We start from the raw sequence: 55,710 nt of genomic DNA, 5'->3' as shown, positions 1-55,710 counted from the left end.
CATGGCACCCTGGGGCGCCAGGCTCAGGCTCAGCCAGGCCACGATCAGCGCCACACCGGCGGCCGGGATCATGGTCATGCCCAGCAGGCGTTGCTGGCTCATGCCGGTGGCCGAGAGCACGGTCATTTCGCTTTCGAGGTACAGGCGGCCATAGGCCAGCAAGATCCCGAGGAACAGGCCCAGGGGCAGGATCAGCTGCAGGAACCCCGGCAGGCGAAAGCCCATGATCAGGAACAACGAGCCTGGGTCCAGGGCGCCAGAAGCAGCCTGGGCCAGGTATTTGACGAAACGACCACTCATGATGATGACCAGCAATACCGCACTCACGGCACTCAGGGTCAACAGGACTTCGCGGGACAGATAACGGAAGACGATCAAACCAGACACTCCAGGGTTGTCAGGCTAAGGCGGCCAAACAAGCAAGCATACCGAGTCGACCTGTTTGCACAGGCCGGCTAAAAAGATGGCGCATTATCCTGTGATTGGCCGCGCCTGTCACGGAGCATGCTCATTGACGGGGACAAAGCGTACGCCAAGGGTTGTCAGGCTCCGCCGCCGAGGTTCAAACTGCGGCCTTTGTCGCTGGCGGCTTACACAGCTGCCATGCATTAAAGCCTGCGTACAGACGCAAGGCTCTCAGACCTTAATAAGGGACCCGAAAATGGAATTGGTTGTAAAAAGCGTTAGCCCCGAAACGTTGAAAACCGCCACCCTCGTGGTCGCCATCGGCGAAGGCCGCAAACTCGGCGTTGCCGCCAAACAACTCGACGAACTGAGCGGCGGCGCCATCAGCGCCATCCTCAAGCGCGGCGACCTGGCCGGCAAAGTCGGCCAGAGCCTGCTGCTGCAAAGCCTGCCGAACCTCAAGGCCGACCGCGTATTGCTGGTGGGCGTGGGCAAGGACGCCGAACTGGGCGACCGCCCGTTCCGCAAGATCGTCAGCAGCATCCTCACCACCCTCAAGGGCCTGGGCGGCAGCGATGCCACGCTGGCGCTGGATGAAGTCGTGGTCAAGGGCCGCGACAGCTACGGCAAGACCCGCCTGCTGGCCGAGAGCCTGGTCGACGGCGGCTATATCTTCGACGAGTTCAAGAGCACCAAGGCCGAACCGCGCGCCCTGAAGAAAATCACCCTGCTGACCATCAAGGCCGCCCAGGCCGAAGTCCAGCGCGCCGTGACCCACGCCACCGCCATCGCCAATGGCATGTCGTTCACCCGCGACCTGGGCAACCTGCCGCCGAACATCTGCCACCCGACCTTCCTCGGCGAACAGGCCAAGGCGCTGGGTAAAGAGTTCAAGGGCCTGAAAGTCGAAGTCCTGGATGAGAAGAAGATCAAGGAACTGGGCATGGGCTCGTTCTATGCCGTTGGCCAGGGCAGCGACCAGCCGCCACGCCTGATCGTGATGCAATACAACGGCGGCAAGAAAGCCGACAAGCCGTACGCCCTGGTGGGTAAAGGCATCACCTTCGACACCGGCGGCATCAGCCTCAAGCCGGGCGCCGGCATGGATGAAATGAAGTACGACATGGGCGGCGCCGCCAGCGTGTTCGGTACCCTGCGTGCCGTGCTGGAGCTCAAGCTGCCGATCAACCTGGTGTGCATCCTGGCCTGCGCCGAGAACATGCCGAGCGGCGGCGCGGCGCGTCCGGGCGACATCGTCACCACCATGAGCGGCCAGACCGTCGAGATCCTCAACACCGACGCCGAAGGCCGCCTGGTGCTGTGCGATGCCCTGACCTACGCCGAACGCTTCAAGCCACAAGCCGTGATCGACATCGCCACCCTGACCGGCGCGTGCATCGTCGCCCTGGGTTCCCACACGTCGGGCCTGCTGGGCAACAACGACGAACTGATCGAGCAACTGCTCAGCGCCGGCAAGGCTGCCGACGACCGCGCCTGGCAACTGCCGCTGTTCGACGAGTACCAGGAACAGCTGGACAGCCCGTTCGCCGACATCGCCAACATCGGCGGCCCGAAAGCCGGCACCATCACCGCGGCCTGCTTCCTGTCGCGCTTTGCCAAGAACTTCAACTGGGCGCACCTGGACATCGCCGGCACGGCCTGGACCAGCGGCGGCAAGGACAAGGGCGCCACTGGCCGTCCGGTGCCATTGCTGACCCAGTACCTGCTGGATCGCGCCAAGGCCTGAAAATGAGAACCCCAGGGTGGCCTTTATAAAGCCGCCCTGGGTTCCAGGAACCGCAATGACCCAAGTCGACTTCTATATATTGCCCAGCGCCGACCCGCTCGCGCGCCTGGACTTTGCCTGCAAACTCACCGAAAAAGCCTGGCGCATGGGCCATCGCATCTACCTGCATTGCAGCGATGCCGCCCAACGCGACGAGCTCGACGCCCGCCTGTGGCGCTTCAAGGGCGAAAGCTTCGTGCCCCACGGCCCTGCCGAATCCGAACCCGAAGGCCTGGTTGTGCTGGGCTTGGGCGACAGTTGCGGCGATCACCATGACCTGCTGGTCAACCTCGACCTGAAAGTGCCGCCCTTCGCCAAGGCGTTTGCCCGCGTGGCAGAGGTGGTGGTGGAAGACCCGGCTATTCGTCAGGCCGCGCGGGAGAGTTTCCGTTTCTATCGCGAACAGGGCTATCCTTTGCAGGATCACCGGCTACAACGACTTTGAGTAAATGATGGACACTCCCAACCCTATAAAAAAAGACGACCACCTGCTGGACGACCTGGAGTCGATCCGCCAGTTGCTCGGTGATGATGACTTGCAACCGCCGCTGCTGACCGACTCGGTCGATCCAGAGGTACAGATTCCGCTGTTGTTCGACATGGTCGGCGCCAAGGCCGCTGCGCCGGAGCCGGTTGCCGCCGCTGTCGAACCCGCCCCCGCCGAAAAAGGCCCGGACGCCCTGCTGCTGCACCTGGACAACGAACTGCGCGCCGCCGCGCAACTGATCATGCAAGACGTGATCGATGACTTCGCCCCGCATATCGAGACCGAGATCAAGCGTCGGCTGGATGCGCGGATGGAGCGGCTGCTCAGCCAATACCAATCTTAAAGCTTGCACAAATCCCTGTGGGAGCTGGCTTGCCTGCGATAGCGGTTTTCCAGGCAACACCTCAGTGAATGGCACACCGCTATCGCAGGCAAGCCAGCTCCCACATTATTAGTTTTGCATCAGCCTTAAGCCCGTCTTCAACTCGCCCTCTCCCCTATCCCCCGTTATACTTGCCGGCTTTCCTGAATTAATGCCAACTAGGGTCCCGCCGCGCATGGATAAGACCTACCAGCCGCACGCTATCGAAACTTCCTGGTACAACACCTGGGAATCCGAGAATTATTTCGCCCCGCAAGGCGCGGGCGATTCCTACACCATCATGATTCCGCCACCGAACGTCACTGGCAGCCTGCACATGGGCCATGGCTTCAACAATGCGATCATGGATGCGTTGATCCGTTTCCGCCGCATGCAGGGCCGCAACACCCTGTGGCAGCCAGGCACCGACCACGCCGGTATCGCCACCCAAATGCTGGTGGAACGCCAACTCGAAGCCACCGGCCAGAGCCGTCACGACCTGGGCCGCGAGAAATTCCTGGAAAAGATCTGGGAATGGAAAGACCAGTCCGGCGGCAACATCAGCCGTCAGATCCGTCGCCTGGGTTCGTCCGTCGACTGGAGCCGCGAGCGCTTCACCATGGACGACGGCCTGTCGGAAGCCGTGAAAGAAGCCTTCGTGCGCCTGCATGAAGACGGCCTGATCTACCGCGGCAAGCGCCTGGTCAACTGGGACACCAAGCTGCACACGGCGATTTCCGACCTTGAAGTGGAAAACCACGACGAGAAAGGCTTCCTGTGGAACCTCAAGTACCCGCTGGCTGACGGTGCCAAGACCGCTGAAGGCAACGACTACCTGATCGTCGCCACCACCCGTCCGGAAACCATGCTCGGTGACGCCGCCGTGGCCGTGAACCCGAACGACGAGCGCTACCAGGCGCTGATCGGCAAGTTCGTCGAGCTGCCGTTGGTTGGCCGTCGCATCCCGATCATCGCGGACGACTACTGCGACCCTGAATTCGGCACCGGCTGCGTGAAAATCACCCCGGCCCACGATTTCAACGACTACGAAGTCGGCAAGCGCCACAATCTGCCGCTGCTGAACATCTTCGACAAGAACGCCGCCGTGTTGCCGGCCTGCCAGGTGTTCAACCTGGACGGCACGCTGAACGACAGCATCGACGGCAAGATCCCGGCCGAATACGCCGGCCTCGACCGTTTCGAAGCGCGCAAGCAGATCGTTGCTGCCTTCGACGCCGCCGGCTTGCTGGTGAGCGTTGACGACCACGGCCTGAAAGTGCCGAAGGGCGACCGCTCCGGCACCATCATCGAGCCTTGGCTGACCGACCAGTGGTACGTGTCCACCAAGCCGCTGGCCGAGCCTGCGATTGCTGCCGTGGAAGACGGCCGCATCCAGTTCGTGCCAAAACAGTACGAAAACATGTACTTCTCGTGGATGCGCGACATCCAGGATTGGTGCATCAGCCGTCAGCTGTGGTGGGGCCACCGTATTCCGGCCTGGTACGACGAGTCGGGCAAGGTCTACGTCGGCCGCGACGAAGCCGAAGTGCGTGCTAAGCACAACCTCGGCGCCGACATTGTGCTGCAACAGGACAACGACGTACTGGACACCTGGTTCAGCTCGGGCCTGTGGACGTTCTCCACCCTGGGCTGGCCGCAACAGACCGAATTCCTCAAGAAATTCCACTCCACCGACGTGCTGGTCACCGGCTTCGACATCATTTTCTTCTGGGTTGCCCGGATGATCATGCTGACCATGCACCTGGTGAAGAACGAGGACGGCACCCCGCAAGTACCGTTCAAGACCGTGTACGTACACGGCCTGGTGCGTGATGGCCAGGGCCAGAAGATGTCCAAGTCCAAGGGCAACGTCCTGGACCCGCTGGACATCATCGACGGCATCGACCTGGAAACCCTGGTGCAAAAACGCACCTCGGGCCTGATGCAGCCGAAACTGGCGAAGAAGATCGAGAAGCAGACCCGCGACGAGTTCGCCGACGGTATCGCCAGCTATGGCACCGACGCCCTGCGCTTCACCTTCTGCTCGCTGGCGTCCACCGGTCGCGACATCAAGTTCGACATGGGCCGCGTCGAAGGCTATCGCAACTTCTGCAACAAGATCTGGAACGCGGCGCGCTACGTGCTGGACAAAGGCGAAGACTGCGGTCAGAACGGCGAAGCCTACGAGCTGTCCCTGGCGGATCGCTGGATCATCTCGCAGCTGCAACGCACCGAAGCCGAAGTGACCCGCCAGCTCGACCAGTTCCGTTTCGACCTGGCGGCGCAAGCCTTGTACGAGTTCATCTGGAACCAGTACTGCGACTGGTACCTGGAGCTGTCCAAGCCGGTACTGTGGGACGAAAACGCGCCGGTCGAACGCCAGCGCGGCACCCGCCGCACCCTGGTGCGCGTACTGGAAGTGGCCCTGCGCCTGGCGCATCCTTTCATGCCGTTCATCACCGAAGAAATCTGGCAGCGCCTGGCGCCGCTGGCCGGTATCGAAGGCAAGACCATCATGCTGCAACCTTGGCCGGTGGCCAATGAAGCACGCATCGACGAGGCCGCCGAAAGCGATATCGAATGGCTCAAGACCCTGATGCTCGGCACGCGCAACATCCGCGCCGAGATGAACATCGGCCCGGGCAAGCCACTGGCAGTGTTCGTCAAGAACGCCAGTGCCGAAGACCAGCGTCGCCTCACCGAGAACGATGCGCTGCTCAAGAAGCTGGCGAAGCTGGAGTCGATCACCGTATTGGCTGCCGATGCCGAAGCGCCGCTGTCCGCCACCGCACTGGTTGGCGAGATGGAAGTGCTGGTGCCGATGGCCGGCCTGATCGACAAGGGCGCGGAACTGGCTCGTCTCGATAAGGAAATCGCGCGCCTGCAAGGCGAAGTGCAGCGCGTGGGCGGCAAGCTGTCCAACGCAGCGTTCGTCGACAAAGCGCCAGCCGAAGTGATCGACAAGGAGCGCGCCAAACTGGCCGAGGCTGAACAGGCTTTGGGCAAGCTGGCGGAGCAACATGCGCGGATTTCCAGCCTGTAAGGTGGATTCCCTGTAGAAAAGAGGCCTTCGGGCCTCTTTTTTTTACCTTGAAAACCCAATCAATGTGGGAGCTGGCTTGCCTGCGATGCAGACAACCCGGTCCTTCAGCAGGCCAAGGTGATGCCATCGCAGGCAAGCCAGCTCCCACAGTTGACCGAGTCAGGCTCAAGATGTGTGACAATGCCCACCACTTTGAGCCAACACCAGAATCATCATGACCGCCCCCAGCACACCCAAACCTCCGCGCAAGAAGCCAAAAACCGCCGCCACGGCCAAGCCCGTCGCCCCGCGCAAAGAGGCCACGCTGCACCCGCGCAACCGCCACACAGGCCGTTACGACTTCCCGGCGCTGATCAAGACCACGCCGGAATTGGCGAAATTCGTGATCCTCAATCCCTACGGCAAAGAGAGCATCGACTTCGCCAGCCCGGATGCAGTGCGGGTGTTCAACCGGGCGCTGCTCAAGTCCTTCTACGGCATCCAGCACTGGGACATCCCGGCCGACTACCTGTGCCCGCCGGTGCCAGGGCGTGCGGACTACGTGCACTTCCTCGCCGACCTGCTGGCCAGCGTCAATGACGGCAAGATCCCCCGTGGCTCCATCGTCAAGGTGCTCGACATCGGCATGGGCGCCAACTGCGTCTACCCGCTGATTGGCTACATGGAGTACCGCTGGAACTTCCTCGGCTCGGAGGTCGACCCGATTGCCGTAGCCGCTGCCAAGGCCATCGTGCAGTCCAATGACCTGAGCAAGGTCATCCAGCTGCGCCAGCAGACCAACCCCAAGCAGATCCTGCTGGGCCTGCTGGAGCCTGGCGAACGCTTTGACCTGACCATGTGCAACCCGCCGTTCCATGCCTCCATGGACGAAGCCACCAAGGGCAGCGAGCGCAAATGGCGCGCCCTGGGCAAGGCTGATCCCAAGCGCAAATTGCCGGTACTGAACTTCGGTGGCCAATCGGCGGAGCTGTGGTGTGAAGGCGGCGAAGCGCGGTTTGTGACGCAGCTTATCGCTGAAAGTGCGCATTTTGCCCACAAGGTGCTGTGGTTCAGCTGCCTGGTGTCAAAAGCGTCAAACCTGCCCGCGATCGAGACAGCCCTGAAAAAGGCCGGCGTGCTGGAGAGCCAGGTGGTGGAAATGTCCCAGGGGCAGAAACAAAGCCGTTTCGTCGCCTGGACCTTCCAGACCAAGAACGAGCAGCAGATCTGGCGCCAGCGCTGGGTTCGCGACTAAGACGTTGTGATGAGGGCGCGTGCTGTGGCGAGGGAGCTTGCTCCCGCTGGGCTGCGTAGCGGCCCCAAGAGCTTGGGAGCGCTGCGCACTCCAGCGGGAGCAAGCTCCCTCGCCACAGTAAGCTAGCGCCTACAAATCGCAAGCAACAAAAAACCGTGCCCGGATCGCTCCGAAGCACGGTTTTTTTTGCTGCGTCTTACTTGTTAACAGCGTCGGTCAGGCCTTTGGCCACAACCAGCTTGATAACTTTCTTGGCAGCGATTTCGATGGCAGCGCCAGTCGAAGGGTTACGGCCAGTACGGGCAGGACGCTCGCTCACTTTCAGTTTGCCAACACCTGGCAGAGTGATTTCCTGAGCGTTTTCCAGCTGATCAGCAACGATCTGGGACAGTTGTTCCAGAACTGCACGCACCTGAACCTTGGTGGTGTCGGTGGATTCAGCGATATCAGCGATCAGTTGGTCTTTAGTCAAAGCCATTGTGGTGTTCCTTCCCTATCAAATTCATATGGATTGCAGAGTGCAGTGTCAGCCATCGAGCCCGACCGTCAAGGCCTGGCACCCCTGACCATAACCACGAAGTTCGGGGTTATAGATGCTTGAAACGGGGATTGGTTCGACCTGACAGATGCTGAATGCACGCTTAACGCCGAGACTTGGCGTAAGACGGGGCAAAACTAGCACAGAGACGGGGAAATATCCGCTTCTACCTACCCATTTGGTCAGCTTTATCGCTCTAAACCGTGAAAAAAAGGAATATGCCCCGTCGGAGAGTGCCAAAACAGCCTTCAGAGCACGTCTTGCCCAATGGGTGCGGTACACTGGGCGACTTTTCGGGGAGGCCGACCGCTCCCCTTCAACCAGCCGAGAAGCCTATGCCGATCCGTCATTGCATCGTCCACCTGATCGACAAAAAACCCGACGGCACGCCCGCAGTTCTTCACGCCCGTGATTCGGAGCTGTCCGAGTCGGCTGCCATCGAGAACATGCTTGCCGACCTCAACGAGAGCTATAACGCCAAACAAGGCAAGGCCTGGGGTTTCTTCCATGCCGAGTCCGGCGCGCACCCGTTCAGTGGCTGGTTGAAGGAATATTTCGACGGTGGCCAGGATTTCACCACCTTCAGCCGCACCGCCGTCGAGCATCTGCAAAAGCTGATGGAAGAGTCCAACCTCTCCACCGGCGGCCACGTACTGTTTGCCCACTACCAGCAAGGCATGACCGACTACCTGGCCATCGCCCTGCTGCACCACAGCGAAGGCGTGGCGGTGACCGACGAGCTGGACGTGACCCCGTCGCGCCACCTGGACCTCGGCCAACTGCACCTCGCGGCGCGGATCAACGTGTCCGAGTGGCAGAACAACAAGCAGTCCAAGCAGTACATCTCGTTTATCAAGGGCAAGAACGGCAAGAAGGTCTCGGAGTACTTCCGCGACTTTATCGGCTGCCAGGAAGGCGTCGACGGCCCGGGCGAGACCCGCACCCTGCTCAAGGCGTTCAGCGACTTCGTTGAAAGCGAAGACCTGCCGGACGAATCCGCCCGCGAAAAAACCAAGACCCTGGTGGACTACGCCAGCAGCCAGGCCAAGCTCGGCGAGCCGATGGGCCTGGAAGAATTGTCAGGGTTGATCGATGAAGATCGGCCTAAGGCGTTCTACGACCACATCCGCAACAAGGACTACGGCCTGTCGCCGGAAATTCCTGCAGATAAGCGCACCCTCAACCAGTTCCGCCGCTTCACTGGCCGCGCCGAAGGCTTGTCCATCAGTTTCGAAGCGCACCTGCTGGGCGACAAGATCGAGTACGACGAAGCCGCTGGCACCTTGATCATCAAGGGCCTGCCGACCCAACTGACCGACCAGCTCAAGCGCCGGAACTGATGCTTGGCGGGGTCCTCAAAAAAGTCCTGCTGGTGTTGCTGGTCGTGGTGGTGATCCAGAACTGGGGCAAGATCGAGCGGCTGTTCAACCCGTCGCAGGTGGTATCGGAGCAAACCCGGGCTTCGGCGCGGGTGGTGCTCTATTCCACCGAGTGGTGCGGCTACTGCAAGCAGATCCGCCGCTTCCTCGATCAGAAGGGCATTCCGTACCAGGCGTTCGATATCGACAAGGATGCCCACGCGCGCAAGGCCTATGAGGCCTTGGGCGGCGGCGGGATTCCCTTTGTGGATGTGAACGGCACGCTGATTCGCGATTACAACCCTGACGCGATCATGGCTGCACTGAAGTAACCCATACCTTTTGGGAGCTGGCTTGTGTGGGCTGGCTTGTGTGGAATTGGCTTTTTGTGGGAGCTGGCTTGCCTGCGATAGCATCACCGCGGTGTAGCTGACAGACCGAGGTGTCTGCATCGCAGGCAAGCCAGCTCCCACATGGGCCTAACGCACCACGATCATCCGCCCCAGCACGTGATGCTGCTCGAAGCCCAGCACCGCCTGCAACGCATTCAACACCGCCTGCGGGTCTTTGCTCGGGAAGCTGCCACTGACACGCTTGGCGCCCATGTCGTCGTTGAGCAACAGGATGCGACCCGGGTAGTAACGTTCCAGGTCCTTGACCACATCGGCCAATGGCGCCTTGTAATAATTGAGCCAACCGTCGCGCCAGGCCAGGCGCGATTCGCTGTCCACCGGGTGCATGGCATCGGCCACACCCTCGGCGTAGGCCACTTGCTGCCCGGCCGTGAGAATCTGCTGCTGGCCCTGCTTGGACGGCGTCACCCCTACCCGCCCAGACAACACCGTCACCTGCGCACCCGCCGGTTGCAGGCGCACTTCGAATTGCGTGCCGAGCACCCTCGCTTCACCGCTGCCCGCTTCTACTACAAAGGATTGCCCCGTGTGGGTCACGCTGAAAAAACCCGCGCCACGGCGCAACTGGATATGCCGCTCGCCATGGCTGAAATCCACGGCAATCGCACTGTCGGCGTCCAGAGTGACTTGGGATTGGTCGGCCCAGGGTGACAGTCTTCACCTCTCCCGGCGCGCTCACATAATCGGCGCCAAAGTCATCGACCCAGCGCGATGGCTGCCAACCGGCGCCCATGCATACCATCAGCAACAGGCACGCCGCCATTGCCAGTGCGCCGGACCAGCGCACCGCCCGTGCACGCTTCGAGGTGTTCATGGCATTGAGGTAGCCCTGCAACGCCAGCGCCTCTTCATCCGCAAGTTTTCGCGCAGGCACTTCACTCAATTCCCACAGCACCTGGGCCTGCGAATAGGCCTCGACGTGAGCCGGGTCGGCGCGCAGCCAATGGCTGAACGTGGCCTGGTCGCCGCTGCTGGGTTGGTCGTGCAACAGGCTCAGCCAGGCCAGCGCGGCGTGTTCCTGGTCGGGCGTGGGGGTGCGGTTCACGGTGCTTTCCCTGGCGTGCGTGGGGGCGATGGCTCACGAAGGCTGGCTTTGCAGGCTTCGAGGGCACGCATCATATGTTTTTCCACGGCGCTTTGGGACAGGCCCATGGCCTTGGCAATTTCCGCGTACTTGCGGCCGTGGATGCGGTTGAGCAGGAAAATCTGCCGGGTGCGCTCCGGCAAGCTGCGCAACGCAGCTTCGACATGGCGCAGATCATTGCCCGCCTCCAACGCGGCCTGGGGTTCGGAGCCCTGGTTGTCCTGCTGTTCCGGCAGCCAGCCTTCGCTGCTGCGCACCCGCGCGCCTTCGCTGCGCAGGTGGTCGATGGCGATATTGCCGGCGCAGCGCAGCAGGTAGGTGCTGAGCTCTTCGACCTGCACCAGCGGGCGGCGCCAGAAGCGCAGGAACAGGTCCTGCACCAGGTCGGCAGCCGTGGCGCGGCAGCCTACGCGCCGATTGACCAGGGCTTCCATCTGCGAACGCTGCGAGAGAAACACCTGTAGGAAATGCGCACGCCCACCCGCTGATTCAGCGCGCTGGCTGTCCTGGGACTCCGGTGGGGTGGCTGATCATCATGGGCGCTGCTCAGAGGGTGGCGAAAGCGGCGACGGGGCTGGCCAGCAGGCCAACACCCGCGAGGATCAAGGCCAACCGTGGTCGATAGGGCAGCAACAGCACCAACAACAACGCGCTGAGCATCAGCACGGCGCACCAGTCCACCAGGCCCCGGCTCCAACCGCCGAGCGCCACGGCCGGCCAGATCGACAGCGTCAGCAGCAACCACCCCACTGCGCGCAGACCCAGGCGCCGACGGGGCGACGGTTTGCTGTGCAGCAGCTCACCGTGGTGACGGTCGGTGGACAGGCACAGTGCGGTAAACCCGGCGTAGCACATCAGGAGCGCGAGCAGCATTCAGTTCGCCTCCTGCTTGAGGGTCAACGGCCGGGCGCGCTCGGCCTTGGCTTGCGGCGCCACGCGGTGCTGCATCTTCCAGGCCGCCCAGGCGAGGAACACGCCGCTGGCCAGGCAGGTCAGGTCGAAGCCGGCCATGGCCCAGTCGCCCTTCACCAATGAAACGCCCAGATGGTGCTGGGTGGTCAGCACATTGAGCAGTGGAATCGCGGCAAACAGCAGCGCGCCCGCACTCAATTGCTCGACCCAGCCCTGGCGGCCACGGCGCAGGATCGCGTGCAGCAGGCTCAAGCCCCAGGCAATAAAGAAGGCTTGCACTTCCCAACCCGAGCGTTCGGCGAAGCTCACCGGCAACAGGCGATTGGCCCAGAAGAACGCAGCGATGGCGATCATCAACCCGGACATGCTGGCGATGTTCAGCACCTCCACCAGCCGCAGTTCGAACGGCATCACGCCGCTCTTGGCGTGCTTGAGCTGGCGCTTGCCGAGCCAGATCACCAGCCCGGTGCCGATCATCGCCGTGCCCGCCAGGCCGCAGATAAAGTACAGCCAGCGCAGCACCGGGCCGGCGAAATGGCCCATGTGCAGGCCATAGAAACTGCCACCGATAATCGCCGGCAGCGATTGCCCGTCACTGCTGCGCAGCAGCTCGCCGGTGGTGCCGTTGAACGACACGATGCTGTCGAATTCATGCACCACATTGTCGGAACTGGCGCGGAACACATTGACCGAGGCATTCACATCGCTGGGGTTGTTCACCCCCAGTCGGCCTACGTGGCCACCATCCCACTGCGCCCGTGCCTGTTCGTACATTGGCAACAGCGGCAGCAATTGGCCCGGTTGCCCCAGCGCCGGCGCGTTATTGGTGGCGGGGAACACTTCGTTGAAAAAGGCGCGGGTATCGCCGCTGTAAGAGGCGAGGATCGGCGCCGGCATCACCATGCTCATGAAAATCACCAGGCTGCTGTAGGTGATCATCAGATGGAACGGCAACACCAGCACACCCACCGCGTTATGCCCGTCGAGCCAGGAGCGCTGGCCTTTGCGGGGGCGAAAGGTGAAGAAGTCCTTGAAGATTTTCTTGTGGGTGATGATCCCGGTGATCAACGCGACAAACATCACCATCGCGGCGATGGTGGACAACCAGCGGCCCCAGGGGTGGGGCATTTGCAGTTGGAAGTGGAAGCGATAGAAGAAGTCGCCGCCCATGCTTTCGCGGGCCTGCACGTCTTGGCCGGTGACCGGGTCGAGGGTTTTCTGCATGAAGTTGCCGCGTCGGCCGGGGTCGAGCTTGTCTTGCCACATCACCGACAAGGCCGGGTCGCGCTCGTCCGGCAGGTTGATAAACCAGCGCGCGGCCTTTGGTGCGGTTTGTTGCAGATAGGTTTGCGCGACGCTCAGGCTGCGCGCGTTATCCAGTGGATAGGCCTGCACTTCGGGCTGCATCCAGTGGCTGATTTCTTCCTTGAAGTACGCCAAGGTGCCCGTCAGGAAAATCGCAAACAGCAGCCAGCCAAAGATCAGCCCGCTCCAGGTGTGCAACCAGGCCATGGCCTGGCGAAAGCCCTCTTTCATGTGCGCACCATCCACAAGCCCACACCCGCCAGCGTGGCAAACGCTGCGCTCGGCAGCATCACGCCAAACCAGGCACGCCAGGCCGTGCGGCAGGCAAAGCACCAGAGCACCGCCAGCAGATAGAACACAAACGAACTCATCATCCCGGTGATCACCGCGTCGGCGCGGGAGGTGGGCATCCACAATGCCAGGCAGATGGCGGCCAGGGAGGCCATCAGGTAGCCGCCGACCACAGCCGCGAGCACCCGTGATGTCACGGCGAGACGGTAAGCGACGGGAAGTGAGGTTTTGCTTTTCATGCAGGAGGCGCCAGGTTCATCAGCGCGCAATATTAATGATAAATATTCTCATAAGCAAAACAGAACGGATGAAACACCGGTGCTGGCGGATTGCCGAACCGTATCGGGCCGCCTACAATGCGAACAATTCTTGTTCTCTAAAGCATGCGAAATGCTTATGGAGTGATCGCGTTGCAGCCGTCCAACACCGTCGAAGTTCTGTACAACGACCATCACCACTGGCTCACCGGCTGGTTGCGACGCAAGCTCGGCTGCCCGGAAAGCGCTGCCGACCTGGCGCAAGACACCTTCATCCGCGTGCTCACCGCCCGAGAAACCCCAACGCTGATCGAACCCCGCGCCTTCCTCACCACCGTGGCCAAGCGCGTGCTGTTCAACTTCTACCGCCGCCAGGACCTGGAGCGCGCCTACCTCGACGCCCTCGCGCAGATGCCCGAACACGTGGCGCCCTCGGAAGAAGAACGCGCCATCATCCTGCAAACCCTGGTGGAGCTGGACCAATTGCTCGACGGCTTGCCCACCCAGGTCAAGCGCGCCTTCCTGCTGGCGCAGCTCGACGGCCTGACCTACGCGCAAATTGGCGCCGAACTGGGGATCTCCATCGCCACCGTCAAACGCCACCTGAATAAAGCGGCCATGCGCTGCTACTTTGCCCTATGAACTTCTCCACGCAAGTCGCCGAACAAGCCGTGCATTGGCTGATGGAAATGCAGCAAGGCGCCCTCAACCCGCGCCAGCACGCGGCGTGGCAGCACTGGCTGAATGCCCACAGTGAACACCAGCGCGCCTGGGACCATATGCAACGCGTCAACCAGCGCCTGCGCGGCATGCCTTCGCCCCTGGCCCACGCGGCGTTGAACGCGCCAACCTCCACCAGCCGGCGCCAGGCCCTCAAGCTGCTGCTGATTCTCGGCGCCGGGTCCGCCGCCGCGTGGAGCCTGCGCCAGCAACATATCCTGCCGCCGCTGACCGCCGACTACCGCAGCCCGGTGGGCCAACGGCGCAAAGTGCAACTGGCCGACGGCAGCCAGTTGCACCTCAACACGGGCAGCGCGGTGGATGTGCACTTCGATGGCCAGCAACGACTTGTCCGCCTGCTCGAAGGCGAGATCCTGCTGACCGGCGTCAAAGGCCCTGCACCGCTCAAGGTCCTGACCGGCCAGGGCCTGCTCAGCAGCCAGGCCGCACGCCTGAATGTGCGTCAGTTCAACGACCACACCCAGCTGGCAGTCCTCGACGGCCAGGTTGATGTGATGCCCAACACCTACAGCGGCCTGCCGCTGAGCGTCGACGCCGCGCAGCAGGTCAACTTCACCCGCAAAGGCTGGGACACGCCGCGCGCCACCGACGCCAACAGCGGCGCCTGGGCCGATGGCATGTTGGTCGCGGCCCACATGCGCCTGGAAGATTTCCTCAACGAACTGGGCCGTTATCGCCGTGGCCAGCTCAACTGCGACCCGCAAGTCGCCAACCTGTTGATCTCCGGCAGCTACCCGCTGGACGACAGCGAGCGCATCCTCGACCTGCTCACCGTGAGCCTGCCGGTCAAGGTGCGGCGTTTTACCCGCTATTGGGTGACCGTCGAGGCCCGCGCCTGACATTATTTTCAAACCTTGTGAGCCGTTTTCCACACCTCGCGTGACAGAGAAGGAAAGCCACCTTGATCCTTCCTTCTCAGGACGCTCTTCATGCCCCAGCAACCGACGCTTCTTGCCCGCTCCCTGCGCCAACTCCTACTCGGCGCCAGCTTGAGTCTTACCGTGCTGCCTGCGGTGATGGCGGCTGACGCCAAGCCCTATCACATCGCACCGACCTCGCTGGAAACCGCCCTGAACCAGTTCGGCCGCGAAGCCGGTGTGTTGATTTCCTTTGGTTCAGAAGTTACCGCTGGCATGCAGAGCCGTGGCCTGTCCGGCAACTACAGCGCCGCCGAAGGCCTGCAGAAACTCCTGGAAGGCACCGGCCTGCAAGCCCGCGCCGAAGGCGACAATGCCTACAGCCTGCAGTCGGCCAATGCGCCGACAACCATCGAATTGGGCACCTCCAGCGTGGTCGGCGACTGGCTCGGCGACGCCGCGCAAACCAACGTCTTCGAACACCCCGGCGCCCGTGACGTGATCCGCCGCGAAGAATTCGAACGCCAGGGCGCCACCCAGGCCCGCGACGTGCTCAACCGCATCCCCGGCGTCAACGCCCCGGAAAACAACGGCACCGGCAGCCACGACATGGCGCTGAACTTCGGCATTCGCGGCCTCAACCCACGCCTGGCGTCACGTTCCACGGTGCTGATGGACGGCATCCCGGTGCCCTTCGCGCCGTATGGCCAGCCGCAGCTGTCGTTCGCACCGATCAGCATGGGCAACATGGACGCGGTGGACGTGGTCCGCGGCGGCGGCGCCGTGCGCTACGGCCCGCAGAACGTCGGCGGCGTGGTCAACTTCGTGACCCGGCGCGATCCCGGACGCGCCCACGGTCAAAGGCGGTTTCCAGACCGAAACCAGCCCGTCCTCCAGCCATGACGGCTTCAAGACCACCGCCAACCTGCTGGCCGGCGGCACCGCCGACAACGGCCTGGGTGGCGCGATCCTGTACTCCGGCACCCGTGGCGGCGACTGGCGCGAAAACAGCAACACGCGCATTGACGACCTGATCCTCAAGGGCAAATACCAACTGGACGAAGCCAACAGCTTCAACGCCATGGCGCAGTACTACGAAGGCCAGGCGGATATGCCCGGTGGTTTGAACGTCAAGGACTACAAGGCTGATCCGTATCAGTCCACCCGCCCCTACGACAAGTTCTGGGGCCGCCGTACGATGTTCAACGCCGGCTACCGCTACCAGGAAGACCGCCGCGAATTCACCGTGAACACTTTCTTCACCACCACCCTGCGCAACGGCTACCTGGACCAGACCCGCTTCCTGTCCCTGTCGCCCCGCGAATACTGGGTGCGCGGCCTGGAAAGCCGTTTTGCCCAGGGCTTCGACCTCGGCAACACCAGCCACGAAGTCGGCGTGGGCTATCGCTATATCAACGAAGCCGGCCACGAATTGCGCTACACCACGCCGATCTCGGCCAACCAGCAAATGCCCACCACCAACAGCAAGAACGACCGCGATACCCGTGGCAGCACCGAAGCCAATGCGTTCTTCATCGACGACCGGATTGATATCGGCCAATGGACCATCACCCCGGGCGTGCGCTACGAGATGATCAAGTCCGAGCAGACCGACCATATCAACAACCTCAACTACAAAGGCAACTACAACACCGCGTTGCCGGCGTTGAACGTGCTCTACCACCTCACCGACAGCTGGAATCTCTACGCCAATACCGAAGGTTCGTTCGGCAGCGTGCAGTACAGCCAGATGGCCAAGCGCGTGCCCAAAGGCCAAGTCAAACCGGAAAAAGCCCGCACCTGGGAAGTCGGCACTCGCTACGACGACGGCGCCTTGCGTGCCGAAATCGGCGCGTTCCTGATCAACTTCGACAACCAGTACGAAAGCAACCAGACCGACGACTCGGTGATCGCCCGGGGTGAAACCCGCCACCAGGGCATCGAGAGCAGCATCAACTATGCCCTCGACGGTTTGAGCCCGGCCCTCGCCGGTTTTGATGTGTACGCCAGCTATGCCTACGTCGACGCGACCATCCGCGAAGACGGCCCGAACAAAGGCAACCGCGTGCCCTTCTCGTCCAAGCACAAAGGCACCCTCGGCGTGGGTTACACCGAAGGGCCGTGGAAACTCAATGTGGACAGCAGCTACCAGAGCAGCCAGTTCGCCGATAACGCCAATACCGAGCAGGAAAATGCTGACGGCAACACCGGACGCATCCCTGGCTACATGCTGTTCAGCAGCCGTGCGGCGTACGACTTTGGCCCGCAGCTGTCGGATTTGAACGTCGCGGTGGGTGTGAAAAACATCTTCAACAAGCAGTACTTCACCCGCTCGTTCGACGACAACAACAAGGGCAAGTACGTCGGCGAGCCGCGCACGGTGTACGTGCAAACCTCCATCGCGTTCTAACCACATAAACCCCTGTGGCAGGGGCGCTTGTCGTGGCGAGGGAGCTTGCTCCCGCTGGACTGCGCAGCAGTCCCATTCGTTACAACAACGAGCGGGGCCGCTTCGCGCCCCAGCGGGAGCAAGCTCCCTCGCCACATTAGCTGCCCGCCAGGCAACTGGGGGTCGCGGCGACCAGTGCGTCAATGGCGCAACGGGTCTTGGCCGGCATGTGCGGTGCGGTTGGCCAAATCACGTGGATCGGCGAAGGCTGTTCACGGTAGCCCGGCAGCACCGCTTCCAGTTGCCCGCGCAGGACGTAATGGGCAATCAACCAACTCGGCAACCAGGCCAGGCCAACGCCCGCGATGGCGGCATCAGCCACGGCCTGGAGGTCGTCCAGTACCAGCGGTGCTATCAGCCGTGAGCGATGCGGGGTGTTGGTTCTGTAGGCAATCTCCCGACGGCCTGCCAGATCATCGATGGATTCGATTTTCCCCACACGTTGCAGGTACGCCGGCGATGCGGCGAGGCCCACGGCTTGCTCCCCCAGGCGGCGGGCGCTGAGTCGATCAGTGTCGGGCAACGGGCCGATACGCACGGCAACGTCGAAGCCTTCCTGCGTCAAGTCGATCATACGGTCAGAGAAGCACACCTCGATCTCCAGTTCCGCATAACGATCCAGCAAGCTCCATAACGCAGGCGCCGCATAGTGATGCCCGAATGCCAGCGGCACGCTTGCCCTCAACCGCCCACGTGGTTGCTGCCGCCCGCTTTCCAGCACCGATTCGGCCGCCTCCAATTCCGCCAAGGCGCGTAGGCAATGCTCGTAATACGCCTGCCCGTCTTCTGTCAGATGCTGACGACGGGTCGAACGCTGCAACAAGCGGGTACCCAACCGCGCCTCCAGGCGTGCCAAGCCTTTGCCCACCGCCGAACGGGTGAGGTTCAGGCGCTCGGCGGCTTCCGTCAGGTTGCCGCTTTCCACCACTTGCAGAAACAGTTCAACGCCATCAAAACGTGGGGTGGCCATGATGTAATTGTCGCCCTTGATTCCCTTATCAACGGAAAACTTATCACGAATAAAGAAATACATTCCCCTGAAAATAGCCCGACTTCACTATGACCAGGAGAATCCCATGCCACACGCAACCACGTTATCCGCCGCCAGCCCGCCACGCGCCGCCAGAGACCGTCTTGCCCTCACTGCCGTATGCCTGGTGGCCCTGATGTTCGGCCTGGAAATCTCCAGCGTGCCGGTCATCCTGCCCACCCTGGAACAGCAACTGGGCAGCGGTTTCCAGGACGCCCAATGGATCATGAACGCCTACACCCTGGCCTGCACCAGCGTACTGATGGCGGCGGGCACCTTGGCGGATCGCTTTGGCCGTCGGCGCATGCTGGTGGTGTGCCTGTGGCTGTTTGCCCTGGCTTCCCTGGCCTGCGGCTTGGCCAACGACGCTTCCACGCTGATCGCGGCACGTTTCATACAAGGTATCGGCGCTGGGGCGATGATGATCTGTCAGTTCGCGATTCTGTCGCACCAGTTCCGCGAACCGGCGGCACGCGCACGCGCCTTTGCGGTGTGGGGGGTGATCGCGGGCGTGGGGCTGGGCTTCGGGCCGATGGTCGGCGCGTTGATCCTGGCGGTGGCGGACTGGCGTTGGGTGTTTCTCGTGCATGTACCACTGACACTTCTGACATTGGGGCTGCTGCACATCAGCGTGCAGGAATCCCGCGACCCAGCAGGACATCGCCTCGACATCGCTGGCATGCTGACCTTGACGCTGTCGGTGTTTTCGCTGGTCTACTTCATCACCCAAGGCAGTGAACACGGCTTTGGTACACCTGCGATGCTGGGTTGGGCGGCCTTGTCGTTGATCGGCCTGGTGCTGTTCGTGTTTATCGAGAAGCGCAGCACGCACCCGATGTTTGATTTCTCGGTGTTTCGCATCCGGCGTTTCAACGGCGCCCTGATGGGTTCCATCGGCATGAACTTCAGCTTCTGGCCGTTCATGATCTACCTGCCGCTCTACTTCCAGGCCGGCCTGGGCTACGACACCCTGACCACCGGCGTCGCCCTGCTGGCCTACACCTTGCCGACCTTGCTGGTGCCGCCACTGGCCGAACGCCTGGCCCTGCGCTATGGCGCCGAACGCATCATTCCCCTGGGGCTGGGCTTGATGGGTGTGGGGTTCCTGAGCATGGCCGCCGTCAACACTGCGGCGCAGCCGAGCATCGCAATGGTGCTGGTCAGCTGCGCCGCAGCCGGCGTGGGCCTGGCGCTGACCAACTCGCCGACCACCAACACCACCACCGGCTCGGTCTCGGCCGACCGCGCAGGCATGGCGTCGGGCATCGACCTCAGCGCGCGGCTGATCACCCTGGCGCTCAACATCGCGTTGATGGGGTTGGTGCTGTTGCTGGGGATCAGCTATCAACTGGCCACTATCTTGCCCGCAAGCACGGCATTGGATTGGCCAGCCATCAGCCAGGACATCGCGGCGGGCAAGCTGACGGCGTCCATGGGGCTGTCGTTCGCCGACGCCCAGGCCGCACTGCGTCACGGCGCAGGTTGGGCGATGCTGTTCGCGGGGGGTGGCGCAGTCGGGTTGGCGCTGTTGAGCAGGTACTTCTTCCGACGGAACCCCTAAACGCAAACGGGCCTGCAAATGCAGGCCCGTCTTCAGTGGGGTTGAAAAAACTGTCAGCTATTGAGTGCAGCGTTTTCGTTTTCCAGGAATTCCTCTTCAAGCGCGTCATCATTCACGCTTTTGGCTGGCTGGGGTTTCGCGGCAGCGCGAGGCTTGCCTTGCAGCTTGCCAAACAGATGCTCCAGCGCATGGTCCAGCTTGGTCGCCGCACCGTCGATCGCCTGTTCCAGGGTATCGGCCTTGTGCAGTACCGAGAGCGGCTGATGGCCTTTTGGCCGTGCTTCCAGGCGGCAGCTCAAATCGTGGGGGCCGGGCTTGTCGCCGTTCTCATCCCGCAGGTAGACCTCAACGCGGGTCAGGTCCTCTTCGTAACGTTCGAGCGTGCTTTCAATGGTAGTACGTACCCACTCCTCCAGTCGGATGCTGCTTTCAATATGGTTATCGCTATTGACTTGGATTTGCATAGTTTTTCCCTTATTTCAGCTAGCTCGCGAGAGGTCACAACTGCAACACCGATGCGGTGAAACCATGACCTCTTGACTACACAATTGAGCAGTCAGCCGAACAATTCAACCCCTTTTCAAAGATAAATCCCACATTACAAATTAACCCTGACTACGATCAAAAACGCTGTTAGGGTGGGGAGTTAGTTACAACTTCCTACGCCCAGCAATCCTCACAATTGCCCGTCGCCCAACGGGTGCAAGCCGCGAAAAATCTCCGCCTCCTCCACCAGCCAATCATGCACCGCACGCACGCCCGGGTGGCTCAGCGCGCCTGGCGCATACAGCAGCACATAGCGTTTATGGTTGGGCACGGCCAGGCCGAACGGCACGATCAAGGTGCCGCGTTCCAGTTCGTCGTTGAGCAAGGTGCGTCGCGCAATGGCCACGCCCATGCCGGCGATGGCGGCTTCGATGGTCAGGTGGTTGCGGTTGAAGGTGTGCCCACGGCGCACGTCGGCGTCGTGATAACCGATGGCATTCAGGTAAAACTCCCACTCCGCATATTCATAACTCCCACGCCAGGCGGTGATGTCGTGTAGCAGGGGAAAGTGCGCCAGATCCGCCGGCCCATGCAGCGGCGGCCGTCCACGCAACAGGCTCGGCGCACACACCGGGAAAATCTGCTCGTCCAACAGGGCTGTGGATAACAGGCCGGGGTAGCTGCCGTCGTTCAAGTCGATGGCCAGGTCGAAGTCGCCCTCGTGCAGGGCGATGCTGCTGTCTTCGGCGACCATGCGCAGTTGAATGTCCGGGAAACGTTGCTGCAAACGCGGTAAACGCGGGGTCAACCATTTGCCGAGAAACGATGGGATCGAGCGCAGGCGCAAGGTGCCGCTGATCATCCCCGCGTCCAGCCGCTGCAACTCGGCATCGATGCTGCCGTAGGCCTCCCCCACCGTCGCCGCCAGCCGCTGCCCTTCGGCGCTGAGCTCCACCCCCCGTGCGCGGCGATGGAACAAGCGAAACCCCAGGCGCTCCTCCAACTGGCGAATCTGCTGGCTCACCGCCCCCGGCGTGATGTGCAGTTCTTCGGCGCAGCGGGTGAATGACAAATGCCGCGCAGCACAGGAGAAAACGTGCAACCAGACGTAGGTCTGGCCATGGAGGGGACGGGTCATAAGAGTTTAGTCCTGCTAAAGGGTGTCTTAGGATAATTCGTTGGTCAGTGCCGATCCAGAGGCTCAGTATCGCGCCAATTGCGCTCGTCCTACAAAACATGGCAGCGATTCCTACTCCATTGCTTGTAAGGCTTTAGCATGGCTATCAGTGTTTTCGATCTATTCAAAGTGGGCATCGGCCCCTCCAGCTCCCACACCGTCGGCCCGATGCGGGCGGCGGCGACCTTCGCCCAAGCCCTGATCGATCAACAACTGCTGAGCGACACGCGCCGCGTTGAAGTGCGCCTGTATGGCTCGCTGTCCGCCACCGGGGTCGGCCATGCCACTGACCGTGCCTGCGTGATGGGGCTGATGGGCGAGTGGCCGGACACAGTCGACCCCACCTCGATCAATGCCCGTATCCAGCACCTGCGCGAATCCGGCCGGCTGTTGCTCGCAGGCCTTCAGGACATTGCCTTCAACTGGCAAAGCGATCTCCTGCTGCTGGACGAAAGCCTGCCCTACCACCCCAACGCCATGTCCCTGCACGCCTACGGCGACAGCGGCCTGTTGAGCGAACAAACCTATTACTCGGTGGGCGGCGGTTTCATCATCGAAGCGGCTGAGGCTGAATCGGGCATCGCGCCGACCAGCGACGTGGAATTGCCCTACGACTTTTCCAGCGCCGTGGAACTGCTGGCCCTGTGCAACAAGCATGGCTTGCGGGTTTCCGAACTGATGATGGCCAACGAACGCGCCTGGCGCAGCGACGAACAAATCCGCAGCGGCCTGCTGCATATCTGGTCGGTGATGCGCGAGTGCGTGGAACAAGGCCTGCGCGATGAAGGCATCTTGCCAGGTGGCCTGGATGTGCCGCGCCGCGCGGCGAAATTGCACCGCAGCCTGCTGGAAATCGGCAAACCGAACGTGATCACGTCGACCTTGTCGGCGATGGAATGGGTCAACCTGTTCGCCCTCGCCGTCAACGAAGAAAACGCCGCTGGCGGGCGCATGGTTACGGCACCGACCAACGGCGCAGCGGGGATCATCCCGGCGGTGCTGCATTACTACATGAAATTCAACCCTGAAGCGTCCGACGATGACGTGGTCAATTTCTTCCTGGCCGCTGCCGCCGTCGGCATCCTGTGCAAGAAAAACGCCTCGATCTCCGGCGCCGAAGTCGGTTGCCAGGGCGAAGTCGGCTCGGCCTGCGCCATGGCCGCCGCTGGCTTGGCCGATGTGCTCGGCGCCACCCCGGAGCAACTGGAAAACGCCGCCGAAATCGGCCTGGAACACAACCTCGGCCTGACCTGCGATCCGGTCGGCGGCCTGGTCCAGGTGCCGTGCATCGAGCGCAACGCCATCGCCGCCGTCAAGGCGATCAACGCCACGCAAATGGCCCTGCGCGGTGATGGCAAACACTTCATCTCCCTCGACCGGGTGATCCGCACCATGCGCGATACCGGCGCCGACATGCATGACAAATACAAAGAAACTTCACGGGGCGGCCTGGCCGTGAGCTGGGTGGAATGCTGAGGAGCATTCCCTGACCGTCCCAACGTGAGCCCGCGCAAAAATAATAACGAGGCAATAACGATGACCGATGTACGTACACCTGCTGCCGAAAATCCTGCTGAAACTGCAACAACGACCGTGAGCAAAGGCTGGACCAAACACGACACCACTTGGATGCTCGGCCTCTACGGCACCGCCATCGGCGCCGGCACCCTGTTCCTGCCGATCAACGCCGGCGTTGGTGGCTTCTGGCCGCTGATCGTGCTGGCGCTGCTGGCCTTCCCGATGACCTTCTTCGCCCACCGTGGGCTGACGCGCTTTGTGCTGTCGGGCAAATCCGGCGACATCACCGAAGTGGTCGAGGAACATTTCGGCGTCGGTGCAGGAAAGCTCATCACCCTGCTGTATTTCTTTGCCATCTTCCCGATCCTGCTGGTGTACAGCGTGGCGCTGACCAACACCCTGAGCAGCTTCATGGAACACCAACTGCACATCGCCCCGCCGCCCCGGGCGATCCTGTCGCTGGTGCTGATCCTCGGCTTGATGGCGATTGTGCGGTGCGGCCAGGGCGTGATCGTCAAGGCCATGAGCGTGCTGGTGTACCCGTTCGTCGCCGCGCTGCTGTTGCTGGCCGTCAGCCTGATCCCCAACTGGAACGGCGCGTTCTTCGCCTCGGCCGGTGATGGCATGCCCATGCCGCTGTTCTTCAAGACCCTGTGGCTGGCGATCCCGGTGATGGTGTTTTCCTTCAACCACTCGCCGATCATCTCGGCGTTCGCCGTCGATCAAAAACGCGTGTACGGCGCGCAGGCCGAGCGCAAGAGCAGCGGCATCCTCGCCACCGCCCACGGCATGATGGTGTTGACGGTGATGTTCTTCTGCTTCAGCTGTGTGCTGGCCCTGTCGCCGGCAGACCTGGCGGCCGCCAAGGCGCAGAACATTTCGATCCTGTCGTACCTGGCCAACCACTTCCAGACCCCGGTGATCGCCTACGCGGCACCGTTGATCGCGCTGGTGGCCATTACCAAATCCTTCCTTGGCCACTACATCGGCGCCAGCGAAGGTTTCCAGGGCTTGATCGTCAAATCCCTGCGTGGGCGCAACCGCTCGATGTCGGCCAAATGGCTGGAGCGTTCCACCGCGATCTTCATGGTGTTGACCTGCTGGGCCGTGGCTACCTTCAACCCAAGCATCCTGGGCATGATCGAAACCATGGGCGGGCCGATCATCGCGTGCCTGTTGTTCCTGATGCCGATGTACGCGATTCGCCGCGTGCCATCGCTGCGCCAGTATTCGGGCCAGGTGTCGAATGTGTTTGTGGTGGTGATCGGGTTGATTGCGCTGTCTGCGATCGTTTTTTCGGTCTTGCCCTGAAACAACGCACAAACACAATCCAGTGTGGGAGCGGGCTTGCCCGCGATAGCGGTCTGTCAGCCAAGTTTTAGCAAGCTGACACAGCGTAATCGCGGGCAAGCCCGCTCCCACAGGGGGGACTTCAGCGATTGAGGGTTCGCTGTACGGCACGGCCCTTGCTGTACAGGGAATGAGGGCAATGGCCAGTGGTCAGGAGATGCGAACTAATCCCGCCACCGGCCGTCAATGACTGCATGTTCTTATCAGGCGGTACGCACCATGGACAATCCTTTTCAGATCATCACTGACACCTTCACCCCCGACTACCGCGTCAACCTCAGCATCCAGCGGCTGGATGGCAGCATCATGCTCACCCTCTCCAACGAGGCGGGTGTGGTAGCCAAGCGCATGATCAGCGCCGAGCAACGCAACGACCCGCAGCGGCTCAAACGCCTGGTGCAAAGCATCCAATTTGGCATCGCCATCGAACAGGGCCACAGCGCCATGGAGATCCTCGCGGTGATGACCGATGGCGACCACAAACTGTTGCAGCGCCCGCCGGCGCGAGCGCTGCCCTTCAGCGTCGGGCTTTAAAGCTCGCCTTTCTCGGTTTCCAGGTTCGCTTCGCCTTTGCGACGCGGGCCATCAACCTTCACCGAGGGGAACGCCGACGAAGCGTAACGCACCACCAGGATCGAGAACGCCAACAGCAGAATCCCACCGCACAGGTAGATGATGCCTACGTCTGGCGGGTTGTGGTGGGACACGTTGGAGATCAGCAGGCGTGTCAGCGCAGTGATCGCCACGTAGATCAGGAAGCGCACGGGCATGTGGTTGGTCTTGAAATAAATCCCGACCATCGCGCCCAGTTCCAGGTAGATGAACAGCAGCAAGATGTCATCGATCTTGATGTGCCCGTTCTCCAGCATCCCCAGAAACTCCATCACCGCCGCCCAGGCCGTCACCGCACCAATGGCGAACAGCGCCAGATAGTGGAACGACTCGACAAACAGGTTGCCCAGGGACTCAGCCAGTTCATGCACGTTCTGGCGCAGCCTTTCGGCCCAGTTGATTTTCACGATGATGCTTCCTTAGGTCGGCTCGACCGGATAATGCGGGTTGGACGTGACGGTTGTTCTGCATGCAGAAAAAAGGCCAGGGGCAGGTATGAGATGGTGGCGGGGTGACATGAGGCACGTGTAAGGATGAGCAAAGTAAATACTTTGCTCATCCGAAAGGCGGGTCAATCAGGGATATCGCTGGCGTGCGTGTAAAACAGAGAGAATCCGAATGTTGTCTGTCACTTTGTATACGACCAGATAATTCGGATGTACGACCATTTCTCGCGTACCAAGGACTCTGCCAGGACGGTAAAGGTGGGGTCTGCGGGAGAGCGCCAGAACCGAAGCTTCGATTGAACGCTTTATCTCGAGAGCTGCGACAGGATTGCGATGACTGAGGTAATCAATAATTTGCCGAAGTTCCACCCGCGCTGCGGGCACCCACTCAATCAGCATCGCCTTTCTTGAGTTTGGACTCGATCAACGCTTGCATCTCGGCCATCACCTCGTCGTGAGGAATGCCGGGGCTGGTGTCATCAAGAGCAGCTTGTACCTTGGCGCGAAACCAGCGGTCGTAGCTATCGGCCTGCTCTTCGGTATCTGCGTGGATACCAGAGGAAAAGGAAGTGTCCATAAAAGCCTCCGTTGTCGATGAAAAAGAAGTCTAGTCGCTCGCGTTTTCGCTGTCGTGCTTTGAGCGATGAAGTGAGTAACAGGAAAAATCGAAGCCATTGGGACCATGTTTTGACCGCCCCAAATTGCAGGAGCGGTCAGAGGACCACGCATCACACTGGTGCGACTTTCTCTAACGCTCGGTCGACTAACAGGCAGCCCATTTCAACCAATTGGTGAATAGCTAACACTAGACTCCGCTGCGGACCGTCAAGGTCGAATGCCAGCGTGTTAGCCATTTCACGGGCACTGCATAGGGTTTCGCTGGCGTTGGCCAGTAAGGTTTCAGTGTCAGCTTCGGGTGCAACGCAGAATAGTGTCGAGTCGGTAGCCGGAGGATTGGGAGTAATTTTCTTCATTGGCCTAGTTCCTTAGTAAAGAAACCATCACCGTCTGCCGCCAAGCAGATTGGGTGACGGATTGCACAAGGTTGGCGGACCGGTAAGGAACGACCCGGCACCCCGAAGGGTCCATGCGCAACCCGCCATAACACAAGAATGCAAATGCAAAAACGTCTGCAGCCTCACGGGGGGTTGTTGCGCTTCCTTGTTGGGCCGCCAAGCCCACTCGCTGCAAATGCAGCGCCCGAGGAAGGTAAGCCACCGGACAATTCCAGCGCAACCCCGGCAAGTTGTCAGAAATTTCCGTTATAGCAAACCCCAATTTTCCAACTACATTAAAAAACTGCTACCCAAACCCCACGGTTTGGCTTACCCTTTTCGCTGTATATAAATACAGTAGTCGCAAAAGACAACTATCGTGAAGGCATGTGAGGTGGTGAATGGCCGTCGAAGTGGTATACCGCAGCAGCCGAGATCTGGAGCGTTTGTTCATGGATAAAGCCGAAGCTGACCGTCATGACAAGATGCTTGAACTCGCTGAGTTGCTCGCAGAAGTGTTGCAAAAAGCCGTGCCGTCGTTGAGCGAGCAGCAGGTGGAGGAAGCCGGGATCTACATGGCGAAGAACCGCGATGTGTTTGCCAAGGCGTTCAAGAGCCAACCGGACGCATTGTCCGAGTTGCTGAACCCGCCGGCGGAATAAAGCCCGAATTGAACAGGCCCTGAATCATGGATTCAGGGCCTTTTTAATGCGTGGGTCATTTGTAGAGCAGGCGCTCGGCCAGTTCGTCCGCCACTCGCGCGGGGCTGCGTTTTTCGGCCTGGGCATGGGCGAAGATTTCCGTCAGGCGCGTGCCGATATTCGACAGGTGCGCGGTGATGTCGGGCAGTTCTGCGCCGTTGTGCTTGAGGGCGACGTAGATCAGGCCGCCGGAATTGATCACGTAGTCGGGGGCGTAGAGGATGCCGCGCCCTTCCAGTTGGTCGGCGATGTCCAGATTGGTCAGCTGCGCGCTGGCCGAGCCGGCGACGGCGGCGCAGCGCAGTTGGCCGACGCTCTGGCGGTTGAATACGGCGCCCAGGCCGCAGGGTGCGAGGATGTCGCAGGGGGTGCTGAGCAAGGCGTCGTTGGCGATGGGATGCGCGCCCAGTTGCTCCATGGCCAATTGCACTTTGCCGTGATCGATATCGCTCACCAGCAGTTCGGCACCGGCCGCGTGCAGTTGTTCGGCGAGGGCGTAGCCGACGTTGCCCAAGCCCTGGACGGCCACGCGCAAACCTTCAAGGTTGTCGCTGCCCAGGCGCGCCATGGCGCTGGCGCGGATGCCGGTGAATACGCCCATGGCGGTGTGGGAAGACGGATCGCCAGCGGCGGTGGTGCTGGTGACGAACCTTGTGTGTTGGGCGATGCAGTCCATGTCGGCCACCGAGGTGCCGCTGTCGATGGCGGTGATGAAGCGACCGTCGAGTTTTTCAACGCAGCGGCCGAAGGCTTCAAACAAAGCGGCACGGCTTTCCACGTGCACAGGGCGAAGGATCACTGCCGTGCCACCGCCCACCGGCAGCCCGGCCAGGGCGGCTTTGTAGCTCATGCCTTGGGCCAGGCGCGCGGCATCGGCCACGGCACTTTCGTCGTCGGGGTAAGCGAGGTAGCGACAGCCGCCCAGGGCGGGCCCGAGGCGGCTGTTATGGATGGCGATGACCGCCTTCAGCCCGGTGACCGGATCGACGCTCAGGTGCAGCGATTCAAGGCGGGTGCTGTGCATGAGCGCAAACATCGTCAAGCTCCCGAATCACTTCTGGTAGTGGCCCAAGTATAGGCTCACGGTAGAAATCCGACGGACTACGCTGGAATAAGCCAGCCGTTTTCGTAGGCCATGGGACATAAGCAAATGGGATATTTCTCAAGCCACTGGACGAAAATTCCCAGCAAGGCTAAAACGGGAGCATCTGCCGGAGAATGCAATGAATCCCCGCACAGCCTTTTTCGCCTGCCTGGAACGTTCGCCCCCTGCGCTGTTTGAGGCAGCCCTGTGGATTGCCGCCGAGCACGACCCCACCGTGCAGCCGTTGCTGATCCTGCAGGAACTGACGGTGCTGCAACAGCAAGTCAGCGTGGCAATGCCCCTGCTGCCAGCGGATGAGCTGGGCCAGCCGTTGCTGCGGCGCCTGAATGACCTGGGGTTTGCCCAGGACGACTTCACCCCGCTGCGCCCCGCCGCTGCCCTGTTGGATAAAGTGCTGCAACGCAAGCGCGGGCAACCCCTGGTGATGGGGCTGATCGCGCTGGAACTGGCGCGACGCCTGCACATCCCGATGGTCGGCGTGAATTTCCCCGGACACTTCCTGCTGCGGGTGCCCGGCGCCGATCACCTGCTGGACCCCTGCGGCGGCCGGCGCCTGTACCCCAACGATTGCCGCGAACTGCTGCAACGCCAATACGGCCCCAACCTCAAGCTTCAGGCCGAGCACCTGCATAGCGCCGACCCGCGTTCGATCCTGCAACGGCTGTCGCGCAACCTGCGGCAACTGCACCTGGCCAATGATGCACCGCTGGAGGCCTTGGTGGATGCCGAACGCGTGCTGGAGCTGGGCAATGCCAGCGCTGCCGACTATCTGGCGCGGGCCAGCCTGTATCAGCGGCTGGATTGTCCCAATGCCGAGCGTTTTGACCTGGAACACGCGTTGATGCTCAGTGAAGACCCTATCCAGCGCCTGCGCCTGACCGAGCGATTGGGCCATTTGCCACCCAACTCAGTGGTGCACTGAGCAGGTGAGGTCTGGCTTGTGTGGGAGCTGGCTTGCCTGCGATGCAGGCGCCTCGGTACATCAGACATGCCGAGGTGATGCTATCGCAGGCAAGCCAGCTCCCACATTTTGATCTGCGCCGAGTCAGTGATTGGCCGGCGCTTTTAGAATGTCGCCATGCAACGGACTCACAGGCTCACTTGAGCCCGGTGATCGCACCTGGATAATCAACAACGCCGCCATCACCGCCGGAATCGCGCAAAAGAAAAAAATCTGCTGCACCGGAATATGCATCGCCAACAACAGGCTGCCAAACAGCGGCCCCAGGATCGAGCCAAACCGCCCCACGCCCAATGCCCAGCCCGTGCCGGTGGCGCGCACATGCGCCGGGTAGAAGTTGCTGGCGAAGGCGTTGAGGGTCAGTTGCCCACCGATGATGCAGAACCCGGCGGCAAACACGCAGGCCACCAGATAACGCGGGTTGTCGTGGTTCAGGCCGAGCAAAATGGTGCACAGTGCAGCCGCCGCCAACACACCCGACAACAGGCGCACTTTGCTTTTCAAGCGGTCGGCAAACCAGGCCATGCCGATGGCACCCAGGGTGCCGGCAAACAGGAACATCGAGGTCACCAGGTTGGCTTGCTTGAGGGCCAGGCCACTTTCCAATAGCAATGACGGTAGCCAGCTGATCATGAAATACAGCAGGATCAGGCTGACAAAAAACGTCGCCCAGATCAGCAAGGTCGGGCGCGCATAACCGTTACGGAACAGCTCCACCACCGTCAGTTTGCTGCCCTGCTCCTGTAGGTTTTCTGCCGTGCTGGCCAGCGGCGCCTGCCAACCAGGCAGCATGCGCGTGGTGACCTGGTGCAAGCGTGCATACGGCGGCGCATCCCGCAGCAAACGTGGCAATGATTCCGGCAGCAGCCACAGCAGAAACGGGAACAGCAGCAGCGGCGTCACGCCACCGGCGAGGAACACCGCCTGCCAGCCGAAGCTGTCGATAAACCCGGCGGCCACAAACCCACCGGCCGCGCCGCCAAACGAGAAACCACACGCGGCCAGCGTCACCATCAAGGTGCGCAGGCGCGGGGGTGAGTAATCCGACATCAGCGCCATGGCGCTGGGCATGGCGCCGCCCATGCCGATGCCGCAGATAAAACGCGCGGCCATCAGGCTGGTCAGTGAGTTGGCGAACACCATCAACAGCGTGAGGCTGGCGTAGATCAGCACGCAGCCCAACAGAATGCGCCGCACACCAAAGCGATCGGCCAGCGGCGTGACCAGCAGCGAGCCGAGGGTCAGGCCCAGCAGGTTGGCGCTGAAGACCGGACCGAACGCGGCTTTTTCCAGGCCCCAATCCTTGGCCAGGGCCGGTACTACATAACCCAGCACCTGAGCGTCATAGCCATCGGTCACCAGCAACAGCGCCAGCAACAGGAGGATCAACCACTGGTAACGCGACACCGGACGGGCGTCGAGTGCCGCGCGAAAGCTGGCAATCTGATTGTGCATCGCAAGGTACCTATTATTTTTATAAGGATGACGCTGATCAAACTGTGGGAGCTGGCTTGCCTGCGATGGCGGTGTGTCAGGCAACTCATCTGGCACGGGTGCTCCACTATCGCAGGCAAGCCAGCTCCCACAGTTAGATTCAGGGTGTGTCAGGTTGATTGGCGGGATGGGCCTGGATGAAGGCTGGATGTTGAGCGGCCAATGCGGCCACCCTTCCTATGCGCGGATACGCCGCCAACGGCACCTTGAAGCGCTCCGCCGCATACAACTGCGGAATCAGAAACGCATCGGCCATGCCCGGCTGTTCGCCAAAGCAAAAACCCTTGTCGCCAATCAACTGCTCCACCGCGCCCAGGCCCTGGCTGATCCAATGGCCGATCCACGCCAGCACCTGCGCCTCGTCATGCCCCCACTGCCGCAGCAGGTTCTGCGTGCTGGAGTTGTGCAGCGGATGAATATCGCAACCAATGATCGACGCCACCGCACGTTCATGGGCACGGGTGGCCAGGTCCTTGGACAGCAGCGGCGCCTGTGGATAACGTTCGTCGAGGTACTCGATGATCGCCGGCGACTGGATCAACAGCTCGCCGTCCTCGGTGCGCAAGGCCGGCACGCGGCCCTGCGGGTTGATCGCCAGGTACTCGGGCTGGCGATTCGCGCCACCGGCCGGCACCAGCAGGTTGACCGGCACCGCGGTGAAGTCCACGCCCTTGAGCGCCAGGGCGATACGCACCCGGTACGACGAGGTAGAACGGTAGTAGGTATAGAGTTCCATCACCCGAGCCCTCTTAACGCGCGGCCACTACCGTGCCACGGCATTCGCCAAAGCCGATGGAGGCAAAACCCTCGCGGCTGCAACGGGCGCGCAGGATGATTTCGTCACCGTCTTCCAGGAACTTGCGCACTTCGCCGGATGGCAACTCGATGGCTTTTTTACCGCCTTCGGTCATTTCCAGCAGGCTGCCGAATTGCCCTGCCTGCGGGCCGGACAACGTGCCCGAACCAAACAGGTCACCGGCCTGCAACTGGCAGCCGTTGACGCTGTGATGCGCCACCAGCTGCGCGACCGTCCAGTACATGTGCAGGCTGTTGCTCAGCGCCAGACGATGGGCCGGCAGGTTCTGCTCGCGCATCGCGGCGGTGGTCAGCAGCACTTCCAGCTCGATATCCAGCGCGCCAGCGGCCTGGTCACGTTTGTCCAGCAGGTACGGCAGCGGTTGTGGATCGCCTGCGGGACGCGCCGGCTGGGCCTTGCGGAACGGCTCCAGGGCTTCGGCGGTGACGACCCACGGGGAGATGGTGGTGATGAAACTTTTCGACAGGAACGGCCCCAGCGGCTGGTATTCCCAGGCCTGGATATCCCGCGCCGACCAGTCGTTGAGCAGGCAGAAACCGGCGATATGTTCGGCGGCGTCGCCAATCGCAATCGAGTCGCCCATGGCATTGCCCTGGCCGATCCAGATGCCCAGTTCCAGTTCGTAGTCCAGGCGGGCGCACGGGCCGAACGTCGGCTCCGTGTGACCGGCAGGCAGGGTCTGGCCTTTAGGGCGGCGTACATCAACACCCGACGGGCGAATGGTCGAAGCACGCCCGTGATAACCAATCGGCACGTACTTGTAGTTCGGCAGCAGCGGGTTGTCCGGGCGGAACAGTTTGCCGACGTTCTGCGCATGTTCGATACCGACGTAGAAGTCGGTGTAGTCGTTGATGCGCGCCGGTACATGCATCTGGCAATCGGCAGCGCGGTGCAGCACCTGGGCTTCACGGGATTGCAGCGGGCTGCCCTCGGCGAGCAGCTCCAGCAGGCGTTCACGCAAGGCCACGCGCGGGCCACGGCCCAGCTCGAAAAACGCGTTCAACTGGCCACCGGCAGTGGCTTCGACAGCGCGGCGCGCCTCGCCTTCGAACGCGTCGATGGCCGCATGCAGATCGAGGATCGCATCACCAATCGCCACGCCGCTGCGCGGTGCCGAGCCGTCGATGCTGAACACACCCAGCGGCAGGTTTTGCAGTGGGAAGTCAGCGTGACCGTTGGCGGAGGCCACCCAGCTGCGGGTAGAAGGGGACTGAGTCATGGGTTATCTCCGATTCGGGTTGAACGTGACGGGCAACGAGGCCCAGCACGCATCGTAAGCGGGTTGCAGTTGCGGGCAGTCCAGGGCGAACCGGGTCGGGCGCAGCACTTGGCTGGTCTCGAACATGAAGGCCATGGTGTTGTCGATCTTGTGCGGCGCCAGCTCGACGTTGATCGCCTTGGTGCAGGTTTCGCCGTCGGGGCCGTGGGCGCTCATGCAGCTGTGCAGCGACGCGCCACCGGGCAGGAAACCTTCGGCCTTGGCGTCGTAGGCGCCCTGGATCAGGCCCATGTATTCGTTCATCAGATTGCGGTGGAACCACGGCGGTCTGAAGGTGTTCTCGGCCACCATCCAGCGCGGCGGGAAGATCACGAAGTCGAGGTTGGCCAGGCCGTGCACGCTGGTGGGCGAGGTCAACACGGTGAAGATCGACGGGTCCGGGTGATCGAAACTGACCGTGCCGATGGTGTTGAAGCGGCGCAGGTCGTATTTGTACGGCACGTTGTTGCCGTGCCAGGCGACCACGTTGAGCGGCGAATGGTCGAGCTCGCAAGCCCACAGTTCGCCGAGGAATTTCTGCACCAGGGTTGTAGGCTGTTTCAGGTCTTCGTAGTGCGCCACCGGCGTGAGGAAATCCCGCGGGTTGGCCAGGCCGTTGCTGCCGATGGGGCCGAGGTCCGGCAGGCGCAGCGGTGCGCCGTGGTTTTCCGCGACATAGCCGCGCGCCTGGGCGTCCAGCAGTTCGACGCGGAATTTGAGGCCACGGGGCAGCACGACGATTTCCAGCGGCTCCACGTCCAGCACGCCCAGTTCGGTGGCGATGCGCAGGCGCCCTTGCTCGGGGACGATCAGCAGTTCGCCATCGGCGTTGAAGAACACGCGCTCCATCGAGCGGTTGGCGCAGTAGTGGTGGATGCTGATGCCTGAAGGTTTTTCCGACCCGGAATTGGCAACCATGCCGACCAGACCGTCGATGAAATCCGTCGGCTCAGCGGGAATATCCAACGGGTTCCAGCGCAAGCGGTTCGGCGTTACCGCCCCCAGCGGCCCACCGGCCAGTTGCCGCTCCAGCTTGCTAAACGCCGGGTGATTGGCCGACGGCTGGATGCGGTACAGCCAGGTGCGCCGGGCTTCGCTGCGGACCATGGTGAAGGCCGTGCCGGAGAAGAGTTCGGTGTACAGCCCGTAGGGCGCTTGTTGCGGGGAGTTCTGGCCGACCGGCAATGCGCCGGGCAGGGCTTCGCTGGCGAATTCGTTGCCGAAGCCCGACAGGTATTCGAGGTTCATGGATCATCCTCTACGCGGAAGTTGTTTTTATCGTAATCCAGTTACGCATAACGTAATTTGATCACTATCGACCGTCAAGCTATAAAGACGCCCATTCATCTCTCGGATTCTCGCCCTTCCATGGAAAAGCCCCGCGACACCGGTAAACAGAAAGTCCGCTCGGCCGAAGTGGGCACCGATATCCTCAAGGCCCTGGCTGAACTGTCGCCGGCCACTTCGCTGTCGCGCCTGGCCGAGCATGTGCAGATGCCCGCGAGCAAGGTGCATCGCTATTTGCAGGCGTTGATCGCCTCGGGGTTTGCCGAACAGAACACCGCCACCAACCATTACGGCCTCGGCCGCGAAGCGTTGCGCGTGGGCTTGGCCGCGCTGGGCAGCATGGACGTACTGAAGGTCGGCGCCCTGCCCCTGGCCGAGCTGCGCGATGAATTGAATGAAACCTGCTTTCTGGCGGTATGGGGCAACCAGGGCGCGACCGTGGTGCATATCGAGCCCGCCGTGCGTGCGATCACCGTGGTGACGCAACTGGGTTCGGTGTTGCCGCTGCTCAGTTCGTCCACGGGATTGGTGTTCAGCGCTTTCCTGCCGTCGCGGGAGACGGTGGATCTGAGGGCGCGCGAGATCGAGGCCGGAATCGCCCACGCCCTGGCCGACGATCAGGCCTACGCCACCATGTGCGAACAGATCCGCAACCGTGGCCTGCACTTTGTGCATGGCTTGCTCATGCCGGGTGTGGACGCGTTGTCGGCGCCGGTGTTCAACGCCGTCGGGCAAGTCGCGGCAGTCATGACCGTGGTCGGCCCCACCTCATTGTTCCACGCCGACGAAGACGGCCCGGCGGCGCAGCACTTGCTGGCGGCGACCCGGGCCGTGAGTTGGCGCATGGGTTATCAGCCCTGAGTCACCAGTTGGCCAGGGTCAATGCGACGCGGTTTTCCAGGGCCTTGATCTGCGCGCCACTGGCCAGGTAGTTGTTGCTGATCATCGAGAACACCAGGCGGCGCCCGTGGGCGTCGGTGATGTAGCCACCCAATGAGGAAACGCCGGCCATGGAGCCGGTCTTGGCGTGCAGGTTATCGGCCGCCGGGGTCTTGCGCAGACGCCAGCGCAGGCTGCCGCCGGTCATGCGGTCGCGGTTGCCGGCAATTGGCAGCGCGGTGTACCAGGCGTCGAACCACGGCTGTTTGCTTGCGGCCAGCAACAGGTCGGTGAGGGTTTGCGAAGACACCAGGTTCATCCGCGACAGGCCCGAGCCGTCCACCTGCCTCAACATCGTCGTATCCAGCCCCTGGCGCTGCATGAAGCCCACCACCGCCGCCACGCCGGCCGACGCCGTCCCGGCATTCGAGGTCTTGCGGCCCATGGCCTTGAGCAAGGCTTCGGACATGTTGTTGTTCGACAGCTTGAGCAGCGGCGCAATCAGTGCCTGCAACGGTGCCGACTGATGCTCGGCCAGCACGTTCGCCGTGGCCGGGCTGGCGCCGCCCATCACGCGACGGCCGAGCACGGTGATGCCCTGCTGCGCCAGCGCCTGCTCGAACAGGTTGGCCACCAGTTGCGTCGGTTCCCACACGCTCACCAGTTGCCTGCTCTGCTTGCCCGGCGCCACCGCGCCGCTGAGTTGCAACAGGTTGGTGCCGTGGCGACGGTTGATCCCGTAGGTGTTGCCCGGCCCGCTGATGGCGCGGTTGCTCAGTTGCAGGTAGTCGGTGGGCGGGAAGATCGTCACCGCCACGGGCTGGCCAGCCCGCACCGGCGCCTTGGCCGTGACCAGCACGGTGCCTGCATCGAAATCCGCATTGGGTGACACGGTCAGCGCCGAAATCTGCGCGCCGTAGTAGGTGCTTTCGTCATCGTGGGACCAGTCGACGCCCAGCCGTTCGGCGTCAAACCAGGTGTCATCGAACACCAGGTCGCCCTGCACCTGGCGGATGCCTGTGCTCGCCAGTTGTGCGGCCAGGGCCTGGTAATCGGCGAATTGCAGGGTCGGGTCGCCCAGGCCGCGCAGGTAGAGATTGCCGCCGAGGCGCTCGCCCTGCTGCGCGCCGTTGCTCAACAGCTGGGTGGCAAAACGGTACTGCGGACCCAGCACATCCATCGCCGCCGCGGTGGTCAGCAACTTGAGGTTGGAGGCCGGCACCAGCCGCGTGCGCGGGTTGTGCTGATAAAGCGTGGTGCCGCTGCGGGCATCGCGCACCGTCAGCGACACCGTGGCGCCGTGCAGCGCCGGGTCGGCCAAGAGTTGGTCGAGGGAGGACTGGGTGGCTGTCTGCGAAACGCTGGCGCAACCACTCAGTAAAAACAGGAGTGCGCTGGTATAGATCAACTTTGCAAATTGCATCGGTGCTGGGTTTCCGCGAAAAATCAATGCGGCAACGCTACCAGCTCGCTCCCCCTGTGGCGAGGGAGCTTGCTCCCGCTGGGGCGCGAAGCGGCCCCAGCTCTTTGTTTAAAAGACTGGGACTGCTGCGCAGTCCAGCGGGAGCAAGCTCCCTCACCACAGGCGTCAGGCTTAGAACTCCAGGGTGCTGGACACCGAGAACTGCCGCGCATCGCCAATCGACACAAACAGGCGGCTGGCCGCCGAGGTGTAGTAGGTGCGGTCGAACAGGTTCTTCACGTTGAGCTGGAACTTGACCTTCTGCCCGTCGATCTTGGTGTCGTAGGTGGCAAACGCGTCCGCCACGGTGTAGCCCGGCAGGGTGAAGTCGTTGGCCGCGTCGCCTGCGCGCTCGCCGACGTAGCGGGCGCCAGTGCCCATACGCAACTGGTCGCCGCCGAAAATGCTGCCGAAGTCGTACGCCACCGACAACGAGCCGGTGTGCTTGGCGACGTTTTGCAGGCGGTTGCCCTCCAGGGTCGGATCCTTGTCCTTGACGTCTTCGGCGTCGGTGTAGGCATAGCTGCCGATCACGCTCCACTGGTCGGTCAACTGGCCGCTGGCGTCCAGTTCCAGGCCACGAGAACGCACTTGGCCGGCAATGCTGTAGATGGTATTCGCGCCAGAGCCGACGGAAACCAACACATTGCGCTTGTCGATATTGAACAGCGCCGCGCTGGCAGTGATGCGCCCAGGAATATCGAGCTTGGCCCCCAGTTCCCAGGACTTGGATTCCTCGGGTGTCAGGTCACCGGTCAACTTGCTGCCATCGGCCAGGGCAGCAATGGTGGAGTTGGGCTTGAACGATTCGGTGTAGCTGCCGTAGAAGGACAGCTCGTCGGTGTAGCGATACACCAGGCCCGCACGCGGTACCCAGGCCTGGCCGTTACCGTTGGTGTTGGCCTTGAACGGCACGCCCTTGCCGGCGTATTGGTCGTACATCTGGTAGCGCGCACCGGCGACGAAGATCCACTGGTCGGTGAGGTGGATCGCGTCCTGGAAGAACAGCGAGTCGCTGCGCAGCAGGTCGGTCTGGGCGCTGTCGGCGGCGCTGACGGTGGTGCCGGCGACTTCGTTGCCGTAGACCGGGTTGTAGTAGTTGAACGAGCCACGCGAGTTCTGGCGGATCAGGTCGGCGCGGTAGATCTTGCGGTACTCATCATCCATGCCGAACACCAGGTCGTTCTGCAGGCCGAACACGTTGACCTTGCCTTCGAGGCTGGCGGTGGTGAAGCGGTCGGTGGTGATCGCGCCTTTGGTGCCGTCCATCTTGCGGGTCAGAGTGCCGTCGGTGGCCACTGCGCTGACGCGCACTTGGCTGGCGTCGTAGGTTTCGCGGTTCCAGCTGTAGCCGAAGTGGGCCTTCCAGTCGTCGTTGAGGTCGTGGTCGGCTTCGAAGCGGTACAGGTCGGAGCGGCCTTCCATGTTGTTGAAGGGCTCGTCCAGACGGCGGGTGGACGGGATGTCCAGCGGGTGGTTGGACTTGTCGATGGCGGTGCCACGGTCGAACGGCGAGAGGAACTCGCGGTGCTCGTAGGCAAACAGCAACTTGGTGTTGTCGCCGTACCAGGCCAGGGACGGCGCCACCAGCGTCTCGCGGTGGGTGCCGAAGTTGCGCCAGTAGTCTTCGTCTTCATGGTCGACGATCAGCCGGTAAGCCAGGCCGCTGTCGCCAATCGGCCCGGTGGTGTCGAGGCTGCCGCCGCTGCCGTTCTTGCCGCCGCCAAAGGTGGAGCCGCGCACGGTCAGGGCGGTGGACTGCACCAGTTCCGGCTTTTTACTGACGATATTGACCACGCCGCCCGGGTCCTGGATGCCGTACAGCAACGACGACGGGCCCTTGAGCACTTCGACGCGCTCGGCCGTGGCGTTCAGCGCACGGCCCTGCACCACCGGCATGCCGTCGCGCATGATCGAACCGTTACGGTTGTCGCCAAAGCCGCGCAGCATCACCGCGTCCTGGGTGCTGGCAAGGGTATTGGCCTGGGTGATGCCGCTGATATTGCCGAGGGCGTCATCCAGGTTGCGTGGGGTCTGGTCGCGCAGCACTTGGGCGGGGACGACGTTGACGGTTTGCGGGGTTTCCAGCAGCAGCGCCTTGGAGCGCATCACCGAACTGGTGGGCGGCGGCTGGTAGCTGGTGCTGTCCTGGGTCTGCTGGTCGACGCCGCTGATGGTGGTGGCGCCGAGGTTGACCGCGCCTTCGGTGGGCAGCGGTTCCAGTGCGAGGGTGCGCGCATCGATCTGGCGGAAGGTGAAGCCCGAGTTGCCGAGCAGGCGTTGCAGGGCCTGGGGCGCGCTCATCTGCCCGCTGACGGCCGGGGCCTTGAGGCCATAAGGCGCTTCGTCGGTGTAGATCACGCTGATCCCGGTGACCCGGCTGAAATCGCTCAGGGCCTGGGGCAGCGGCTTGGCTGCCAGGGCAAAGTTGAACCGGGCGCTTTGTTGTTCCTGCGCCTGCGCCACGGCCAGGGGCAGCAATGCCAACCCCGAGACCGCCAAGACCGAGGCTCCCAGCCACTGTTTAACCCAACCGCCCGCCGTCAACTTCATGCTGTGAGAACCCGTGTAGAAAACGCTGTTAATGCGAATTGATCGCAGTTTCAAGCACTACACGGATGGGCCGCGGGTTTACCTCACATAAATCTGCAAATATTTTCGAGAGTACGACGCGGAGCGTCGGGGGATGCGTTCCCACGCGGAGCGTGGGGACGATCTTATTGCGCCTGAATGCGGAAACCCATGCGTGGGAAATGCACATGCACGGTGCCGGCGCGTTCGTCGGTACGGCGCAGGATCAGCTCTTCGCGCCCGGCAAACAGCAGTTCGCCAGCGACGGGGTCGGTGCCGTAATCGGTAGCGCTGACAGTCACCTGCTGGCCTGGGGCGAAGCCATTCAAGTCCGCGAACACTTCATCCGGCAGATTGGCCGGCGTGGCGTTGCGCGAAATTTCCAGGGCCTGCTCGGCGCTCATCTGGGTGGACGTGCCATGGCCGAAACTCAACACGCGGTCCAGCCAGGCGGCGACGGCAGGATAAGCATCCACCAGCGGCGCAGTCACGGAAGAGCCTTTGAGGAACCACAACGGGTGAGCCAGGGAGAAGTCGGCAATCGAAGGCTCGCCGAACAGGAAGTCCCCGGCCTGGTGCTGCAATTGCTGATCGATGCGGCTGACAATCGCCGGCCATTGGTGCAGGGCCTGGTCCAATTGCACACGTGTCGCCGTGCCACCGCTGAACAGTTTGCCGCGGTCGGCCACCAGCACCTGGAGCATTTCTGGCGGCACCTTGGCGAATTTCACCGCCAGGGATTCGGGCTGGAACACCAGCGCCACCGCATGGGAAAACACCACCGAATCGGCCCAGGCAGCGAAGCCCTGAGTGACCAGTTCCAAACCTTGGGGAAACAGCGCCGGGGCGGATTTTTCCTGCTCCAGGCGCCGGGCGATCAAGGCCGTGTCGCAGTAGATATCCGCGCCCACTTGCAGCACCGGGGTCTTGCGATAGCCGCCGGTGAGGGCAGTGAAATCCGGCTTGGGCATCACCGGCGGAATCAGCACCGAATGCCAGGACAAGCCCTTGAAGCCCAGCAACAGACGGGCTTTTTCCGCGAAGGGGGATTGCGGGTAGTGGTGCAGGATCAACTCAGACATGCCGGACTCCGCTCTAGAAGTGAGCCGCTAGCTTAGCCTGCAAAATCTCGCTTGGGGACGATGGGAACCCATCAGTCAAATCAATGAGTCACTGGCCGCCAGGCATTCCTTGGCGCTTTTCTTCAATTTCTTGATCAGCCGTTCCTGGCGCAGCGCCTCGGCCTTGCTTGCACATTGCTCGGTGTACACCAGCGCCACGGCCGGGCTGGACAGGAAAAACCGCGCGCCCTTGCCGCTCTGGTGCATCGCAAAACGGCGCACCGGGTCATTGCTGATGCCGCAATACAGCGAGCCATTCGCGGCGCGAACCAGGTAGACAAACCAGGGTTTGGGTTCAGAAGGATCAGTCACAGGTCAGTTCAGCAAAACCAGAAGAGCGCCAAGCTTATCAACGACTGGCCTGGAATGCCTTCAAACCGCGCAGCGCCTGGGCTCGCACGGCGTTTTTGACGATGGGCGTCCAGCCCAGCAACAGGCCCTTGGTGCCCAGGGCCTGACGCGACCAGCGCCACAGGTCGAAGCTGTCGTGGTGTTCGCTGATCTTGCCGTCGCGAAACACGAAGCGCGCCTGGATATCGTTGACCACCGTATTGCCGGTGGCGCTGAACAGATAGGTGGCCACCCAATGCGCACTGCCGCCGCGCTCATCGCTGCGCACGCTGTCGAAGGTCAGGGAGAAATCCTTGGCGCGGGTGGTGAGCATGCGCCACATATCGCCGGCATCACGCCCGCGCAGTTCGCCGAAGGCCGGATCGCTGAACACCACGTCATCGGTATAGCAGGCGGCCATGGCCTCGGCGTCCAGGCGCTGGAAGGCCTGGTAGAAGCGGTTGATCAGGGCGTCGTGGACATCACTCATGGGCAGGCTCCGTGATTCAGTGTTATCAGGGCTGCACGATAAGCTGCGCATGGGTGGAAAGCCATGCCCATTTACCTTGTCAATAAGGGGGGTGGGGTCAGAGGTAGACGACGTCGAGGGTGGCGCTGCCGTCCAGGGGAATCTCCTCTCCCAGCGACGGCAGGTATTGCAACCTGACGATCATGGTCTCGACCCGCACATCCATCGACATTGCCTTGAGTGGCAACGGCACCGCATCGCTACCCGCGCTTTCACTCAAGCTGCGCATGCCCGCGACCTGCCACACCAAGTCGGGGTGAGTGGCGTCCGACCAACTCGCGCCATCGTCCGATTCAATCATCGGTCGATCAACACCATCGGCCTGCCCATTCAGGGTTTTCAACAAGTACCAACCGACCTTCTTGTTGCCATCGACCAGGCCCAGGCCAAAATTTTCCCGCTTACCGATGAACTCCTCGCCAGAACTACCGGCGCGATTATCGCGACTTTTGATCGCGATCAGTGTCGGCGCGGCGCATTCGACACTCAAGCGCAGTGTCGCCACCGGCAGTGCAGTGGGCACATTTCCCTGGTTCAAGTCCTTGCGCGATATCTTGCCGTGGTCCACCACGCCGCCGCCGGACAAGGCCGGCGTACACGCTGCCGGCGTAATACTGCCCTTGACGTTCACATCCACACTGGACGCCGCCAATACCGGGACGACACCGCCCAGCGCGATGGCGGCGGCCATCACGTTAATCAACATTTTCATATACTAAGTACTCGTTCGAGTGGGTTTTAGTTGACGAGCATCGGCACACGACTGCACCAGGCTCGCCAACAATTACGACTCTGTAGTTAGACCAGGGGGTTATGCCAAGGCGCCAGTAACACCAAAACATTTGTGAACTTTATCGCGCAACCACACGGCACCCAATACACATTTTACGAATACCCATGCCACACCAATAACGGCGCGACTTATATCAACTTCAATGCGCACGGATATAGTCGGCCGCGCACTTGACTCAAGGAACCATTCCCGCATCCCGTGCATAGGCAAACAGATCCACATCCGTGGAAATACACAACCGATGCATCGCCGTACTCTTCTGTTTGCTGATCGTCGAAATACTGCGATTGACCCGCGCGGCAATCTGGCTGACGGTCATGCCGCTGGCCAACATGCGCACCACTTCCTGTTCTTTGCCCGACAATGTCGGCGCCTTGGTCGGTTGCGCCAGGCAGGCCTGATCCAGCTGCAAGCGCAGGCATTCGCTGACGAACTGGCGCCCCTGCACCACGGTCATCAGCGCCTGCGGCAACTCTCTGGCGGATGCACTCTTGGCAATAACGCCTCGCGCGCCATGGCCGAACGCAGCGCGCAGGGTGGCGATATTGGCGAACATGGTCACCAGAATCACGGGCACGTCGGGGTACTTGCGATGCAATAAACCCAATAGCCCGTAACCGTCTGCTTGTTGATTACCGGGCATGGCGAAATCAGTCACGATCACGTCGCACGGAATACGTTCTATCAACTCCAGAAGTTGGTCAGGGCCATCGGCTTCGGCCACGACCTTGCACTTTCCGCTCGCCTCTATCACCACTTTTTGACCTACGCGAACTATGGGGTGATCGTCAGCAATAATGATGCGAATCATCGGGCATTCCATGATGGCAGTTTGAGACCAGCAAAATACCGCGATCGTGTTTTTGCAACAACAGGAAATAAGTCATCCACTCAGCGTTACCCCCCGGTTTTAAGCGCTACGCTTAATCCCTACATAATTAAGAGAACACACTTACGGAAACGTACTACATGACAGAGGTATAAATTCCTTCAAAGTCGTGCCAAGTAATCCAGATAGCGCTCAACGCTCTGCCGGTAGCCATCCAGGCCGGCCTGGTTCAGCCTCACACCGCAGACCTGCACTGCATTGATCAACGCGACCGCGCTGTTCTCCAGGCCGGTTTCCCCCACAAACGCCACACTGCCCGCCAGACGATGCAGACACTGCGCAGCCTGGCTGGCATCGAGTGTGGCTTGGGCGGCGGCCAGCACCGCCAGGTCGGCATGGGCTTCCTCGATCAGGCTGAACAACATCGGCGCCACCACCTCCCAGCTCCCAAAGGCTTCGATCAGGCTGGCGCGGCTGGGGAACGTGCCGCGGGGCACAACCGTGACCTCCATGCACTTGGCGGCATTGCCGCCTGAGTTCGGTGGCGCCAGCCAGCAGTGCAAAACCTTGCGCAGTTGTGCGAAACCGATCGGCTTGTGCAACCAGCCGTCCATTCCGCACGCCATACAGCGACGGATGTCTTCCGGCCCCAGGCTGGCCGTCAAGGCCAGTACCGTAACGGGTGGACGGCCTTCGGCTTTTTCGCGCCGACGCAGCTCACGGGTCATCGCGTAGCCGTCCATGACCGGCATCCGGCAATCGCTGATCACCAAGTCGAAACGCTCGACATTCAGCACATCCAACGCCATTCGTCCGTCGCTGCAACAGTGATGAGCCACGCCGAGTTTTGTCAGCAATGAGCCCATCAGCAGGCGGTAGGTACCGTGGTCATCCACCACCAATACCCGGGCATGGGGCCAATGGCTCGGCGGCGCGCGCAAGCCTCGTTCAGGTAAGTGGTGCGCCATGGTGCCCTCATGCAGAGAGCGATCAGCTCAACCGGCCGGCCATGCACCGGCCGCACCCGAACTTTTCGCAGCAGGACGATCACCCCAATCCAAATGAATGAATCACAGTCATCAAAGAGCGCGAAAAAATATCCGAACGAATTAAACAGCGCGATACAACAACTACGACAAAGCCCCCTCCCCCCGCATTAAACGACGCTATTTCACTAAACAAGCCCTTTTTGTCATTGCCACCCTGTCATTCGTAATAGTTGCATTTTCGCCGCTTCGTCCCGGCGATAAATTCCCTCCCGCTTTTCCCTGAAGCAGCGCGTGCCCGCCAAAACCATAAAACCCTGGGCAACTTCCCCGCGCTTATCTGTCCCGAAGCCCTTGCATAGGAATACCTGCTGATATGAAAACTTCTTTCGCCGCCCTGGTCGGGGCGATTTTGATCGCACACAGCACGTGGACGCTGGCCGCCAGCAGCGTGGACTTGAACGTAAAAGGCAGCATCACGCCCAGTGCGTGCGATACCACGCTGTCCCAGGACGGCGCCATCGACTACGGCAAGATCGCTGCCAAGGATCTGTCCATTGACCGCGTCACCTTCCTGCCTCGCGTCACGCTGCAACTGAATGTGGCGTGTGAAGCGCAGACCCTGTTCGCCCTCAATACCCGGGACAACCGCTTTGGATCGGCCAGCACCGCCCAGGGCTACTACTACGGCCTGGGCCTGATCAACGGCGACCAGAAGCTGGGCAAATATCGGATAGACCTGCTCAACCCGGTCGCCGACATTCCGGTCTACCCCCTGTTCTCCGACGACTCCGGCGCGACCTGGATAGCGAACCCCGACGGCAGTTACATGGGCCACGACTACTGGAGTGCATTTGGCGATACCCCAACGCCGAAGCCGTTGCGCAACGTGACGGTTGACCTGCGGATAGCCACCAGTATCGCGCCCACCCGAGACCTGACCCTTACCGCAGAAGTGCCCCTGGACGGCAGCGCCACGCTGGACCTGATGTACCTCTGAGCCCTGAACAGCGCCTGCGCCGGCGGTGGTTCTCGCCGTCCCGGCGCTGATTGAACCGAAACCGACGCCCACACCCACAAGGACCTGTGCCCATGGACAAACCCACCCTCGCCCTGTTGCTCGCAGCCTGTGCGCCCGGCGCATTCGCCGCCAGCGACACCCACCTGAATGTCTCCGGGCGCATCACCCCCAGCTCGTGCACGCCCAGCCTGACCAATGGTGGCGTGATCGACCACGGCAAGATGACCGCCAGAGACCTGGAACACAGCATCCCGACGCGGCTCAACCCTGCCGAGATGCGCCTGGAAGTGCAGTGCGAGGGTGACACCTTTTTCACCTTGACCACCGTGGACAACCGGGCGGGGACCTCTGCCATCAACCCGGCGCACCACGGCCTGGGCAAGACCCATGAGGACGAGAAACTGGGCAGCGTGGCGTTCTCGCTGTTCGACCCGGTGGCCGATGACATCCCCGTCAAGGTCATCACCTCGCGCAATGGCGGAGCCAACTGGTCCACGTCGATCTACCTGGGGCACGAGGCGCTGACCTCGTTTGCCGCACTCGACGGCCCCAATACCCCCATCGCCCTGAAAACCCTGAGCGCTCGCCTGCGCGCGTTCACCATCATCGTGCCCGCCACCGACCTGACCCTGCTCGATGAGGTGCCCATCGACGGCCAGGCCACGCTGCAACTGAAGTACTGGTAAGCCGCCGTTTCCTTGATTTTTTCCCCTGCTAGGAGCAACACCATGAGTAAGTCCCTGAACGCCCTGTTCACCGCCCTTCTGCTCACCACCGCCGGCAATGCGCTGGCGGCGTCCAGCGTCGACTTGACCGTGAAAGGGCTGATCACGCCGAGCGCTTGTGAACCGACCTTGCCCAACGGTGGCAACGTTGATATTGGCAAGATTTCTGCGAAGGATCTCAAGGCCGACGACCACACCAACCTGGGCGAACACACCCTGCAACTGACGGTCACCTGCGACGCCGCGACGCTGATGGCGATCGAGCCCCATGACAACCGTGCCGGCTCGAGTTCCGACAATATCCCGTCACGCTTTGGCCTGGGCCTGATCAACGGCACCGAAAAGCTGGGCTTTCTTGAGGTATGGCTTTCCGCGCCGTCCGCAGACGGAAATGCCGGACGCGTGATCGGTTCGGTAGACGGCGGCTCCACCTGGACCCAGGAAGTCAATTTCGCCACCGGCGGCATTCTCTCGGTTGCCGACAACACCACCCTGGCACCAACGCCGGTACAGGTTCTCACCGCCAACATGACCGCCTCACCGAGCATCGCACCCGCCAGCGGCCTGACCTTGACCGAAGAGGTGCCCATCGACGGTTCCGTCACCTTGACCGTCAAATACCTGTAACGGAATACGGGCGCAACGCACTGCCTTGCGCCCACCGTCGTTATCACGGATGTCTTCTCAACCACGGTTCCAACCACAGACCATGAACACGCTCTCACGCCGTTTGATGATGCTCGGTCTTTGCCTGACCGCCACCCCCGCCCTGTGCGCCTCGACGGTCGAAGTGTCACTGACCGGCATCATCACCCCCAGTGCCTGCACGCCGACCTTGAACCCCGACGGCATCGTCGATTACGGGCGTGTTCCGGCGCGCTCCCTCAACCTCTACGAGTTCACGCAGCTGCCCACCCAGCACCGGGAACTGACCGTGAGCTGCAACGAGCCGGTGCTGTTTGTGCTGGTGGGCGTGGATAACCGCGCCGCGTCGTCCGTAGGGCCAGGGTTCTATTACGGCCTGGGCAACAACGTCCATGCGCCGACCGAACGCCTGGGCTCGGTGGCCCTGGCGATTCGCGAGGCCACCGGTGACAACCAGCGCGTACTGGTGCTGGCCTCCAGCAACCAGGGCCTGACGTGGTTCCCCGAGTCCAATGCCTACCCGGACACCTACATGGGCTTCGCGCCTCCCGGCACCCTCGTGCCTGCCGCGCATCGCATGGTCACCGCCACCCTGCAAATCAACACCTCCATCAACGCCGCCGCCTACCTGACCCTCGACCAAGAGGTGCCGTTGGACGGCTCCATCGTGCTAGACCTGAGGTACTTGTAGTCATGTTTCCTCTTCCTCGAATCGCCTTGTTCAGCCGGATGTTCAACTTCGTACGCTATGCGGGCCTGTACCTCGGTGCAGTCGCCCTGACACTGTGGGGCCCCACCCTGGTACTGGCCGACGGCATGGTGCCGGACACTTCGGTGGTGATCGTCAACGAAGCCGACGGCGAAGCCTCGGTGTCGGTGACCAACACCGACTCCAAGCTGGCCCTCCTGCACGTGACCCTGGAAGACATCCCGGAGGACCCGGCACCGCTGCTGTTCGTCACGCCGCCGTTGACCCGGGTCGAGCCATCCAAGAGCCAACTGATCCGCTTCATCCTGCAATCGCCCACGCCGCTGACTACCCAACGCCTCAAGCGGGTGATCTTCGAGGGCATGCCCCAGGGCCGCGCAGCGGGCCAGGCCGGGCATGCGCGGGTCGGCGTGACGGTGCGCCAGAACCTGCCGGTGATCCTGCACCCCAAGGGCCTGGCACCCAATCGCACGCCCTGGACCGGGCTGACCTGGAGCCTGAAAAACCAGCAACTGAGTGTGCATAACCCCACGCCCTACGTGGTGCGCCTGGCCCAGGAACTGAAGCTGCTGCCGGGCAACGGCTCGGCCTTGTTGCCACGCACCTACGTGCTGCCGGGAGAGACCCTCAGTGTCGCCGCCAGCCAGGCCCAGGCGAGCACCGTGCAGTTGCAGCCGGCCACCGTCTACGGCTTTGCCGTGGACCCGTACCAAGCACCGATCACCCTTTGATCGCAGCGCCGGAGGGAAGGATTCCGGCGCCCTGATAACGAAGTGGCTTCCCATTGAAGGCCACCAGGAGCCTGTCGCACCGACGGATCGGTGCAGGCCTGCTCCACTCTTCGAGTACGACTTGTGAGCACAGTAATCACTGATCGCGACGGCGCAGCCGTGCCTGACGTTCTATCGCCACACCTGCGCCGGGTGTTGGCCGGCCTGGCGTTGACCCTCGGCGCCACGCTGCCGGCGGGTGAAACGCTGGCGGACGAAAACGCCGGCTCGTTCGACCCGCAAACCTTGTCCCAGCGCGGTATCGACCCGCAGCTGGCCAATCTGCTGCTGGAAGCGCCACGTTTCGCCGCCGGCCGCCACGCCCTCAACCTGAACGTGAACGGCCAGCGGCGTGGGCGTATCGATGTGCTGTTCGACGAACAGGGCGCATTGTGTTTCAACCAGGCCCTGCTGGACGCCGGCCAATTGCGCATGCCGGCGGACGCTGCCGACTGCCATGCCTTCCTCGAGGCCTACCCGCAGACCGTGATCGAACAAGACCCGGCCAGCCTCGGCCTGGCGCTGATCGTGCCCACCAACGCCCTGCGCCCGGCCATGCAGGACGTGTCCGGCTACCAGACCGGCGGCTTCGCCGGCCTGCTCAACTACGACCTCACCGGCCTGTACAACGAGTACGGCGACGACACCAGCCGCTTCGGCTCGGCCAACACCGAGGTCGGTTTCAACGCCGGCGACTGGATCGTGCGCAGCCGCCAGGTGCGCACCTGGCAAGACAAGACGTCGCGCACCACCCACCTTGACGCCTACGCCCAGCGCACCTTCGCCGAACAACAGGCGGTATTCCAGGCCGGGCAGATCAACCTGTACAACCCGGTGCTGGCCGGCGCGCAGATCACCGGCGCCCAGGTGCTCACCGAAACCGCGTTGCAGGACCAGAACCAGGGCGCGACCATCACCGGTATCGCCAACGGCCCCGCCCAAGTGGAAGTGCGCCAGAACGGCACGCTGATTCATTCCACCGTGGTGCCCGCCGGGCCTTTTGCCCTCACCGATGTGCGGCGCTTGAACAGCCGTTCCGACGTGGAAGTCACGGTCAAGGAAACCAGTGGCGAAGAACGCCGCTTCACCGTTCCGGCGGCCATGCTCGGCCTGGGCTTGCCGGCGCCGGGTTACTCGGTCGCCGCCGGGCGCGTGCGCAAGGTCGGCGACGGTGCGGGTGCCGAACCCTGGGTGGTCAGCGGCGGCTGGAGCGGCGCGCTGCACCCGCAGGTCAGCGTTGGCGGCGGTGTGCTGGCGGCCGAAGACTATCGTGCCGCCGGTATCAGCCTGGGCTGGCTACCCTGGCAGGACAGCCAGTTGCAGTTCTCCAGCCAGTTGGCCCAGGCCACGCGCCAGCGCAATGAACGCGGGGTACAGACCGACCTGTCGTGGTCGCAGCGCCTGGGCGAACGCTGGGCCATCACCACCGCAGGCTCCTGGCGCTCGTTCGGTTACCGCGACCTGGAAGACTCCACCTACCGCACCGACACCCGCGAGCAACAACGCGCGCGCTATCGCGACCAGCAGAGTGCCACGGTGTCCTGGGCGCACCCGATGCTGGGGGCCTTCAGTGCCGGGGTCTCGCGTTCGTCGTCCTATACCGGCGACAGCAGCAGCCGCGCACTGGCGTCGTGGGGCACCAACGTTGGCCGGGTGTCGGTCTCCGCCAGCGCCGAATGGCAGGTCGGCGGCCGGCAGCAGAGCGATGACAGCATTTACCTGAACATCAGCGTGCCCATCGGCGACAGTCGCCAGGTTCGCGCCTGGGCGCGCAACACCGGCGGCGAACATCGCCTCGGCGCCGGGTTCAACGAGCAGGTCAATGACCAATTTGCCTACCGCGTCGGCGTTGAACGTGACAGCCGCGACCGCGAGGTGGAGTCGTCCGTAGGCGTATCGGCGCTGCCCTATTACAGCCAGTTGGACTTCAACTACACACGCAACGACGCCAAGCGCTCCAGCTACCAGGGCGGCGCACGCGGCGGCGTGGTACTGCACGGCGACGGCTTGACCTTCTCGCCGTACCCGGTGCGCGAAACCTTCGCGGTCATGTCGGTGGGCGACATGGCCGGGATCAAGGTCAGCACGCCAAGCGGCCCGGTGTGGACCGATTGGCAAGGCCAGGCCGTGGTGCCGCAACTCAGTGCCTATGGCCGCAGCCCGGTGGAAGTGCAGACCCGCTCGCTGCCGCGCAACGCCGATATCAGCAATGGCTTGGCGGTGCTGTCGGCCGGGCGAGGCGCGGTGGACAAAGTCGAATTCGGCGTGGCCCTAACCCGGCGTGCCTTGCTGCACGTGACCACGCCCGACGGCCAGCCGCTGCCCCGTGGGGCCACGGTCAGTACCGCAGACGGCGAGTTCGTGACCCTGGTCCAGGAAGGCAGCCAAGTGTTTCTACCGGACGTGCTCGACCGACGCGCGCTGTGGATCAGCGCCCCCGGCCAACCCCGTTGCCGCCTCAGCTTCGAACTGCCGGAACACGGCGACCCCGAGGTGTATTACGAAACCGCACCGGCGCGGTGCCAAGCATGAGGACGATCACCATGGGCCTCAAACCCGTCTTGCTTTCCCTGAGTCTGCTGCTGGGTGCCAACGCCTGGGGCGCCGATGAATGCCAACTGAACCTGAGCGAACCCACGCTGGATTTCGGCCTGATGAACCGCGCCGTCGCGTTGGCGCCTGCCGCCGAGCGGTTGCTGGGGGAGCGGCGTGTGCGCCTGAACCTCAACTGCCCGAACGCCACGGACATGAGCCTGTTCTATCGCGGCCTGGCGGCGGGTGCCGAGCGCTTCCGGTTTACTGAACGCGGCAGCTACAGCCTGCGGGTCAGCGATGCGGTACTCGACGGCCAGTCGGTAGAAGTGGGCTTGCTCGCCGCCAGCGGCCAACCGCCCGTCAGCATGGGCACGACGCTGCACTGGCGACCGGAACACGGCATCGTGCCGTTGCGCGGTGGCGTCCCGGTGAGTGGGCGCAATTTGTCGCTGCTGATCGAGGCCAGCGCCTGGGCGGACGAAACGGCCTCACGCGTCAGCGATGCGGTGACCTGGGACACCAGCGGCGTGTTCGACGCGATCCACGCCGGGCGCTCGCGGGCGTTGCGCCTGCAAGCGCGCTTCGCCCCGGCGGCCTGCACACCCAGCCTGTCCAACGGCGGCACGGTGGAGTTCCACAAGTTGTCGGTGATGGACTTGAACATCGACCAGGAAACACCGCTGCGCGCACAACCCGTCGTGGTCAGCGTGACCTGTGACGCGCCGACCCGGTTCAGCCTGCGGTTACAGGACAACCGCCAGGGTTCGGCCACCGGCCCCGCCGACGAAACCACCTACGGCCTGGGGCTCGACGCCAAACAGCAGAAAATCGGGCGCTACCGGCTGCTGTTCGACCCCGCACGTACCACCGCCGACAGTTTGCCCCAGCTGTATCGCACCGAATCCCCCACCGGTGCCCTGCCCTGGAGCAGCGCCAGTGCCGGCCCGATGGCGATTGGCACCAGCCGCCACCTGGGGTTCAGCGCCAGCGCCGGGAGTACCAGCGGACCCGAAGCGATTCAGACGCTCAATGCCACGGCCAGCCTGGAAGCCGTACTCGCCCCCCTGGGCACATTGGACCTGGGCAGCGAAGTGCGACTCGACGGCGCCGCCACCCTCGAACTCAACTATCTCTAGGAACATAGCCATGATGCCTTTTTGGATTTCTCTGACGGCCTTTTCACTGCTACTTGGCGGCTCATATGCCAATGCCGCTTCCAGCGTGAACCTGAATGTCACCGGGACAATCACCCCCAGTGCCTGCAACCCGCACCTGTCCAATGGCGGTGTATATGACCTGGGCAAGATCCAGGCCAAGGATCTCAACATTGACCAGCCAACCGAGCTTCGCGCCCAAAGCCTGCGCCTGGAGCTTGCCTGCGAGGCCTTGACCCTGGTGGCCCTGAAGCCCAGGGACAACCGGCCCAATACCCATTTCGATAGTGGCAACAACATCAAATTCGGCCTGGGCCTGATCAATGGCAACGAAAAGGTCGGCAGCATGCTCTTGCGCCTCCCATCGATCATGGCCGATGGCACCGAGATGTTTGCCATCGGTTCTGTAGGGCAGACCTCCTGGTCTCCGACGGACATTCTCTCGCCCACTTTCCTAACGTCATTCACCCCCGACAGGGGCATCCCCAACATGGCCCCGGCCCCGATCCAACGGCTAAGCGCAGACGTGCTCATCACCCCCAGGATCGCGCCGGCGAACACGCTGACCCTGACCGAAGAAGTCCCCATCGACGGCTCGGCCACCCTCGAAATCAACTACCTCTAGGTGACACCCCATGAAAAACGTCCTGATTGCCTTGGCGCTGCTGTCTGGCAGCGCCCACGCCGCTTCCACCGCCGAACTGACCGTCAAAGGCCTGATCACACCGATGGCCTGCACGCCACAGTTATCCAGCGGCGGACTGGTGGACTTCGGCAAGATCTCGCGCAACGACCTCAACCTCACCAATGGCACGCGACTGCCGCACAAGTACCTGACGCTCACCGTCAACTGCAACGCCGCCGGCCGCTTTGCCCTGCGCATGCGCGACAACCGCGACGGCACCGCACACGTCAACAGCGAGATTTTCTACGGCTTGGGGCTGGATACCGCCGGCAACAAGATCGGCGTGTATTCGGTGAGCTTCGACCCCAAGCAGACCGTGGTCGATGACCTCGCTGTGGCGTACGGCACCGAATCCACAACGGGCGGCCTGGCCTGGCGCACCTCCAACCTCAACCCCATCGATGTCGGCTCACGCAGCCTGCTGGGGTTTACCGATGTGGCGGGCAGCATGGCCGGGCCCTCCGCAATCCAGACCCTTACCAGCACCTTGAAGCTGGAAGCCACGATCAACGCCCGGCAGAACCTGGACCTGAGTGTGGAAACACCGATGGACGGTTCGGCGACGCTGGAAGTTGTGTACCTGTAATCCCTGAAACGTTTCATTTTCCCTAGTTAGGAGCAACACCATGCGTAACACCCGTAACTTGCTGGCCTTGGCATTGATGGTGGCCGGCGCCGGCCATGCTGTGGCCGCGTCCAGCGTTGACCTGAGCGTCAAGGGCTCAATCACGCCGAGTGCCTGCACCCCTGAAATGTCCAACGGCGGCGTGTACGACATGGGCAAGCTGTCCGCCAAGGATCTCAAGGTAACATCGCCTACGCGGCTGCCAACCCACACCATGCCATTCAAGGTGACCTGCGAGTCGGATACCCTTATGGCGCTGTACAGCCAGGACAATCGCGCCGGATCGGCTTACAACTATGAGGCCGTAGGAGGCTTCGGCCTGGGGTTGATCAACGGTAACCAGAAACTCGGCTTGTTCTATGCCTACTTCGAATCGCCGACGGTCAACGGGGCGCCTGCCATGATCATCGAATCCTTCGACGGCGGCCCCACCTGGCGAGAGGGCGACTCTCTGCGACCCACCAGCCTTATGTCCTTCGCCAACACCTCGGTCCTGGCCCCCATACCGGGCCGATTGTTTGCCGCCGACATGATCATCGCCCCGTTCATCGCCCCGACCAACTCCCTGACCTTGACCGAGGAAGTGCCCATCGACGGCTCTGTCACGGTAACAGTGAAGTACCTATGAGTTTCTGTCCCCTACAACGTCAGACCTTCTCGCTGCTGACACTCACGTAGAGGGCACGTCCCGCCCCACACCCGGCGATGATCGCGCCCAGGCCGATCACGCCGAACACCCAGCCGGTGGCGCCCCAGCCACCGGTCCAGTCATGCAGCACGCCCACCGCCAGCGGGCCCATGGACGCCAACGTGTAGCCGATGCCCTGGGCCATGCCCGACAGGTTGGCGGCCACGTGGGAGTCACGCGAGCGTAATACGATCAAGGTCAGCGCCAAGCTGAACGTACCGCCCTGCCCCAGCCCCAGCAGGATCGCCCAGCCCCACAACCCGTCGAGCGGCGCCAACAGGCAACCGAACAGGCCGCCGAGGGTCAACAACATCACCACCACGATGGCCAGGCGCTGGTCCTTGCCACGGGTGGCCAGCCACGGCGCCGTGAGCGCGCTGAGCAACTGCACGATGATCGAGCCGGACAGCGCCAGCCCGGCTTCGGTGGCACTCAGGCCTCGGTCGATCAGGATCGAGGGCAGCCAGCCAAACACGATATAGGCCAGGGATGATTGCAGGCCCATGTACAGGGTCACTTGCCAGGCCAGCGGATCGCGTAGCAAGCCTTTCACCCGATAGGCGACTTGATGGGCACCGTGCTTTTGCCCAATCTGCGGCAACCAGAACAGCGCTGCCACCAGCGCGGGCACAATCCAGAAACCCAGGCCGATGTTCCAGCTGTCACCGAAGTAGTGACTCAGCGGCACCGTGGCCCCCGCCGCCAACGCCGCGCCCAGGCACAGCGCCATGGTGTAGACGCCGGTCATGGTGCCGGCCTGCCTGGCGAAATCGCGCTTGACGATACCCGGCAGCAACACGCCAATGATGCCGATGCTGGCACCGGCGATCAGGCTGCCGGCGAACAGCCCGGCTTCGCCAAACGAACTGCGCAGGATGATGCCGCCAGCCAGTGTCAGCAGAATCCCCAGCACCACCCGCTCGGCGCCAAAACGCCGCGCCAGGATCGGCGCCAGCGGCGCGAACAGCCCCAGGCACAGCACCGGCAAGGTGGTCAGCAGACCGGCCTTGGCCGCCGACAGTCCCAGGCTGGCCGACACGTCACTGAGCAACGGCGACAAGCTCGACAGCGCCGGGCGCAAATTCAACGCCACCAGGATCAAACCCAGCAGCAACAACCACGGGCGGCTCACCACCGGCGGGCGGTGTTGCACCACCTCATCGTCGGCTTCGGCATCGATCAACAGTTCTTCAAGCTTGGTTTCAGAGGTCATGGAACAAACGCCGGCAGAGGGATGGGCGCTTGCCCTAATCACTGGTTGAAAAGTCCCACAGCCTATTCGGACGTGCCTACAAGAGCAACGCACTAGGTTTTTTAGGCAACAAAAGGAACTGAATTTTCGATTGGTAAAATTACCCTCTGAGGGTAATTATTGGACTCAGGTGTCTTATGGAAAAGTACACACCTCATTACGATTTGGCGGTGATAAAGGCGGATGTGAGACGGCTTGGCGCCAAGGCATTCACACGTGCGGCAAAGAGAACCGCAGAAGCGCTCGACCTCGATATCAGCGAGATGCAATCGATCATTTACGCGCTGAAAAACAGGATGTTGTACAAGTCGATGACCACCTATGCCGATCATCGTATCTGGCAGGACGTCTACCACATCCATTCACATGGTCTGGAGATTTACATCAAGGTGACGTATTGCTCCGGCAGTAACCCACCGGTGATCTCCTTCAAAGGGATGAACCTATGAATACCCAACATTGCTTCATCTGCGGTGCCCCCGACGCGATGGTGCGTTTTGAAGGCCGCAGTGAAACCCTGCGCATCAAAGGCATGGAGCAGTGCATTGAAGGTCTTTCGGGCTGGGAGTGCCAGGTGTGCGAGGACGGCATGTACGACCCCGATAGCTGCGAACGCCACGCCAAGGCCAGTGATGAGCTGCTCCACCACGCCGCACGGCGGAAGATGGGCGCCGAACTCAAGCGTATCCGCCGCAAGCTGCACCTCACGCAAAAAGAAACCGTGGAGTTGCTGTCCGGTGGCGGGCACAACGCCTTCTCACGCTACGAACGCGGCGAAATAACACCGCCCAAACCGTTGATGGTGTTGATGCGCCTGCTGGATCGTCACCCCGACTTGCTCGCCGAGGCCAAAGAACTGGCCGATGGCGCAGACCTGCGCAACGCCTTCACTTACACCCTCAACAACGAAACGCAAGAAGCCCTCAAAGCGTCCTGATCCTCCAAACAATAAACCCGGCACCAGGCCGGGTTTTATTTATTCACACATCGATCAATGCAGGATCTGGCTCAAGAACAACTTGGTCCGGTCATTCTGCGGGTTGTCGAAGAAGTCATTCGGCGCTGCCTGTTCGACGATCTCG

General features: G+C 62.2%; 56 protein-coding genes and 2 pseudogenes (2 of these 58 only partly in view). 29 read left to right on the top strand and 29 right to left on the bottom strand.

Translation table 11 applies throughout. The annotated features are described in order from the left end of the window. On the bottom strand, positions 1-378 hold the beginning of the coding sequence (lptF, locus tag PSH87_RS05430) for an LPS export ABC transporter permease LptF (protein ID WP_017734285.1). The gene continues 741 nt to the left of window position 1, outside the view; the window shows 378 of its 1,119 coding nt (coding positions 1-378); it begins with the start codon at positions 376-378; its stop codon lies off the left edge, out of view. Between the two features lie 283 nt (positions 379-661). Here lptF and PSH87_RS05425 point away from each other — a divergent pair, with 283 nt between their 5' ends. The 5 genes from PSH87_RS05425 (at position 662) to rlmF (ending at position 7,316) form a co-directional block, all read left to right on the top strand. After that, entirely contained in the window at positions 662-2,152 is a 1,491-nt protein-coding gene (locus PSH87_RS05425) for a leucyl aminopeptidase (protein ID WP_305432823.1), read from the top strand. Between the two features lie 55 nt (positions 2,153-2,207). After that, positions 2,208-2,636 (top strand): DNA polymerase III subunit chi, encoded by a 429-nt coding sequence (locus tag PSH87_RS05420; RefSeq protein WP_012722396.1) that lies wholly within the window; start codon positions 2,208-2,210, stop codon positions 2,634-2,636. Between the two features lie 7 nt (positions 2,637-2,643). Then, entirely contained in the window at positions 2,644-3,021 is a 378-nt protein-coding gene (locus PSH87_RS05415; RefSeq protein ID WP_305432822.1) for a DNA polymerase III subunit chi, read from the top strand. 214 nt (positions 3,022-3,235) lie between these two features. Then, positions 3,236-6,082: a valine--tRNA ligase gene (locus PSH87_RS05410; RefSeq protein ID WP_305432821.1), complete on the top strand. Its 2,847-nt coding sequence runs from the start codon at positions 3,236-3,238 to the stop codon at positions 6,080-6,082. A gap of 214 nt (positions 6,083-6,296) precedes the next feature. Further along, the gene (gene rlmF, locus PSH87_RS05405) at positions 6,297-7,316 is read left to right on the top strand and encodes a 23S rRNA (adenine(1618)-N(6))-methyltransferase RlmF (RefSeq protein WP_207039942.1); all 1,020 of its coding nucleotides are present in this window, start codon (positions 6,297-6,299) and stop codon (positions 7,314-7,316) included. A 196-nt stretch (positions 7,317-7,512) separates the two neighbouring features. On the opposite strand, the gene PSH87_RS05400 is transcribed toward rlmF, so the two are convergent. Next, a complete protein-coding gene (locus PSH87_RS05400) occupies positions 7,513-7,794 on the bottom strand; it encodes an HU family DNA-binding protein (RefSeq protein WP_017736177.1) in 282 nt (93 codons plus the stop codon). A 395-nt stretch (positions 7,795-8,189) separates the two neighbouring features. Between PSH87_RS05400 and yejK the strand changes: the two genes are divergently transcribed. Together yejK and PSH87_RS05390 are read left to right on the top strand one after the other, a co-directional pair. Further along, entirely contained in the window at positions 8,190-9,194 is a 1,005-nt protein-coding gene (gene yejK / locus PSH87_RS05395; RefSeq protein WP_003171997.1) for a nucleoid-associated protein YejK, read from the top strand. Next, the gene (locus tag PSH87_RS05390; RefSeq protein ID WP_305432820.1) at positions 9,194-9,544 is read left to right on the top strand and encodes a glutaredoxin family protein; all 351 of its coding nucleotides are present in this window, start codon (positions 9,194-9,196) and stop codon (positions 9,542-9,544) included. The genes yejK and PSH87_RS05390 overlap by 1 nt, the downstream gene beginning before the upstream one ends. A 147-nt stretch (positions 9,545-9,691) precedes the next feature. Here the strand turns inward: PSH87_RS05390 and PSH87_RS05385 are convergent. The 5 genes and pseudogenes from PSH87_RS05385 to PSH87_RS05365 all read right to left on the bottom strand — a co-directional run bounded on the left by PSH87_RS05385 (position 9,692) and on the right by PSH87_RS05365 (position 13,456). After that, positions 9,692-10,670: pseudogene (locus PSH87_RS05385) on the bottom strand (FecR domain-containing protein). Then, positions 10,667-11,167 carry an RNA polymerase sigma factor gene (locus tag PSH87_RS05380; RefSeq protein ID WP_370695292.1) on the bottom strand — a complete coding sequence of 167 codons (501 nt, stop codon included), beginning with the start codon at positions 11,165-11,167 and terminating at the stop codon, positions 10,667-10,669. The pseudogene PSH87_RS05385 and the gene PSH87_RS05380 overlap by 4 nt, the downstream one beginning before the upstream one ends. A gap of 88 nt (positions 11,168-11,255) precedes the next feature. Beyond that, positions 11,256-11,582: a DUF3325 domain-containing protein gene (locus PSH87_RS05375; protein ID WP_017736181.1), complete on the bottom strand. Its 327-nt coding sequence runs from the start codon at positions 11,580-11,582 to the stop codon at positions 11,256-11,258. Continuing rightward, positions 11,583-13,157: a PepSY domain-containing protein gene (locus tag PSH87_RS05370; protein ID WP_305432819.1), complete on the bottom strand. Its 1,575-nt coding sequence runs from the start codon at positions 13,155-13,157 to the stop codon at positions 11,583-11,585. Then, entirely contained in the window at positions 13,154-13,456 is a 303-nt protein-coding gene (locus PSH87_RS05365; RefSeq protein WP_026136722.1) for a DUF3649 domain-containing protein, read from the bottom strand. Before PSH87_RS05365 ends, PSH87_RS05370 begins: the two co-directional genes overlap by 4 nt. A 171-nt stretch (positions 13,457-13,627) precedes the next feature. Between PSH87_RS05365 and PSH87_RS05360 the strand changes: the two genes are divergently transcribed. From PSH87_RS05360 to fecA, 3 genes and pseudogenes are all read left to right on the top strand, one after another. Next, a complete protein-coding gene (locus PSH87_RS05360) occupies positions 13,628-14,116 on the top strand; it encodes a sigma-70 family RNA polymerase sigma factor (RefSeq protein WP_017736184.1) in 489 nt (162 codons plus the stop codon). Further along, on the top strand, positions 14,113-15,054 hold the full coding sequence (locus PSH87_RS05355) for a FecR domain-containing protein (RefSeq protein WP_305432818.1): 942 nt from the start codon (positions 14,113-14,115) through the stop codon (positions 15,052-15,054). The genes PSH87_RS05360 and PSH87_RS05355 overlap by 4 nt, the downstream gene beginning before the upstream one ends. Positions 15,055-15,144: 90 nt before the next feature. Continuing rightward, a pseudogene (gene fecA, locus PSH87_RS05350) lies at positions 15,145-17,482 on the top strand (TonB-dependent Fe(3+) dicitrate receptor FecA). Between the two features lie 136 nt (positions 17,483-17,618). On the opposite strand, the gene PSH87_RS05345 reads toward fecA, so the two are convergent. Then, positions 17,619-18,491, bottom strand: coding sequence for a LysR family transcriptional regulator (locus tag PSH87_RS05345; protein WP_026136724.1), 873 nt, complete (start codon positions 18,489-18,491; stop codon positions 17,619-17,621). A 106-nt stretch (positions 18,492-18,597) separates the two neighbouring features. On the opposite strand from PSH87_RS05345, the gene PSH87_RS05340 reads away from it, so the two are divergent. After that, positions 18,598-20,112, top strand: coding sequence for an MFS transporter (locus PSH87_RS05340; RefSeq protein ID WP_305432817.1), 1,515 nt, complete (start codon positions 18,598-18,600; stop codon positions 20,110-20,112). A gap of 53 nt (positions 20,113-20,165) precedes the next feature. Here PSH87_RS05340 and PSH87_RS05335 read toward each other — a convergent pair whose 3' ends face one another. Next, on the bottom strand, positions 20,166-20,576 hold the full coding sequence (locus PSH87_RS05335; protein WP_017736189.1) for an HPF/RaiA family ribosome-associated protein: 411 nt from the start codon (positions 20,574-20,576) through the stop codon (positions 20,166-20,168). Between the two features lie 212 nt (positions 20,577-20,788). Beyond that, the gene (locus tag PSH87_RS05330) at positions 20,789-21,736 is read right to left on the bottom strand and encodes a LysR substrate-binding domain-containing protein (protein WP_305432816.1); all 948 of its coding nucleotides are present in this window, start codon (positions 21,734-21,736) and stop codon (positions 20,789-20,791) included. Positions 21,737-21,874: 138 nt separating this feature from the next. Between PSH87_RS05330 and PSH87_RS05325 the strand changes: the two genes are divergently transcribed. The 3 genes from PSH87_RS05325 to PSH87_RS05315 all read left to right on the top strand — a co-directional run bounded on the left by PSH87_RS05325 (position 21,875) and on the right by PSH87_RS05315 (position 25,177). Then, on the top strand, positions 21,875-23,251 hold the full coding sequence (locus tag PSH87_RS05325; RefSeq protein ID WP_017736191.1) for an L-serine ammonia-lyase: 1,377 nt from the start codon (positions 21,875-21,877) through the stop codon (positions 23,249-23,251). Between the two features lie 60 nt (positions 23,252-23,311). Beyond that, complete coding sequence (locus PSH87_RS05320; protein WP_305432815.1) at positions 23,312-24,604, top strand: serine/threonine transporter; 1,293 nt, start codon at positions 23,312-23,314, stop codon at positions 24,602-24,604. A gap of 258 nt (positions 24,605-24,862) precedes the next feature. Then, the gene (locus PSH87_RS05315; protein WP_124527358.1) at positions 24,863-25,177 is read left to right on the top strand and encodes a DUF3509 domain-containing protein; all 315 of its coding nucleotides are present in this window, start codon (positions 24,863-24,865) and stop codon (positions 25,175-25,177) included. On the opposite strand, the gene PSH87_RS05310 is transcribed toward PSH87_RS05315, so the two are convergent. The 4 genes from PSH87_RS05310 to PSH87_RS05295 all read right to left on the bottom strand — a co-directional run bounded on the left by PSH87_RS05310 (position 25,174) and on the right by PSH87_RS05295 (position 26,675). Beyond that, positions 25,174-25,662: a phosphate-starvation-inducible protein PsiE gene (locus tag PSH87_RS05310; RefSeq protein ID WP_124527359.1), complete on the bottom strand. Its 489-nt coding sequence runs from the start codon at positions 25,660-25,662 to the stop codon at positions 25,174-25,176. The genes PSH87_RS05315 and PSH87_RS05310 overlap by 4 nt on opposite strands. Positions 25,663-25,830: 168 nt before the next feature. Then, positions 25,831-26,100, bottom strand: coding sequence for a type II toxin-antitoxin system RelE/ParE family toxin (locus PSH87_RS05305; protein ID WP_305432814.1), 270 nt, complete (start codon positions 26,098-26,100; stop codon positions 25,831-25,833). Continuing rightward, positions 26,090-26,278: a hypothetical protein gene (locus tag PSH87_RS05300; RefSeq protein WP_033902470.1), complete on the bottom strand. Its 189-nt coding sequence runs from the start codon at positions 26,276-26,278 to the stop codon at positions 26,090-26,092. The genes PSH87_RS05305 and PSH87_RS05300 overlap by 11 nt, the downstream gene beginning before the upstream one ends. Positions 26,279-26,429: 151 nt before the next feature. Further along, the gene (locus tag PSH87_RS05295; RefSeq protein WP_305432813.1) at positions 26,430-26,675 is read right to left on the bottom strand and encodes a DUF6124 family protein; all 246 of its coding nucleotides are present in this window, start codon (positions 26,673-26,675) and stop codon (positions 26,430-26,432) included. 422 nt (positions 26,676-27,097) lie between these two features. Between PSH87_RS05295 and PSH87_RS05290 the strand changes: the two genes are divergently transcribed. Then, positions 27,098-27,358 carry a YebG family protein gene (locus tag PSH87_RS05290; RefSeq protein WP_010564043.1) on the top strand — a complete coding sequence of 87 codons (261 nt, stop codon included), beginning with the start codon at positions 27,098-27,100 and terminating at the stop codon, positions 27,356-27,358. Positions 27,359-27,413: 55 nt separating this feature from the next. On the opposite strand, the gene PSH87_RS05285 is transcribed toward PSH87_RS05290, so the two are convergent. Then, entirely contained in the window at positions 27,414-28,433 is a 1,020-nt protein-coding gene (locus PSH87_RS05285; RefSeq protein WP_305432812.1) for a Glu/Leu/Phe/Val dehydrogenase dimerization domain-containing protein, read from the bottom strand. 187 nt (positions 28,434-28,620) lie between these two features. Between PSH87_RS05285 and PSH87_RS05280 the strand changes: the two genes are divergently transcribed. Next, positions 28,621-29,424 carry a SirB1 family protein gene (locus tag PSH87_RS05280; protein ID WP_305432811.1) on the top strand — a complete coding sequence of 268 codons (804 nt, stop codon included), beginning with the start codon at positions 28,621-28,623 and terminating at the stop codon, positions 29,422-29,424. A 123-nt stretch (positions 29,425-29,547) separates the two neighbouring features. Here the strand turns inward: PSH87_RS05280 and PSH87_RS05275 are convergent, their stop codons facing one another. From PSH87_RS05275 to hmgA, 4 genes are all read right to left on the bottom strand, one after another. Beyond that, positions 29,548-30,918 (bottom strand): aromatic acid/H+ symport family MFS transporter, encoded by a 1,371-nt coding sequence (locus PSH87_RS05275; RefSeq protein ID WP_305432810.1) that lies wholly within the window; start codon positions 30,916-30,918, stop codon positions 29,548-29,550. A 139-nt stretch (positions 30,919-31,057) separates the two neighbouring features. Then, entirely contained in the window at positions 31,058-31,693 is a 636-nt protein-coding gene (gene maiA, locus PSH87_RS05270) for a maleylacetoacetate isomerase (RefSeq protein ID WP_017736222.1), read from the bottom strand. A 13-nt stretch (positions 31,694-31,706) separates the two neighbouring features. Beyond that, complete coding sequence (gene fahA / locus PSH87_RS05265) at positions 31,707-32,993, bottom strand: fumarylacetoacetase (RefSeq protein ID WP_305432809.1); 1,287 nt, start codon at positions 32,991-32,993, stop codon at positions 31,707-31,709. Positions 32,994-32,996: 3 nt separating this feature from the next. Beyond that, entirely contained in the window at positions 32,997-34,280 is a 1,284-nt protein-coding gene (gene hmgA / locus PSH87_RS05260; protein ID WP_305432808.1) for a homogentisate 1,2-dioxygenase, read from the bottom strand. A gap of 120 nt (positions 34,281-34,400) precedes the next feature. Between hmgA and PSH87_RS05255 the strand changes: the two genes are divergently transcribed. Further along, positions 34,401-35,180 carry an IclR family transcriptional regulator gene (locus tag PSH87_RS05255; protein ID WP_017736219.1) on the top strand — a complete coding sequence of 260 codons (780 nt, stop codon included), beginning with the start codon at positions 34,401-34,403 and terminating at the stop codon, positions 35,178-35,180. A gap of 1 nt (position 35,181) precedes the next feature. Here the strand turns inward: PSH87_RS05255 and dacB are convergent, their stop codons facing one another. The 8 genes from dacB to PSH87_RS05215 form a co-directional block, all read right to left on the bottom strand. Further along, positions 35,182-36,621 carry a D-alanyl-D-alanine carboxypeptidase/D-alanyl-D-alanine-endopeptidase gene (dacB, locus tag PSH87_RS05250; RefSeq protein ID WP_017736218.1) on the bottom strand — a complete coding sequence of 480 codons (1,440 nt, stop codon included), beginning with the start codon at positions 36,619-36,621 and terminating at the stop codon, positions 35,182-35,184. Between the two features lie 171 nt (positions 36,622-36,792). Beyond that, positions 36,793-39,213: a TonB-dependent receptor gene (locus tag PSH87_RS05245; RefSeq protein ID WP_305432807.1), complete on the bottom strand. Its 2,421-nt coding sequence runs from the start codon at positions 39,211-39,213 to the stop codon at positions 36,793-36,795. Positions 39,214-39,377: 164 nt separating this feature from the next. Further along, positions 39,378-40,313 carry a glutathione S-transferase family protein gene (locus tag PSH87_RS05240; protein WP_017736714.1) on the bottom strand — a complete coding sequence of 312 codons (936 nt, stop codon included), beginning with the start codon at positions 40,311-40,313 and terminating at the stop codon, positions 39,378-39,380. A gap of 75 nt (positions 40,314-40,388) precedes the next feature. Beyond that, positions 40,389-40,664, bottom strand: a complete 276-nt coding sequence (locus PSH87_RS05235) for a GIY-YIG nuclease family protein (protein ID WP_017736715.1) — start codon at positions 40,662-40,664, stop codon at positions 40,389-40,391. A gap of 37 nt (positions 40,665-40,701) precedes the next feature. Beyond that, positions 40,702-41,172 carry a nuclear transport factor 2 family protein gene (locus PSH87_RS05230; RefSeq protein WP_017736716.1) on the bottom strand — a complete coding sequence of 157 codons (471 nt, stop codon included), beginning with the start codon at positions 41,170-41,172 and terminating at the stop codon, positions 40,702-40,704. Positions 41,173-41,269: 97 nt separating this feature from the next. Then, on the bottom strand, positions 41,270-41,923 hold the full coding sequence (locus tag PSH87_RS05225; RefSeq protein ID WP_305432806.1) for a DUF1120 domain-containing protein: 654 nt from the start codon (positions 41,921-41,923) through the stop codon (positions 41,270-41,272). A gap of 256 nt (positions 41,924-42,179) precedes the next feature. Further along, on the bottom strand, positions 42,180-42,815 hold the full coding sequence (locus PSH87_RS05220; protein WP_017736718.1) for a response regulator transcription factor: 636 nt from the start codon (positions 42,813-42,815) through the stop codon (positions 42,180-42,182). 179 nt (positions 42,816-42,994) lie between these two features. Further along, positions 42,995-43,801: a hybrid sensor histidine kinase/response regulator gene (locus tag PSH87_RS05215; protein ID WP_305432805.1), complete on the bottom strand. Its 807-nt coding sequence runs from the start codon at positions 43,799-43,801 to the stop codon at positions 42,995-42,997. 394 nt (positions 43,802-44,195) lie between these two features. Here PSH87_RS05215 and PSH87_RS05210 point away from each other — a divergent pair, with 394 nt between their 5' ends. The 10 genes from PSH87_RS05210 to PSH87_RS05165 all read left to right on the top strand — a co-directional run bounded on the left by PSH87_RS05210 (position 44,196) and on the right by PSH87_RS05165 (position 53,316). Next, positions 44,196-44,819 carry a DUF1120 domain-containing protein gene (locus PSH87_RS05210; protein WP_017736720.1) on the top strand — a complete coding sequence of 208 codons (624 nt, stop codon included), beginning with the start codon at positions 44,196-44,198 and terminating at the stop codon, positions 44,817-44,819. Between the two features lie 92 nt (positions 44,820-44,911). Beyond that, a complete protein-coding gene (locus PSH87_RS05205; protein ID WP_305432804.1) occupies positions 44,912-45,526 on the top strand; it encodes a DUF1120 domain-containing protein in 615 nt (204 codons plus the stop codon). Between the two features lie 42 nt (positions 45,527-45,568). Beyond that, positions 45,569-46,192 (top strand): DUF1120 domain-containing protein, encoded by a 624-nt coding sequence (locus tag PSH87_RS05200; protein ID WP_017736722.1) that lies wholly within the window; start codon positions 45,569-45,571, stop codon positions 46,190-46,192. An 82-nt stretch (positions 46,193-46,274) separates the two neighbouring features. Then, positions 46,275-46,901 carry a DUF1120 domain-containing protein gene (locus PSH87_RS05195; RefSeq protein ID WP_305432803.1) on the top strand — a complete coding sequence of 209 codons (627 nt, stop codon included), beginning with the start codon at positions 46,275-46,277 and terminating at the stop codon, positions 46,899-46,901. Positions 46,902-46,939: 38 nt separating this feature from the next. Then, a complete protein-coding gene (locus tag PSH87_RS05190; RefSeq protein WP_017736724.1) occupies positions 46,940-47,650 on the top strand; it encodes a fimbria/pilus chaperone family protein in 711 nt (236 codons plus the stop codon). Between the two features lie 123 nt (positions 47,651-47,773). Then, positions 47,774-50,221: a fimbria/pilus outer membrane usher protein gene (locus tag PSH87_RS05185; protein ID WP_305432802.1), complete on the top strand. Its 2,448-nt coding sequence runs from the start codon at positions 47,774-47,776 to the stop codon at positions 50,219-50,221. Positions 50,222-50,232: 11 nt separating this feature from the next. Next, positions 50,233-51,360, top strand: a complete 1,128-nt coding sequence (locus PSH87_RS05180; protein WP_305432801.1) for a DUF1120 domain-containing protein — start codon at positions 50,233-50,235, stop codon at positions 51,358-51,360. Between the two features lie 10 nt (positions 51,361-51,370). Further along, a complete protein-coding gene (locus PSH87_RS05175) occupies positions 51,371-52,003 on the top strand; it encodes a DUF1120 domain-containing protein (RefSeq protein WP_305432800.1) in 633 nt (210 codons plus the stop codon). Between the two features lie 10 nt (positions 52,004-52,013). Then, positions 52,014-52,649: a DUF1120 domain-containing protein gene (locus tag PSH87_RS05170; protein ID WP_305432799.1), complete on the top strand. Its 636-nt coding sequence runs from the start codon at positions 52,014-52,016 to the stop codon at positions 52,647-52,649. 40 nt (positions 52,650-52,689) lie between these two features. Further along, positions 52,690-53,316 (top strand): DUF1120 domain-containing protein, encoded by a 627-nt coding sequence (locus PSH87_RS05165; RefSeq protein ID WP_305432798.1) that lies wholly within the window; start codon positions 52,690-52,692, stop codon positions 53,314-53,316. A 19-nt stretch (positions 53,317-53,335) separates the two neighbouring features. On the opposite strand, the gene PSH87_RS05160 is transcribed toward PSH87_RS05165, so the two are convergent. After that, entirely contained in the window at positions 53,336-54,589 is a 1,254-nt protein-coding gene (locus PSH87_RS05160) for a CynX/NimT family MFS transporter (RefSeq protein WP_305432797.1), read from the bottom strand. Between the two features lie 176 nt (positions 54,590-54,765). Here PSH87_RS05160 and PSH87_RS05155 point away from each other — a divergent pair, with 176 nt between their 5' ends. Next, positions 54,766-55,077, top strand: a complete 312-nt coding sequence (locus PSH87_RS05155) for a type II toxin-antitoxin system MqsR family toxin (RefSeq protein WP_305432796.1) — start codon at positions 54,766-54,768, stop codon at positions 55,075-55,077. After that, on the top strand, positions 55,074-55,565 hold the full coding sequence (locus PSH87_RS05150; RefSeq protein WP_305432795.1) for a type II toxin-antitoxin system MqsA family antitoxin: 492 nt from the start codon (positions 55,074-55,076) through the stop codon (positions 55,563-55,565). The genes PSH87_RS05155 and PSH87_RS05150 overlap by 4 nt, the downstream gene beginning before the upstream one ends. A gap of 54 nt (positions 55,566-55,619) precedes the next feature. Here the strand turns inward: PSH87_RS05150 and PSH87_RS05145 are convergent, their stop codons facing one another. Further along, a protein-coding gene (locus tag PSH87_RS05145; protein WP_003171943.1) for an amino acid ABC transporter ATP-binding protein crosses the window boundary here: on the bottom strand, positions 55,620-55,710 show its 3' end. Its footprint extends 674 nt past the window's final position; the window shows 91 of its 765 coding nt (coding positions 675-765); its start codon lies beyond the right edge, outside the window — the gene reads right to left on this strand; the stop codon is at positions 55,620-55,622.

The sequence above is a fragment of the Pseudomonas sp. FP453 genome (assembly GCF_030687495.1).
Classification (GTDB): Bacteria; Pseudomonadota; Gammaproteobacteria; order Pseudomonadales; family Pseudomonadaceae; genus Aquipseudomonas.
This window is presented reverse-complemented; position numbering and strand designations above follow the sequence as displayed.

What these genes read in the sequence shown, in the direction of transcription:
- PSH87_RS05425 (WP_305432823.1), top strand. Translation starts at nt 662, where the DNA reads ATGGAATTGGTTGTAAAAAGCGTTAGCCCCGAAACGTTGAAAACCGCC.
- PSH87_RS05420 (WP_012722396.1), top strand. Translation starts at nt 2,208, where the DNA reads ATGACCCAAGTCGACTTCTATATATTGCCCAGCGCCGACCCGCTCGCG.
- PSH87_RS05415 (WP_305432822.1), top strand. Translation starts at nt 2,644, where the DNA reads ATGGACACTCCCAACCCTATAAAAAAAGACGACCACCTGCTGGACGAC.
- PSH87_RS05410 (WP_305432821.1), top strand. Translation starts at nt 3,236, where the DNA reads ATGGATAAGACCTACCAGCCGCACGCTATCGAAACTTCCTGGTACAAC.
- rlmF (WP_207039942.1), top strand. Translation starts at nt 6,297, where the DNA reads ATGACCGCCCCCAGCACACCCAAACCTCCGCGCAAGAAGCCAAAAACC.
- PSH87_RS05400 (WP_017736177.1), bottom strand. Translation starts at nt 7,794, where the DNA reads ATGGCTTTGACTAAAGACCAACTGATCGCTGATATCGCTGAATCCACC.
- yejK (WP_003171997.1), top strand. Translation starts at nt 8,190, where the DNA reads ATGCCGATCCGTCATTGCATCGTCCACCTGATCGACAAAAAACCCGAC.
- PSH87_RS05390 (WP_305432820.1), top strand. Translation starts at nt 9,194, where the DNA reads ATGCTTGGCGGGGTCCTCAAAAAAGTCCTGCTGGTGTTGCTGGTCGTG.
- PSH87_RS05375 (WP_017736181.1), bottom strand. Translation starts at nt 11,582, where the DNA reads ATGCTGCTCGCGCTCCTGATGTGCTACGCCGGGTTTACCGCACTGTGC.
- PSH87_RS05370 (WP_305432819.1), bottom strand. Translation starts at nt 13,157, where the DNA reads ATGAAAGAGGGCTTTCGCCAGGCCATGGCCTGGTTGCACACCTGGAGC.
- PSH87_RS05365 (WP_026136722.1), bottom strand. Translation starts at nt 13,456, where the DNA reads ATGAAAAGCAAAACCTCACTTCCCGTCGCTTACCGTCTCGCCGTGACA.
- PSH87_RS05355 (WP_305432818.1), top strand. Translation starts at nt 14,113, where the DNA reads ATGAACTTCTCCACGCAAGTCGCCGAACAAGCCGTGCATTGGCTGATG.
- PSH87_RS05345 (WP_026136724.1), bottom strand. Translation starts at nt 18,491, where the DNA reads ATGGCCACCCCACGTTTTGATGGCGTTGAACTGTTTCTGCAAGTGGTG.
- PSH87_RS05340 (WP_305432817.1), top strand. Translation starts at nt 18,598, where the DNA reads ATGCCACACGCAACCACGTTATCCGCCGCCAGCCCGCCACGCGCCGCC.
- PSH87_RS05335 (WP_017736189.1), bottom strand. Translation starts at nt 20,576, where the DNA reads ATGCAAATCCAAGTCAATAGCGATAACCATATTGAAAGCAGCATCCGA.
- PSH87_RS05330 (WP_305432816.1), bottom strand. Translation starts at nt 21,736, where the DNA reads ATGACCCGTCCCCTCCATGGCCAGACCTACGTCTGGTTGCACGTTTTC.
- PSH87_RS05325 (WP_017736191.1), top strand. Translation starts at nt 21,875, where the DNA reads ATGGCTATCAGTGTTTTCGATCTATTCAAAGTGGGCATCGGCCCCTCC.
- PSH87_RS05320 (WP_305432815.1), top strand. Translation starts at nt 23,312, where the DNA reads ATGACCGATGTACGTACACCTGCTGCCGAAAATCCTGCTGAAACTGCA.
- PSH87_RS05315 (WP_124527358.1), top strand. Translation starts at nt 24,863, where the DNA reads ATGGACAATCCTTTTCAGATCATCACTGACACCTTCACCCCCGACTAC.
- PSH87_RS05305 (WP_305432814.1), bottom strand. Translation starts at nt 26,100, where the DNA reads ATGCTGATTGAGTGGGTGCCCGCAGCGCGGGTGGAACTTCGGCAAATT.
- PSH87_RS05300 (WP_033902470.1), bottom strand. Translation starts at nt 26,278, where the DNA reads ATGGACACTTCCTTTTCCTCTGGTATCCACGCAGATACCGAAGAGCAG.
- PSH87_RS05295 (WP_305432813.1), bottom strand. Translation starts at nt 26,675, where the DNA reads ATGAAGAAAATTACTCCCAATCCTCCGGCTACCGACTCGACACTATTC.
- PSH87_RS05290 (WP_010564043.1), top strand. Translation starts at nt 27,098, where the DNA reads ATGGCCGTCGAAGTGGTATACCGCAGCAGCCGAGATCTGGAGCGTTTG.
- PSH87_RS05285 (WP_305432812.1), bottom strand. Translation starts at nt 28,433, where the DNA reads ATGTTTGCGCTCATGCACAGCACCCGCCTTGAATCGCTGCACCTGAGC.
- PSH87_RS05280 (WP_305432811.1), top strand. Translation starts at nt 28,621, where the DNA reads ATGAATCCCCGCACAGCCTTTTTCGCCTGCCTGGAACGTTCGCCCCCT.
- PSH87_RS05275 (WP_305432810.1), bottom strand. Translation starts at nt 30,918, where the DNA reads ATGCACAATCAGATTGCCAGCTTTCGCGCGGCACTCGACGCCCGTCCG.
- maiA (WP_017736222.1), bottom strand. Translation starts at nt 31,693, where the DNA reads ATGGAACTCTATACCTACTACCGTTCTACCTCGTCGTACCGGGTGCGT.
- fahA (WP_305432809.1), bottom strand. Translation starts at nt 32,993, where the DNA reads ATGACTCAGTCCCCTTCTACCCGCAGCTGGGTGGCCTCCGCCAACGGT.
- hmgA (WP_305432808.1), bottom strand. Translation starts at nt 34,280, where the DNA reads ATGAACCTCGAATACCTGTCGGGCTTCGGCAACGAATTCGCCAGCGAA.
- PSH87_RS05255 (WP_017736219.1), top strand. Translation starts at nt 34,401, where the DNA reads ATGGAAAAGCCCCGCGACACCGGTAAACAGAAAGTCCGCTCGGCCGAA.
- dacB (WP_017736218.1), bottom strand. Translation starts at nt 36,621, where the DNA reads ATGCAATTTGCAAAGTTGATCTATACCAGCGCACTCCTGTTTTTACTG.
- PSH87_RS05245 (WP_305432807.1), bottom strand. Translation starts at nt 39,213, where the DNA reads ATGAAGTTGACGGCGGGCGGTTGGGTTAAACAGTGGCTGGGAGCCTCG.
- PSH87_RS05240 (WP_017736714.1), bottom strand. Translation starts at nt 40,313, where the DNA reads ATGTCTGAGTTGATCCTGCACCACTACCCGCAATCCCCCTTCGCGGAA.
- PSH87_RS05230 (WP_017736716.1), bottom strand. Translation starts at nt 41,172, where the DNA reads ATGAGTGATGTCCACGACGCCCTGATCAACCGCTTCTACCAGGCCTTC.
- PSH87_RS05225 (WP_305432806.1), bottom strand. Translation starts at nt 41,923, where the DNA reads ATGAAAATGTTGATTAACGTGATGGCCGCCGCCATCGCGCTGGGCGGT.
- PSH87_RS05220 (WP_017736718.1), bottom strand. Translation starts at nt 42,815, where the DNA reads ATGATTCGCATCATTATTGCTGACGATCACCCCATAGTTCGCGTAGGT.
- PSH87_RS05215 (WP_305432805.1), bottom strand. Translation starts at nt 43,801, where the DNA reads ATGGCGCACCACTTACCTGAACGAGGCTTGCGCGCGCCGCCGAGCCAT.
- PSH87_RS05210 (WP_017736720.1), top strand. Translation starts at nt 44,196, where the DNA reads ATGAAAACTTCTTTCGCCGCCCTGGTCGGGGCGATTTTGATCGCACAC.
- PSH87_RS05205 (WP_305432804.1), top strand. Translation starts at nt 44,912, where the DNA reads ATGGACAAACCCACCCTCGCCCTGTTGCTCGCAGCCTGTGCGCCCGGC.
- PSH87_RS05200 (WP_017736722.1), top strand. Translation starts at nt 45,569, where the DNA reads ATGAGTAAGTCCCTGAACGCCCTGTTCACCGCCCTTCTGCTCACCACC.
- PSH87_RS05195 (WP_305432803.1), top strand. Translation starts at nt 46,275, where the DNA reads ATGAACACGCTCTCACGCCGTTTGATGATGCTCGGTCTTTGCCTGACC.
- PSH87_RS05190 (WP_017736724.1), top strand. Translation starts at nt 46,940, where the DNA reads ATGTTCAACTTCGTACGCTATGCGGGCCTGTACCTCGGTGCAGTCGCC.
- PSH87_RS05180 (WP_305432801.1), top strand. Translation starts at nt 50,233, where the DNA reads ATGGGCCTCAAACCCGTCTTGCTTTCCCTGAGTCTGCTGCTGGGTGCC.
- PSH87_RS05175 (WP_305432800.1), top strand. Translation starts at nt 51,371, where the DNA reads ATGATGCCTTTTTGGATTTCTCTGACGGCCTTTTCACTGCTACTTGGC.
- PSH87_RS05170 (WP_305432799.1), top strand. Translation starts at nt 52,014, where the DNA reads ATGAAAAACGTCCTGATTGCCTTGGCGCTGCTGTCTGGCAGCGCCCAC.
- PSH87_RS05165 (WP_305432798.1), top strand. Translation starts at nt 52,690, where the DNA reads ATGCGTAACACCCGTAACTTGCTGGCCTTGGCATTGATGGTGGCCGGC.
- PSH87_RS05160 (WP_305432797.1), bottom strand. Translation starts at nt 54,589, where the DNA reads ATGACCTCTGAAACCAAGCTTGAAGAACTGTTGATCGATGCCGAAGCC.
- PSH87_RS05155 (WP_305432796.1), top strand. Translation starts at nt 54,766, where the DNA reads ATGGAAAAGTACACACCTCATTACGATTTGGCGGTGATAAAGGCGGAT.
- PSH87_RS05150 (WP_305432795.1), top strand. Translation starts at nt 55,074, where the DNA reads ATGAATACCCAACATTGCTTCATCTGCGGTGCCCCCGACGCGATGGTG.